The organism is bacterium, from assembly GCA_024226335.1.
Classification (GTDB): domain Bacteria; phylum Myxococcota_A; class UBA9160; order SZUA-336; family SZUA-336; genus JAAELY01.
The window spans coordinates 1-40,546 of record JAAELY010000047.1; the positions used below are offsets into that span (position 1 = coordinate 1).

Consider the following 40,546-nt stretch of genomic DNA (forward strand, 5'->3'; position numbering starts at 1 on the left):
GACCGGAGCAATTCCTCGCTCCAGCGCAGTTCGACCGAAGCGATCCTGAATCTCGTCGACCACGTGATTGAGCTTGCGCCTGCTGCGCCCGGGGGTCTCGAACAGCCCGAGTTGCTCGACCCCGCGAGGTTCGAGCTGTGAGAGAGAAACACCGAGCAGTCGAACCGGTTCCGAAAGACCGGAGCGCGTCAGAAGTTCGCGGGCGACACCGGCGATCTGCGCACCATCGTCGGTGGCCTCCCCTAGCGTGGTCGAGCGCGACAGCAGGGGAAACTTGCCCGCGCCGAGTCTGCGAGCGAGTTTGAGCTTCAAGGTGATGGTGCGGCCGCGCACTTCATCGCGGCGAAGTCGTCGCGCTACCGCCTCCGAATGCGCGCGGATGGCGGTCACCAGACGTCCGCGATCCGCGATGTCCTCGCCGAAGGTATTTTCTTCGCCATACGATTTCGCCTCGCGATAGGATTCGACTTCGCGGGTGTCCTCGCCCCGAGCGAGCCGCGCGGCCGCCGGTCCCCAGTTTCCCAGCGCCGCTTCCAGGGCCGAGTCACTCGTGCGCGCCAGATCGCCGATCGTCGCCACGCCGATGCGCTCGAGGCGGGTGCGCGCCACCGGTCCGATCCCCCAGATGCGCCCGACCGGAAGCGGATCGAGGAACGGCCGCACGCGCTCCGAGCTCACGCTCAACATGCCGTCGGGCTTGGCCAGGTCGCTGGCAATCTTCGCGACCATCTTCACCGGCGCGATGCCCGTGGACACGGCCAGGTCGGTCTCGCGGCGCACTTCGGCCCGCAGATTCGCCGCCGCGGTTTCCGGATGTCCGAGCAGCTTCTCGGTTCCCGTCAGATCGATAAAGGCCTCGTCGAGCGAGAGCCCTTCGACCAGCGGCGAGTAACGGCGAAAGATCTCGAAGATGCGCTTGCTCTCCGTCGCGTACACCGACATCCGACCGCGTACGAAAATCGCGTGCGGACAGCGACGCCGGGCTTCGACGCTCGGCATGGCCGAGTGGATCCCGAACTCCCGGGCTTCGTAACTCGCCGCCGCCACGACGCCGCGGGTGGACCCTCCCCCCACGAGGACGGGTTTTCCGCGGTATTCGGGATTGTCGCGCTGCTCGATGGCCGCGAAGAACGCGTCCATGTCCGCATGCAAGATGGTGCGGGGGCCGTCGCTCAGTTCGCGCCTCCGAGAATCAACGGCAATCCGCCGTCTCCCGAACCGATCACCACGACCTTGGAATTCTGGCTCTGGGCCAGCAGTTCCGTGGCCTCGATACCCTTCCAGCGCAGCAACTGATCACTGATGCCCTGCGAGACGATCTTCTGGAAGTCGGCAATTCCCTGCGCTTCGATGCGCTTTCGATCGGCCTCCTGGCGTTCGCGCGCGAGCGTGAATTGCATCTTCTCGGAGCGCTGCTCTTCTTCGAGTTTCTCCGAGATGGCGTGCTGCAGCTTCTCAGGCAGATCGACGTTGCGAATCAAGACGGCCTCGACCTCGACATGTCGGCCCATCAGGGCCTTCTTGACGCCCCCATCGATCGCGTCCCCGACCTCGTCGCGCTTGGTCGAGTAGATCTCCTCGGGCGTATAGTTTCCGACGATCTTCCGCACCTCGCTGCGAACGGAGGGCTTGATGATCGTGTCGTAGTAACGCGGACCCACCGTCTGGTGCAGTGTCGGAAGCTCAGGCTTGAGCGGCCGGTAGCGGATCGACAGGTCCATGTCGACGGACAGGCCATTGCTGGTCAGGATGTGCAGCTTCTCCGGGCGATCCTGCGTTCGGACGTCATAGACGACCATGTAGTTCCACGGCGGAACGATGTGTACGCCTTCGCCGAAGATCTCCTTGCTCGTACCGCCGCCGAAACGCTTGAAGAGGACACCTTGACCGCCGGAGTCGACCTGCTGGCAGGCAACCCCGGTCAACGCAAATAGTACAATCGCGAGAACACGCGTTCGCTTCATGATTTCCCCTTTGATCGATAGCGTTGTCTAGCGCCTGGCCCGTTCCGGACCGGCGGTGCCGCGCTCAAATTTGGCGAGGCGGCACTTGCGAGGCCCTCGGAGACGTTCCGGCCAACCTCGACTGTAGATGACGTCAGCGACAGCCTGACGCGAAGTCGTCCAGGAATCCACCCCTCGCTGCCGATAGGCACTCCAGATGGCAGGGACCTCATCCAGAGCAGCGAATCGGCCCGGCTTTTCGCCCGGCGGGGAAACGCAGCCAGATCCCACCACATTGATGATCGCCGAGCACCTGGCGTCGATTGGCACGCTGGTGGCGGGCGTCGCCCACGAGATCAACAACCCTATCACCTACGTGCTGGGGAACCTGAAAGAGTTGGAACGGCTGTCCGGAGCCATGCGTTCGGCGCTTCAGGTGTACCGGGATCGGCTGAGCGAATGCCTGGGAGATGCGGCGGAAACGGAAATCGCCGACATCGAGAGCAAGATCGAAGCCGCCGGCGGGGTCGAATTGCTGGACGAACTAATCGAGGACGCCTCCGAGGGCGCGGTGCGCATCCGCGATCTGGTCCGCGATCTGCTTTCACTGAGCCGCGGATCCGAGCGCTCGACGGCACCCATGCCGATCGAAGAGGTCCTGGATTCCACACTGCGTCTGGTCTCCCGGCCGCTCTCGGCCCGGGCCGAACTGGTGCGCGAATACCGGGCCTCGCGGCTGATCGAAGCTGATCGCGCGAAGCTGGGACAGGTGTTCCTCAACCTGATCAACAACGCGATCGATGCCTGTCCGGACGGCGACGAGAGCCGGATCGTGGTGCGAACGAGCGACACGCCAGACGGCGTGCGAGTCGAATTCGAAGACAGCGGACCCGGAATTCCGGAGGCGATTCGCCCTCAGGTCTTCGCGCCGTTTTTCAGCACCAAGGAACCGGGCGAAGGCACGGGCATCGGCCTTTACATCAGCCAGCGGATCGTCGACGATCACGGCGGTTCGATCGGCATCAGCGAATCCGCCTGCGGTGGAACGATCATCTGGGTCGAGTTGCCGGAAACCCCGGAGCCCACCCGGCACGGAGACTCGAATGGCAACCCGTGAGACTGAGCTTCCCGGCGTCGGAACCAAGCACACACTCGACCTGGCCACGGGGGATGAACTCGTGGTCGTGGAACATCGCTCGGGCAACTGGGAACTGGCGCGAAGCGATGAAGAAGGCAACACGAGCTCGATCCTGACCTTGCAGGGCAAGGAGGCCGGCGAACTCGGACGCATCCTCGCGCACGGCGAGGTCCCGGAGGAGGATCCGCGCAAGCAACTCCTGCTCGACGAGTTCAGCCTGGAATGGGTGAAGCTGGACGGGGATTCCGCACTCGTCGGCAAGACCCTGATCAGCTCCGACGTGCGCGCGCGCACCGGTGTGAGTGTGATCGCGTTGCTGCGCGAAGGAGGCTCGCTGCTGAACCCGCCGCCGGAAACCAGTTTCGAAGCCGACGATACGGCGGTGATCATCGGTCGACGGGATCAGGTCGACCGTTTTCTCGAGACCTTCTCGCCTCCCCGCGACACCCCCTAGAGCCCGCGTTGGAAGGACACCTCTTCCAGTTTGCGCTCCTGTTCGGGGTTCTCGGTCTCGCCGCAACAGCGTCGATCTGGCTGCGCTTCCCCGTCGTTCCGCTGTACATCGCTTCGGGGTTGGCACTCGGCACGGTAATCGAGACGAACGAAGTCGTGGAGTTCCTGGGCTCGCTGGGCATCGTCTTCCTGCTGTTCTCTATGGGGCTGGAATTCTCCGTCGGTTCGGTGGCGCAGACCCCTCGGCGCTTCGCACTGGCCGGCGGAATCGACCTGATCTTCAACTTCCCGATCGGATTGCTGGCGGGCCTGGCCCTGGGCTGGGGCTGGATCGAGTCCCTGTTCCTGGCGGGGATTCTGTACATGAGTTCGAGCGCGGTGGTCGCCAAATGCATCGCCGACTTCAGCCGCGCCACCCGGCCCGAAACCGAAACGATTCTGGGAATCATGGTCTTCGAAGATCTGGCCATCGCCGGCTATCTGCTATTGCTCAACGCACTGGCGATCGGCGGCTCACAGTCCATGGACATGATTGACTACGCCGTGTCGCTGCTCTCGGCGCTGGTTTTCGTAGGCGTGCTCGTCATCGTATTGACCCGAAAGCTGCAGGAGCCACTCGCGCGCATGCTCGCGACGCGCACCGACGAGAGCTTCACCCTATTGCTGTTCGCCTTCGTCCTTCTGGTGGCCTCCGCGGCCATCGCCGTCAATCTTTCTGAAGCGATCGGCGCCTTTCTGGCCGGTGTCGTACTCGGCAGTACCGAACTCAAGGAACGGGCGGCGAGCACCCTGCATCCGTTCCAGACACTGTTTGCCGCACTGTTCTTCGTTTCCTTCGGCATGGGCATCGAGACCGCCAGCATGGTCGCCGTCGCGGCACCGGCGATCGTCCTGATCCTGCTCGGCATCGCCACGAAGTCGGTGGGCGGTTATCTGGCGGGTCGAGCTGCGGGACACACCCCTGCGCAATCTGCTGTCGTGGGCCTTTCCCTCGTGCCAAAGGGCGAGTTCTCGATTCTGATCGCGGGGCTTGCTGCGGGTGTCGCACACGAAGGATCGGACATCGTGGCCCTGACGGTGATGTACGTGTTTGCACTCTCGATCATCGGTCCCGTGGCGATGCGCGAGGCGGATCGCATCTGGAAGGCAATTACCTAGCTCGCATTTCTGTCCACCACGCGAACTGGCGAGGCAGTACCGATTCGCTCTCGCAGATCGAAGGGTGGCGGTTGACTGGCGACGGGCTCTGCCCGCCGCCAGTGGGTTGTGAGCGCGAGTCAGTCGGTGCTTGGGTCGCTGAACTCCACATCTACGTCCGGGTTCCAGGGGGCGTCTGCATCGTCGGTCCAGATTCGTCCGTGCCCCTTCAGGCGGGCGACTCCGGCTCCCCTGGCGCGCAGGCGCAGGCGAGCGCCCGCGGCCTTGAAGCGCATGACCTCGTTTGGGCTGGCGAGTACGACACGACCGAAGCCTTCGAGCAGAACACGTCCACCGTCGAGGGGTGTAACGCGCCCTTGTCCGTCGAGTTCTTCGATCTTCCGCTCGGGTACGATCGCGATGCCAAGACCCGCGATGTTCGCCACGCCGCGCATGGTCACCACCGCCAGTCCGTCACCTGCGGCGGCCAGCTCTCCGCGTCCTTCGATGAGCACTGCACTCGCGATACCCGCGATGCACAACACGGCGCTCGCAGCGAGTACCGACCATCCCTTTCCCTTGATCTTCCGAAGGCTCATGCCTCTCTCCTCGTGGTTGTATGCGAGGAAGAACCGGCGAACCCGGACAAGTTGCGCGCGCGCTCGAGGTTTCCGCGAGTGCGCTACCCTGCACGTCTTCAGCGGTTTCACTCGCGAAAGGTGCGTCCGATTGTCGACGAGCAATCCAGAAGAACTCGGAAGGAAGCGTGTTGCGCGCATTGAAAGCGTTCTTGGCGACGCGTTTGCGCCAACCGTTCTGCGCATCGAAGACGAGAGCCACCAGCACCGCGGGCACGCGGGTGCAAGAGGAGGTGGCGGTCACTTCAACGTGACGATCGTCTCAGAAGCCTTCCGCGATCGAAATCGCGTCTCTCGCCACCGGATGGTGTACGACGTGTTGCGCGCGGAACTCGGAAGCGAGATCCACGCCTTGTCTGTAAAGGCGATGACGGACGACGAAGCTCCGAGCTGAGCGGGGGCCGACACCCGAGAGACGGGATCGGACGACCAGGATCCGCCGTGCGCCGAAGCTGGAATCATTCAGCTTCTGCACCGATTTCTCGGTGCGTTCCTGGGAAGGAATGGAGGGAATTGGGAGTGCCTCGACTCCGGCTCCAGCGCACGATCGGTTCCACCAGTCAACACATGGGATTAGCAGGAGTCGTGCCGATCATTATTGGGAACGACGGCTCGGGCAGCGATTCCCGCTGCGGAGCACGAGCTTGAAGCGGATTCTGCCTACAGGCGTTGGATCTGGCCTGGGGATCGGGAGGTAGTCCACTTCCCTTTCGGAGGCCAACGACCGGCAACTCCGCCCCCCCAAAGTGTCAGTTGTGGTCTGAAGAATGGGTTTGATGCCCAGGAACCCGAGACGAGGCTGCTTGGCAACGTCGCGGAGCGCGTTTCGAGTGCCTCAGCAGTGCCCCGGGCTCTCGATGAGGCCAGACCCAATCTTCGGACCACCGCTCTTGAGTTGTTGGTTGGGGGTGCCGATTCCTTGGCGCGGGGGCCCTTCCCATAACGACCGGGACCGATCAGAAGCTGGGAGAGGTTCGAGGGACCACCGGCGCGGGATGGTCGTCCGATTCGACGTCACCGCTCACCGACCCCATCGTGCCGAGCCAATCGACCCTGGACGCAGAGTTTGATTGGTTGGCCCTCTCACCGTGCGCGTGTCCGACAGGCGCGTGGGAGGGGCCCTCATCGTCAATCTTCCGGGATTTCCTCGCGCAGCGCCGCCTCGAGTTCCGAGGCAATCGCGGGATCGATCTCGGCCTCTTCCTGGCCCCGGGCTCGGATCGTGCGTGAGATCGCAAAGCCCAGCAGGACCAGACCCACGACCAGGATCACGACCGGGCTGCCCCAGCCCCAGGCGCTCTTCGGGATCGGCTTCACGCGATCGCCAAAACTCGACTCCACGCGGGAGAGAATCTCTTCATCGCTGAGGCCCGCATCGATCCAGGCGCGAATCTGATCGCGCGCGGCTCCTGCATTCGGACTCGGGCAATGCTGCAGAGTGCCGGGGCACCACGGGCTCATCAGATTGCTGGAAATATCGTAGGCGCGCTGTCCCGCCTCCCGCGACCCCATCTCTTGTGACCCGGTCTCTTGTGAACCGGTCTCTTGTGAACCGGTCTCGGCCGTAACACTCGGACTCGCCAGAAGCCCCGCCGAGCAGACGAAGGCGATCGCGAGAGTAAGTCGGGCGCGCGTGGCAACAGAACGAAACAGCATGGTCCCTGAAGGTAACGCTGTCCGGTCCCGGCGCTCGACCGGAATTCCAATCTGATTGAAAGAATTCACTGGACGAGGTCCTGTGTCCGATATCCCACAGTATGAGGAAGTGGGTTCAATCGTGACGACTCTGATCGGGATTGCGATCGGAATCGCGTGCATCGCCGGGGGACACCTCCTCGAAGGCGGGAGCATCGCCTCGGTGTCACAACTGACCGCTGCCGTCATCGTGGTAGGCGGAACCCTCGGCGCCGTGATTGCCCAGTTTCCCGCTGAAGACCTGAAGCGCGCCGTTCGCCAGCTTCGTCTCGTGGTCACCGAGATTGGGCGGCCACCGGTCTCGCTCGTCGAGGGAATCGTCAAACTCGCGCGCATCTCTCGGCGTCACGGCTTGCTGGCCCTGGAAGGCGAGGCGGCCCGATTCCAGGATCCCTTCCTGACCCAGGCGGTTCAGGCGCTCGTCGATGGCCACGATCCAGTCGCGCTTCGCAACATGCTCGAGATGGCGATCGAGCAGGACGAGATGCTCAGAGAACCGGGACCGCGTTTTTTCGAAGCAGCGGGTGGCTACGCACCGACTCTGGGCATCCTGGGAGCGGTGCTCGGCTTGATCCAGGTAATGGAGAACCTGGCGGATCCCTCGAAACTCGGATCGGGAATCGCCGTGGCCTTCGTTTCGACCGTCTACGGGGTCGGCACCGCGAACCTGATCTTCCTGCCGATCGCCGGAAAGATGAAGACCCAGATCGAAGCAGAATCCCTGCGCAAGGAAATGATCCTGGAAGGCGTCTGCGCAATTCGCGAAGGCGTGAACCCGCTGGAGATCGAGAAGCACCTGCTTCACTACGTCGGTGCGGAGCCCAAATCCGAGAATTCGAAGGGCAAGACGCAGCGGGGAAAGCGCCGCTGACATGGCACGCCGCAGACCCAAGAACACTTCGAGTGGAACGCAGGATCGCTGGATCCTCTCCTACGCCGACTTCATCACGTTGTTGTTTGCGTTCTTCACCACGCTGTACGCGATGTCAGTGACCGACGTAAAGAAAGCGGAACGCCTGGCAGAGTCGTTGCGCGCGTCCTTCGGCGACGCCGTCGTCGATTCGGGAGTCGCGCGGCCGGGTGTATTTGAAACGGCCGCACTCGACGAACTGGGTCCGGCCGGCAATGGCATCAGCACCGAGCACCAGGAAGTCGAGGAAGAACGCCGCATGGAGGTGCTCGGCAACCGCGTGAACGAGATCGCGAAAACCACCGGCGATCCCGACGGTATTCGCGTGCGTCAGAGCGAAGAAGGCCTGGTCATCAGTCTGGCCGACACCTTCTTCTTCGATTCGGGGGAAAGGCGTATCTCGGCGAAGGCCGTAGAGACGATCCATCGCGTGTCCGAAATGCTGTCCGGAATTCCGAATCATGTGCGCATCGAAGGACACACCGACGACGCCAAGGTATCGAGCCGAGTCTATCGCTCGAACTGGCACCTGTCCGTACTGCGCGCAGTCGAAGTCCTGTCGGTATTTGAACGGGCTGGAATTTCCGCCTACCGGCTCTCCGCGGCGGGCTTTGCCGACCAGCGACCCATGGTGTCCAACACGACGCTAGCGGGGCGAAAGATGAATCGGCGCGTAGACATCGTGGTCTTGCGCGCCGCAAACGAGGAGCGAGGCGCATGAGCGAGTCCGAAAACGAGGATCTGGTCGATTCCGCCGAACCGCTGGTGAGGGCCCTGCTCGAAGGAACGGCCGCGCAGCTGGGGCCTGCACTCGGCGTCGAACTCGAAGTGGGCGATCCCGAGATCGAAGCCGAGACCGAAGCTCCCGAAGGTGAGCTCGCGGTGCTCGGAATCGCCGTCCAACGCGACGAAACCACCTTTGCGCATATCGAAATCGTGAGCGCCCTGGCCGAAGTCGTCGCTTTCAGCCGACGCATGAGTGGTGTCGAGGACCCCGACGCGAAGGACGAAGTCGGCGATGACGATCTCGAACCGATCGGTGAGTTGCTGAAACTGGCCGCGAGTGGCATCGGCGAATCGACGAAAACACACTTCGAAGAAGAGTTGGGATTCGAGGTCGGGGAGTGGTGGCCTGCCGCGGAACCCGGAGAAAACAGCTTCTCGAAAGGTCCTTGTCTGGTGGGAGCGGCACCGCTCACCATTCCCGGCGGACCGAGCGTGAATCTGTTCTTCCGCATGGGAGCGACTCTGTTCGGATCCGGCGAAGAGCAGGGCAGCGGCGCCGCAGATCCGGTCATTTTGCTACTCGACCTCGATGATGAGCTGCGCGAGTCCCTCACCTCTGGGCTCGCCAGTACGGGCAGCGAGGTCGAAGCGGTTTCGAGCGAGGATGAGGAAATCGAAGAGGCCTTTGCGAACGCCACAGCCATCTTTTTGTCCAGCGAAAAAGAGGGTGTGCTCGCGCTGTGCCGTCGGCTGCGAGAAGCCAGCGAAACCTGGCGAGTCCCCCTGGTGCTCTGTGTGGCGGAGCCGACCAGGGATACCGTCATCCGCGCACTCGATGCCGGGGTCTCGAATCTACTCTGCGTCCCCGCTAGACCGGCTGCAATCAAGCGGGCCTTCAGGGCCTCTCTCCCGATAGACGCCTGATCGATCCCGTCGCAGAAGCCTCTCGGAGCCGGGTGCCCGGCGGGGGCCGAGACCGGGGCGGGGAAGCCGGACCTCGGGGCGGGGAAGCCCAGCCGCGGGACTGCTAAGCTAGGCGATCATGAGCGACCGCCCCTGGATTTTTCGCACGTATTCCGGCCATTCCACCGCCGAAGCCTCCAATCGCCTTTACAGGTCCAACCTGGCCAAGGGTCAGACGGGCCTGTCGGTCGCCTTCGATCTTCCGACCCAGACCGGATACGACGCCGACCACCCGCTGGCCGCGGGCGAGGTCGGCAAAGTCGGAGTGCCGATCAGCTCGATCGAAGACATGCTGACGCTGTTTCAGGACATCCCCCTGGATCAGATGAACACGTCGATGACGATCAATGCCCCGGCCGCCTGGCTGCTCGCTCTGTACATCGCCAGCGCCGAGCGGCTCGGTATCGCCCGGGATGCGCTTTCGGGTACGACGCAGAACGATATCGTCAAGGAGTATCTCTCGCGCGGGACGTACATCTTTCCTCCACAGGTTTCGATGCGCCTCACAAAGGAGATCATCGAGTTCACCGTCGACGAAGTACCGCGCTGGAACCCGATCAATATCTGCTCCTATCACCTGCAGGAAGTCGGAGCCACACCGGTTCAGGAGATCTCCTTCGCGCTGGCCAATGCCATGTCGGTGCTCGACTCGATCGGGCTTCCCGCCGAGCGTATGCCCGCGGTCTTCGGCCGGATCTCGTTCTTCTGCAACTCCGGCATCCGCTTCATCGAAGAAATCTGCAAGGTGCGCGCATTCACGCGCATGTGGGATCGTATCGGTCTCGAGCGTTACGGCGTCGAAGATCCGAAGATGCGTCGCTTCCGCTACGGAGTTCAGGTGAATTCGCTGGGACTCACCGAGAACCAGCCCGAAAACAATATTCCGCGCATCGTACTCGAAGCTCTGGGCGTGACGCTCTCGCGTGATGCGCGCTGCCGTGCGCTACAACTCCCCGCCTGGAATGAAGCCATGGGGCTGCCGCGCCCCTGGGATCAACAGTGGTCGCTGCGCATCCAGCAGATCCTCGCTCACGAGACCGACGTGCTCGAGAACGAAGACATCTTCGAAGGCTCCGTCGTCATCGAGCGAAACGTGGCCGCCATGGAAGAAGCCGCCTGGAAGGAGATCGAGCGCATCCAGGAAATGGGCGGGGCTGTAGTCGCGGTCGAATCGGGTTATCTGAAGCGACAACTGGTTGAGTCGAATGCCCGGCGTGTTGCAGACATCGAGTCAGGCGAGCGCACCGTGGTAGGCGTGAACAGTCTGCAAGACGGCGAGCCTTCCCCGCTGACCCAAGGTGCCAGCGGTGGAATCCTGAGTGTCGATGAATCCGCAGAGCGCGAACAGTTGGAACGACTGAACACCCATCGCGCCAGGCGCAGTCAGGCCGACGTAGACAGCGCTCTGGCGGAACTACGCGAAGCCGTGCAGAACGGCGAGAATGTGATGCCGCCCTCGATTCGCTGTGCCCATGCAGGCGTGACTACGGGCGAGTGGGCCGACACGCTGCGCCAGATCTTCGGCGAATACCGCGCTCCGACCGGTGTCGACGCACCACTGCGACTCGCGGAAAGCGATCGCATCAGCCAGTTGCGAAGACGGGTGGACGAGGTCTCCGCTCAACTGGGTCGCAGGCTCAAGGCGCTCGTCGGCAAACCGGGACTCGACGGACATTCCAGTGGAGCGGAACAGATCGCCATCTTTGCGCGCGACGCGGGTCTGGAAGTGGTCTACGAAGGCATCCGGCTCACGCCCGACGAAATCCTGACGTCGGCCCAACAGGAGGGTGTCCACTTGATCGGCCTGTCGATCCTGTCGGGATCTCATCTTTCACTGGTACCGGAGATCGCGCGCCGCGCCGAGATCCCGGTCGTCGTCGGCGGCATCATACCCGAGGAGGACGCGGCCAAGCTGCGCGCCGAAGGGGTGGCAGCCGTGTACACACCGCGCGACTTCGACGTCGGGCGAATCATCGCCGAGATGGTCGAGATCGTCGCCGAGGCCAACGGCATTGCCTGAAGAAGACCTGGACGCGCTCGTCCAGGGGGTCCTCGATGCGGACCACACAGCCATCGCGGCGGCGCTGGATTGCTGTGAGGATACGCGCCCGGGTGCGCTGAAGACTCAACGCGCATTGATCGGTCGGCTGGAGGCGAAGACGCCCGGTGAACACACGGTGGTCGGACTGACCGGGCCACCGGGCGTGGGCAAGTCGACGCTCGCGGGTGCGCTGATCCAGCTCTGGCTGGACGCGGGGCTCGGCGCAGGCATGGTCGCGATCGATCCCACCAGTCGGCGTTCGGGCGGCGCATTGCTGGGCGATCGCGCTCGTCTGCGCTTCGGCGCAAACCAGCGCGTGTTCGTGCGTTCGATGGCGGCCCGCGACCAACTCGGCGGTCTTGCGCCCGCCACCCGCGCAGCGGTCGTCGTCTTGCGCGCCGCATTCGACTGGACCCTGGTCGAGACCGTGGGCGTGGGTCAATCGGAAATCGACGTGGAGACGGTCGCCGATTCGGTGGTGCTCGTCCTGCAGCCTGGATCAGGTGACACATTGCAGTTCATGAAGGCGGGCATCCTGGAAATTCCCGACGTGCTGGTCGTGCACAAGTGGGATCTGGGCGTCCTCGCGGAGCGCACGAAGTCAGACCTCGAGTCGATGCTGGCGATCGTGGCCGATGATCCGAGAGACTGGACTCCCCGCGTACTCGGCGTGAGCGCGCTCTCGGGCATCGCAGTCAAAGAACTCGCCGAAACACTGCGCGCGCACCGGGCACACCTCGACGCCTCATCGGAACTCACGCGCAGGCGCAGCGAGAGTCGAGTGGCGTGGGCCATGGAACTGTACCAGCGACGCTTCGGTGGCGAGGGTGTCGAACGCCTGGGCGGAAACGACGCGCTGCGGGAACTGTGTGAGTCCTCCGCGGGCAGTGCCCTCGACTGTTTTACTGGTCTCGCCAGTCGAGCAGGATTTTCGACGTAGCTTCGTCGATGTCCAGCGTCGAGAGCAGGGCTTCGTAACTCGTGATGGTCTGCCAGGGCACGCCGATCTTTTCGAACTTCTCGTCCGCGGCGGCAAAGCCGTAGGTGAAGATCGCTTGCAGACCGATCACCTTGCCACCTTCCCGTTGTAGTGCCTCAATCGCGCTGATTGCACTGCCCCCGAGCGAGACCAGATCTTCGATCACGACCACGCGTTCACCCGAGAGCGGGCGACCTTCGACCTGTTTCTGTTTGCCGTGTTCCTTGGCACTGCCGCGCACGTAGACCATGGGCAGATCGAGGATTTCCGCGACCCAGGCCGCGTGCGGAATTCCGGCCGTCGCGGTACCGGCGAGCACCTGAACATCGGGGAAACGCGTGCGCACGGCTTCGGCAAGCGCCGAGGCGATGATGCGTCGCTCCTCCAGACAAGACATGAGAATGCGATTGTCGCAGTAGATCGGCGAGCGCTTTCCCGAAGCCCATGTGAACCACTGCTTTGGATCGGTGCGAAGTTCGACGGCCCCGATCTCTTTGAGAAGCCTTGCGTAATCCGCGGCGTTCATCGTTTCCTTCCGACCCATTGAGATTCCTCGACACCCGCGCGGCGATTCGCAACTCGCGCCATCATGAACAATAGATCCGACAGCCGATTCAGATAGCGCAAAACGACCTCGTCGACGGCTTCGTTCTCGCTCAACTCGACCACGCGGCGTTCCGCCCGGCGGCAGACGGTTCTCGCCAGATGAAGGAAGGCCGCACCTCGATCTCCTCCGGGCAGGATGAAATTCACCAGCGGTTCGAGTTCGGTCTCGAAAGCGTCGATCCAGCCTTCGATCTCGTCCACGTCCTCCTGATTCACACGAGATACGAGCTTGCCCTGCCCCTCGCGAACATCCGCACCCGGAGTGGCCAGTTCTCCTCCCAGATCGAACAGCGATGTCTGCAAGACTCGGATCTGCTTGTCCAGATCGGCCTCGCCGATCGCGCTTCGAGCCAGTCCGAGAACGGCGTTCAACTCGTCGATCTCGCCGAAGGCCTGGACGCGCAGCGCATTCTTGCGCACACGTTCTCCACCGAAGAGCGAGGTCTCGCCGGTATCGCCCCCTTTTGTGTACACCTTCATTGAGGGTCGAGTATAACCTCGGTGGCGAGGGGGTCAGGGTGAGCGTCGAAGAACGACGACTGAACGGATCGGACGGTCGGTACGAGTTCGAGAGCCCACGGCTCCGGCTTCGGATTGATCCCGGAACCGCTTCGCTCGAGATCGAGGACAAGACCCGTCGGGTCGCCGTACGCGGCTTCGGCCCCAGGGTGATCGTGGGCGGTCGAGCGTTTCGGGCAACCTCGGCACGGGAACCGCGCTCAGAATCGGTCCAGACTCCGAACGGACCCGCGACCCGGATCTCGATGCGGTGTTCGACCGAGCTCGATCTGGAGCTCGAACTGGCCGTCGAAATGAGCGAAAGCACCTCCGGTGTGACACTCGAACTCGCGGTCGAAAACACCGGAGAGTCCGCACAGCGCATCGGGGCTCTGGAGCCTTTCAGCTGGGAAGAAACCGGAGACTGCGAACTGAAGCTCGAGGGCGATCCTGGAGCCATGCGCTGGTATCGCATGGGCTACCAATCCTGGACTCCCGCCGGATGGCTGCGTCTCGACCGGACAGAACGGCGTCCGCGCATCGGACTCCTGCGCGATCTCTACTGCGGTCCCCTCACGCCTTTCCCGCGGCGCGGTTTTCACGCGTCGGACTGCGCAACCTCGTTGAGAGCGCCGGGCTCGGCGGGTTTGAGCCTCGGGTTCGTCACTCACCGGAACTATCTCTGTCACATCGGCCTGAGCTGCAAAGGCCCGCGCCCGAGCGCTCTCTATGCACGGGCTTCTCTTGAAGAGCACTCGCTGGCGCCAGGCGACCGAACCGTGGGCGAGCGACTCTGGCTCGGTCTGGACGCGGCGGGCGAGGACGGCATTGCCACCTGGGCGCAGCATTGCGGACGCGAGATGAACGTACGGGTGCCGGACACCACACCTTCCGCCTGGTGTTCCTGGTATCAGTTCTTCACCCGTGTGACGGCACCCGATGTGGTCCGTGCGACGCAACACCTGGCGGACCAGAAGATCCCGATCGACACGATTCAACTCGACGATGGTTTCCAGGCCGCGGTCGGGGACTGGCGCGAGTGGGATGCGGGGTTTCCCGATGGGATTGCTCCGATCGCCAAGGAGATCCGCGCATCGGGCTTCCGGGCCGGTCTCTGGCTGGCACCACTTCTGGTTTCGCGCACCTCGAATACGGCCAGAGAGCACCCGGACTGGTTGCTGCGCCGTAGCGACGGTAAACCCCGGGTCGCGCTGATCAACAAGGATTGGAAAGGCAAGATCTGTTATGCGCTCGATCCGACGCATCCCGAAGTGCTGTCCTGGCTCGAGAGGATCGCGCGCAGAGCCCGGAAGGACGGCTTCGACTACCTGAAGCTCGACTTCCTGTACGCGGGAACGCTACCGGGCGAACGCTACGACCCGGACCTGCCCTCGGGTGCGGCCTACCGGGGCGCGATCGAGGCGATTCGAAAGGGAGCCGGCAAGGCGGCCTTTCTACTGGGGTGCGGGGCGCCGCTCGGTCCTTCGATCGGATTGTTCGAAGCCATGCGCATTGGCCCCGACGTCGCGCCGTACTGGGCCAGTCCGATCGCCGACCGGCTCTTCGGGGTCAAAGCCGCGCCCTCGGCCGTGAACGGCCTGCGCAACGTGCTCTCGCGGGCGGCCTTGCACCGGCGGCTGTGGCTGAATGATCCGGACTGTGCGGTCCTTCGCGACGAAGACACGAAACTCGACACGAACGAGGTGCGAACCCTCGCGGCAACGATCGCGGTATCCGGCGGGTTGCTCGTGCTTTCCGACGACCCCGACAAGCTGTCGGACGAGCGCGGGCGCCTGCAGTCCCGACTCCTCCCTCCCCTGCCTTTCGTGCCCGAAGTGACCCTTGGCGAAGGCGAGAGTCCCGATCAGCTCAGCATCGCGTTCCCCGATGGGAGCGTACTGGTACTGCGGGTAAACCTGTCAGACAGCTCCAGAGCTCTGCCGATCGACCCGGTGGCTCTGGGTTTCAAAGGGTCCGTGAGTGGCTACGACGTCTGGGAGGATCGCCTGCTGGACCTGGCCGAACTCACCGAGCCGTCGCAACCTGAACCCGCGCACGGCTGTCGCCTGGTGCACCTGGTTGCCGATAACGACGAGGTCCGAGTGATCGGCTCGACCCTTCACCTGGCTTCGGGCGGATTTGGGGTCGAATCCGTACGACCCGGCACGGAGGGGCGGGCACAAGTCGACTTGGCCCTGCGGGGCGAACGGCGAGGCAAGCTGATTCTGGCTTTTCCGGGCCGCGCGGATGCAACCCGGGTTCACGTGAGCTTCAAGGATCGGCTGAGCCTCGAATTGGAAGCGTCAGGGGTTGAGGATGCCTTCGAAGTTTCCGATCGATAGGGGTCATATGGCAGACGAGAACCAGAATGGATCCAGGGCCGCGGTCAACGGCAGCTGCAAAGGCTGCGGTTGCAGATTGGGCTACACCGCCAGCCAGCGGGAGCAGGAGTGGTATTGCTGTGGCGCCTGCGCCGGTAGCGATCGCTGCTCATGCGGCTGCAAGCCCGAACTCGAACGCGATGAACCCACAGACGTGTTCGTACCCACGAGGCGAATGTTCGCATCCAGGCACCCCGACGGTCTGAAGACCACAGCCGACCGGGTGGACAAGATGCGGGCGTTCCCGTTCAGCGACCGCGATCGCGGCCGCTGAACGCGGACAGAAACACGGCCGGCGTGAGCTGACTAGAGACCGAAGCGCGCGCGGAAGGCCGCGATGTACGCGTCGATCAACGCCTGCAGCCGGGCTCGCTCCGCAGCGTAGTCCGCGTTGAACGCCACGGTATCGTCCGTATCGATGTCTCCGTCGATGTCGTAGTCGAAAGACTGGCACCTCGCCGAGACCGGAGCGCTGGGATTGAAGAAGATCGTCCAGCGGCAGACCGCCTGCTGGAACTGATCTGAATGATCGATCATCGCATTGCGGTTCATATCGCCGTGACGTTGATGGATCGTGATGAAGCGATCTGCAACGACGTCGGTGTAGGTGGACGAGGTTCCGTCGGTCCACTCGACGTGTAGTTCGTCCAGGGTATCCGACGCGCCGAGGCCGATATGAACCTCCTTCGGCGTACCCGAAACGAAACTATCACCCGAGAGCAGGTCGCGACGGCGGGTGACACCGCCTGAAGTGGCATAGACCTTGACACCAACACCGTTGCGGTTCTGACCCATCTTCTGCACGAAGCCGACGCTCAAGTAGTGGCCCTGATCGGTGCTCGTATTCGCGAACAAGCGATGCGCCTCATCGACATTCGTAACGAGCGCATCCTCATCGCCATCCCGATCGTAGTCGAACGTCACCAGACCTCGGGAGTCCTGCGGAAAGTCCATACCCGTGGGTGTGACGCGGGAGTACATCTGGTTCCCATCGTTCATCATGAGGGCCATCGGCTTCATGATGTTCTCGTCCTGTGGGACCATCATCATCAGGAACTGATCCATGCCGTTGGCCGCGAGAATGTCCTGATCCCCGTCGTTCTCGACGTCGGTGAACTCCACTCCCCAGCCCCAATATGTATGCAACGGCCCGTAGATGAACGTCTCCTTGTCGAAGCGGAGCACGGATTCATCGGCGAACTTGTTCACCCAGAGTACGTTGGCACGGTCATGTCCCAGATCGATAACGCTTTGATTGGCGATGTTCGTGGCATAGATATCCAGATCGCCGTCGTTGTCGAAATCCGTGGCCGTCAAGCCCATATCATTGCCGAGGTGTGGGCTCGGGTTGTACACGCTATCCGTCGCTCTCGTAAAGACACCGCTGTTATTGACCCAGAATTCATCTTCTGTGTGGTCGATGGCGACGTGAAGATCGGGCCAGCCATCGTCATTGAAATCCGCGAACAACGCGGAGAAGGTGTCGAAGGTATTCTTCTCGAGTCCCGCCGCGACCGTGACCTCTTGGAACTTGAAACCGCCCAGGTTGCGGAACAAGAGCAGCGAGCCGGGAAACTGCGGAGCTCCCGTACCCGCTTCAAAGGTCCAGTCGGTCGTCACGATGTCCAGCAGACCATCGCGATCGTAGTCGGCCATCGCCATTCCGGCATGCAGATAGCCGATCGGCTGGAAGCCGGATCCCGCAGTGACGTTGGTAAACGTACTATTGCCGTTATTGCGCAGCAGTTGATTGGGTGGATTGTTGGGATCTCCGTCGTAGTCGTTGACGACCACCAGATCGAGATCACCGTCGTCATCCAGATCTGCGAAGCTCGCGATCCGCGAAAGGCCGTCCGTCAGAGCTGCTGTCGCAAGACCGGCCGACGCGGTCACATCGCTGAACGTCGCGGAACCCTGATCGAGATTGTTGCGAAACAGGCGGTTCATATGACCGGCAGTTCCGACGAGGTACACGTCGAGATCGCCGTCGTCATCGTAGTCATCGACGGCGCCGCCAGCGCCCATGTTTTGCTGCATGAGCGCCTGGGTCATATCGAGATGAGAAAACGGCATGCCGTAGTCACCGACAAAGTCGATCCCCGACGCGGCCGTCACATCGCTGTACGAAACTGCGCCTAGCGCCGTTCCGGAAGCGAGGACGAAACCCGCCAGTAGTCCACAGATACCACCAAAGACTTTGCTTGAACGAGTGCCCATATGCAGATCCCTCTTTCCCTGTCCCTTCCACGCCTTCTCGCACCTTCGCCGGCGAACGGGATCGCCGGGCGGTTTCGAGTTGCACTCCGCTTCAACTCCGAAGAGGTGCGGATGCACCCTTATGAAGTGGCTCCCGATGGGCGAAAGTGACGACAGGACTCAGCTTTTCCGGTTTCGAACCCATTTTCCATGCGCGCCCATCGCACCGCAAGTTCCATTATGCATTGTGCACCGGGTGCTCTGTGCGGATAGCTGCGCTACGCAACTCGGAGCCAAGCGAGATGTGCAACTCGTCGGAAAATTCCCCGTCACTACAGGAGCTACGGGCGAAGGCCGGAGCCAGGAGCCGGACTTTCGAGGTAGGCAGCCAGTCCGTCGATTTCCGCCTCGAGAAAGGGCAAGGCCACCATCAGCTTGGTGTCCCGTTTGGGTGCGTAGCCCGATGGGTACTCACCGCGCATCACCCGAGCTTCGATCAGTTCCCTGGAGCTACCGGCCACGGCCGGCCCGAGGTTTCCGTCGAGCTTGGGGTCCGGGTTGTGACACGCGATGCAATTGATCGTGTAGGTGCGGAGCCCCTCTTCGAGCAGGCTCTGGGCTGGCTCCGAGCATGCAGTGCTCAACACGATCAGGGTCAACCCAAGGGAAGCGAGAACGAGAGGCAAGATGGAAAATTCGGGCCGGGTGCTGAGCATGGGGTCTCCTGATTCGAAACCGGAATCTACCCGGCGTCGCATGACTTGTCTCGTGCGGGCCAGTCCCTATCCTGCCCCGACCCTCACACAAGGAGCGAGCATGAACAGCCTCGAAGAAGGTACCGAGATCCAGCTGGACTTTTCGAAGCTGGCCAAGATCGCACAGACGGGTCAGGACGTTCTGCCGGTCGTGCTCCAGCACGCCGATAGCGGGGAAGTGCTCTACATCGGGTACGCGAACGAACTGGCGTTGGCCGAGACCCGAACCAAGAAGCAGGCGGTCCTCTGGTCGACTTCGCGAAACGAACTGTGGCACAAGGGTGCGACTTCCGGTGACTTCCTGGAACTGGTCGAGATCCGCACCAACTGCGAACAGAACTCGCTGCTCTATCTCGTTCGACCCCGAGCCGGCGGTGCGTGCCACACGAAGAACGCCGACGGTGAGACCCGGCCCACGTGCTACTACCGGCGTTTCCTGGAATCCGAGCAGATGGAGTTTACGAAACCAGAGCTTCGCTGAGCCAGCGAATCAAGGTCGGGCGCAGCTGCGCCGGCTCGACCAGGGACTCGAGCGATCCGACCTCGAGCGCCCGCTCGACGCTGTGAATCGTGTCGAACTCGGTGGCGAGTTCCGCCTGCTTCTCGAGAATCACGTCACTTACGAGTTGGTCGAGTCGGGCCCTCCGAGCCACGCGCGCGGCCGTATCGACGGCAGTCTCGACGTCGGCCGTCGCCTCGCGCACGCGCGGATCCGCCAGCGCGCGTTTGCGTACGTCCCTTGCGAAAACGACCGCGGCCGCGGCCGGCCCACCGATGACCGAAGCAAACGAGCCACTCAGCGCACTCGCACGCATCTGCTCGTTCAACTCGCGGGAGAACACGACGTAGGCTCCTCCGTGGTACCGCGTGACCACGACGAAGAGCAGCGGTCCTTCAAAGCGGACGACTGCGCGCGCGATCTCCGCACCGTACTCGAGAATGCCTCGTTGCATCGATTCCGGAGAACCGTCGAAACCCGAGAGATTCGCCAGCACGACGGCAGCGCGATTCCCGCTCGCCGCATTCAGTGCTCGCGCCACCTTCTTCGACGATGCGGGAAACAATGTGCCCGCCGTCCAACTCTCTGGCCCGTGGTTTGGTCGATAACCGAGTCGCGGGAGTGAGCGGCTCTCGATACCGACTAGAGCGATCGGAAAGCCACCCAGATGCGAATCCCAGGTAATGGCCATCTCGGCACCGGTCCAATCCCGCCAGCGCTCGATAGATCCGGCATCGGCGTCTACCAGGGCCCGCATGAGCGGGCGCATGGCAAACGGGCGTTTGCGCTCCGCATTGGCCTGGGAAAAGATATCTCCGACGCGCCGGAAGTCCTCTTCTCCTTCGTAGACCGCTTGGGTGACGTCCCGATCAGCGGGGTCGGTCGTGCGGAAGGGTCGCGGATGCCTTTCGCCGGGCGATCGGTAACTGCACGCGTGGTGTTCGAGCAGGATCCCGTATGCGTCGGACAGGTCCCGCGCCTGGTGATGCGCTTCGCCGTTCGGTCCCATGATGCGCTCGTAGCCACCAATGCCGACCTCGTCTTCGGCGGAAACACCGCCGGAAAACTCGAGTGCCGCGCGGCCGGTCAGTACCATCGACGCACCAGCCAACATGATGAGGATGCCCTTCGACTGCAATCCCATCGTGGCCAGCGCGTCAAAATAGCTCTGTGCGCCAACGTTGACGCCGGGCAGGATCAGGTTCACCTCACCGCCGGCGTCGGTGAAAGTCACGAGCTTGCGCACGACACGCGCCGTCGCGTCGAGATTCTCGGTCCCGCTCTCCATGGCAATACGTGCGCCGGAAGAAACGGCGACCCATTCGACGGGAATGCCCTCGGTCCGGGCGAGTTCCAACGCGGCGACGATACGATCGCATTCCGGAGCGGCGAGTGCGCCCATGTTCCAGGTCGGATCCCCCAGAATCAACACGCGCCGCATTCCGGTCGGATGTTTGAGCGTCGGTGTACGAATCACCCCGAAGACGACACCGCAGGTGCTCTCGCCGGGCTCGCGCACGACGCGCACAGCACGCCCGTCGCGCAGATCGTATTCCTCGAAATCTCCCGGCCCGATTGGACGGCCGAGCGCGTGACTCTCGCCCTCGGGTGGAGCCGTGAACAGGCGGATGATCTCGTAGGGGTAGACGAGGCCGCGCGCACGCGCGGCGGCCACGCGGCGTTCGTAGGGTGTGGCGGGTTCCAGCGGACGGTCGTGAGGCTCGCGAAAACTCCACTGAACGCGATTCCCCGATGGATTGCCCGCCAGCACTTCGATCTTGCGCGGTCTCTCACCGGGCGCCACGGGATTCACACTCGCGATCCTGACGATGACCTTCTCGAGACCGAGGTGACCGGTCTCGGGTGATAGACGTCGCAGTGTCTCGGTGAGCAGTGCATCGCTGAGCACGATCGGCGGCCGGACGAACACGTACAGGCGATTCCACTGCATGCGCCGCGCGGGATCCTGATTTCCCTGGAGCGAGCGCATCGCCTCGATCGCCTCGTGGAAACGCTGTTCGAAAGCGGGGATGCTCGGCTCCAAAGGAACTCCGGGGCCGAGATCCGTCACCTCCGAGAAGCACAGGATCCGCTGGTCACCGCTTCCATCCCGGGAGCGGCCGGAGAACGCGAGGATACCGGGAAAACCAGGCGACTCGATGCGCTCGAGATCGAAATTCTCCAGTCGCCAGATCTCAAAGCGCTGCACCTCTTCCACCGACAGCGAGAGTTGGCGGGCTCGCTCTTCGAGCATCTCGTGCTTGGGCGGCGGAACCAGGGTGAAGTCGAAATCGATCACCGGGCTCGCGCTCTCGGAGTCGCTCGATCCATTGGGTCGCTCGAACACGCGGAAGCGCGCCTGCGTTGCGAGATCCGCCACCCTCGCGCCGACGGCATTCCTCAACATCGCCAGGCGATCGAGCACTTCGGAAAGATCGGGATGTCGCGAAAACGTCTCTCCGGTCTCGCCGAGGCGAATCAATTGCTGCAGTAACGCGCCGACCAGACGGCTGCGCAACATCAGGGTGGTTCGCGTCGCGTAGATGCGCAGAACCGCGCGCTCGAGCGCATCGTCGGGTGTCAGCCCCTCCACGTCGTAGTGCTTCAGCGTCCTGCGCAGAAGATCCAGGAATTCCGGAGCGATACCCGCGCCCTCGGCTGCGATGCGCCGCAGATACATGGTGAGGCGCGCATCGCTAGATGGCCCCAGTTCGTCGCCGGCCAGGCGCGTGGGCGCACGGCTGAACAGCGCTTCGATATCGGCGAAGATCTCGAGCATCGCCGCGAGCTGTGAAAGCTCCGCGCGTAGTCCGTCAGAGCCAGCCTCGACGGGTGCCTGCAGAATCTGGATCAATCGATCGGCTCGTTCGGGGTTCACGTCGTAACCCATGAGCAGACGACGCGACTCGGAGCGCAGAGCGTTTGCGCCCCGAATGCGCACCGCAGCTGCCGCTTCGCTCGCCTGCGCGAAACCCACCTGCCCGTCCGCGTCGAAGAAAACGTCGAGCGGGTCATCCTCGAGCGGAAGCTCGAGGGCGTCGGAGGGTTCGGCTTGCACTCGATCGCCGGAACTCGGCTCGATGATCAAGATGACATCCCCGGCGGAAACGCGGTTTCCGGCGCGTGCGACGACTTCGCGTACGACTCCCGCCATGGGTGCAAGCAGGGCCGTTTCCGTCTTCATGGCCTCGAACAGACCGACCCGTTGGCCCGCGCGGACGTTGTCACCCGGTTGCACTGCGATCTCGATCAAGAGCGCGGGCGCAGGTGCGCGAACCTTGCCCCCGACATCACTCTCGACACGGTGCAGACAGCCATCGATTTCGATTCGCACTTCGACAGGCGACTGGCTGATCAGGATCTGGAAGCGCCGCTCGGAGAGGATGAGCACACGCGTATGCTTGTCCTGCTCGAGCAGCGTGACCTCCATGACGCGATCGCCCATGTACACGCGGTAGGCGTTTCCACCGATTGCGAACACACGCAGGCGATAGGGACAACCGGCGTAGACGAGATCGATCTCGACACCCGACGACGCCGGAATCTCGCGCGGGCGCCCGCGACCAGCGGCGGTGAAAAAATTCGTCCGCACCGCCTCGCGTTCGCGCTGGTAGACCTGAATGGCGGCAATCAACAGGGCCTCGATGCAGGGACGCTGTGAGCGCGCGAGATTCGAACTGTCGAGCCAGTCCGTCTGGACACCGCCGCGACGGAAATCGGAGTGATCGAGCACATCCAACAGGAAACCCTTGTTGGTCATGCCACCTTCCACCACGACGCGGGCATCGCTGACGGCACGAACGAGGCGGGAACGCGCCTCCTCGCGAGTTGAACCGCGAGCCAGGATCTTGGCCACCATCGAGTCGAACTCAGGTGGAACCGAATCCCCGGAGACGATACCGGAGTCGACCCGGATGCCGGGACCGGAAGGCAGATCCAATAGCGCGATGCGACCCGGACTGGGCGCAAATTCCGAGGAAGGATCTTCGGCGCACAGACGTACTTCGATCGCACAGCCGCGCTCTGAAGCCGGTTCCTTGGGCAAGGCGTCACCACGGGCGATCTTGATCTGCCACTTGACCAGATCCACGTCGGTCAGAAGCTCAGTCACTCCGTGTTCGACCTGCAGCCGGGGGTTCACCTCCAGGAAGTAGAACCCCTCGCTGGTCACCAGGTATTCGCAAGTGGCCACTCCCGTGTAGCCGACCTCGCGCAGCAGGCGCACCGAGGCTTCGCGCAGCTCGCTCATCAGGGCATCGGGCAGACCGGGGGGCGGCGCTTCTTCGACGACCTTCTGGTGCTTGCGCTGCACGGAGCAGTCGCGGAGCCCGAGTGCCAGTACATTGCCATGCTCGTCGGCAGCCATCTGGACTTCGACGTGACGGGCTCCGACGATCGCCTTTTCGACGAAGAGCGTGCCATCGCCGAAGGAGTTCTCGGCTTCGGTTTCAGCGCTGTCGAAAACGGCGTCGAGTCCGTCGAGCGATGTGAGCTTGCGGATGCCGCGACCACCGCCACCGGCGGTCGCCTTCAGCATGGCAGGAAGCCCGATCTGCTCTACGTGTTCGCGCAGGTTCTGGCGCGTTACGGGGCCACTGCTCCAGGGGGAAACCGGTACACCGGCCCGCTCCGCGATGGTTTTCGACGTAATCTTGTCGCCGAGCGAGCGCATGGTCGCAGCGGACGGACCGAGAAACGCAATATCGAGTGCTTCGAGCTTCTCTACGAAATCCGGTGCTTCGGCCAGAAAACCCCAGCCGGGCCAGACACTGTCGGCGTGGGTGGCGCGCAGCGCCGCCAGCACGCGGTCGTGATCCAGATAGGCCGGGCGCATCGCGCCCGAGGGCCCACGGCGCAGGGCCGGACCCAGGGCCAGCGCCTCGTCCGCCTCGCGCACGAAAGGGCCGAAACGATCGGGATCGGTGTAGAGCGCGATCCCGACGAGTTCGCTGCGCTCTTCAGTTCGGAGTTCGCGAACGGCGCGAAGACAGCGTGTAGCTGCCTCACCGCGGTTCAAGACAGCGATTCTCTCGACCTTGTGCCCCAACGATACCCCTACGAATGAGCGACGATCCTACCCCATTCGCTGCGTCGAGGCGCACCGCTTGCAGCCTGCAAGCTCCCCGGAAAGCCGGGTAAGGGATTTCCGCTCAATTCGGGACGCGGAAGCGTTAGCTCTTGGCTGGCAGGGCTCCGGGAAAGAAGCGACCGAAGCCGAGGAAACACAGGAAGAACAGGCCGAGGAAGCCCACGCCGATCCCGAGTTCGAGGATCCCGAACGGTGAAACGGAAGCCCCTTCGAGCACCGCAGCCGGCTTCACGATCGACGGCGTGACCAGGATGTAGCGCTCGAGCCAGAATCCGAACACCGATCCCGCTGCGACCGTGCCGAGGATGGCGGGAGTCTTCTTCGGTCGCTGACCGAGAAGTACCCAGAACGGCACGATCCAGACCAGGATCCAGGCGAACAGCGTGAGTCGCGCGTACGGTTCCGCCACCCGCTCCCAGAAGCCCTCCATGTACCAGGTGTCCTGGAGGAACTGCGAACCGAGCCGAGCCTGAATGAATCCCGTCTCTTCGGGAATATTCGCGTACCAGATGACGAAGTACTGCGACCAGAACAGGTACATCCAGAAGATCGAGAACGCGAAGACCATCTTTCCCAGATCGTGGATTCGATCCGTCGTGATCTCGCCCTCGAAATCCGGGTGATTGCGAAATACCAGGCAGATGATGGTGGTCAGCGAGATCGCCGAAAGAAAACCACCCCATGCGTAGTAGGCCGGGAACATCGTGCTGACCCACTCTGGTGAGAGCGACATGATCATGTCGATGGCGATCAGCGAGTAGCTGATTGCAAACGACAGGGCGAGCACTGCGGCCAGCTTGCGCAGGCGGCGCTCGGAGGAAGCACGCTCGTGCTCCTCGCCGCGCCAGCCAGAGGTCCACGCCTGGAACATCGTCTTGCGAAACCCGGTCGCGTTCTCTCGCGCGTTGGCGAGCATCGGCCGGACGCTCAAATACAGGTAGAACATGGAAATGAACGTGACCCAGAGCAATGCGATCAGGTCTCGCGTGAACGTAAACCCGGGCTCGAACCAGAACTCCTTGCCCGCGATCGGATGATGTGTCCACTCGAAGAGTTCGTGACGACCGGCGAAGATCACCGCGAACAGGAGCAGACTGACCGGGATATAGGCTCCCATCGAGTCGACGATGCGATGGATCGGTCCCTGCCAGCGCGCGTTGGTCAGGCGCATGCCCGCCGAAAGCGCGAGCGCTCCCTGGGAAAGCGACCCCCAGAGCAGCCAGTTGTGCAGGAAGACCCGATAAGTCCGGGCGCTGGTCTCAGAATCCGAACTCAGCAGGCCGGACAGAAGTGTCACTGCTCCGATCAGAACCATGGCGCCGAAGATGGCGACCGGGGTCATCGGCAGGGACCGAGGTGTTGCGATGTCGGTACTCACGACAGCTTAGCCCTTCTTGAACAGCGTTCGGAGGTAGTTGACGATGTGCCAGCGGTCATCCGAAGGAATCTGTGGGTAGCCCGGCATCAACGGTTTGCCGTAGCGGATCTTCGTGTACAGCTGGCCGTCGCTATACGCGACGGTGGTCGAAAGCGGAAACGGCGGCGCCCCTGACTTCGCCAGAAGACCGGCAATCGGCGTCTTGTCCGGACTGGCCATCCCGTCGTCCGCGTGACACAGCTCGCAGTAGATCCCGTACATCTTCTCGCCGCGCGCGATCGACGCCGCATCCGCGGCGACTGGATTGGCGAGGTCCTTGACCTCCGGAGCGAACATGGGCATGGCGGCCATCGGATGGCTGCCGGTGATGCGAGGCGCTATCCCGCCCACCGGGACCGTGCCCTCGGGCGGCATAAGCGGCTGGATGCCTTCCTGGGCCTGGAGCGCTGGCTGCTCCTTCATCTGTGCAAACCACTCAGGAGACACCTGTTCCCAGCAACCAAGGCTGAAAAACACTGTCAGCGCGATCGCGATGACGTAGCTCGGCCTATGCTTCGACAACGCGCACCTCCGTCGAGCCAGACGTCTGCAACAACTCCTGCGCCTGCGATACCTGGTCGGAGTGACAGCGCACAACGCAACCGAACTCGTCACCGCTGAAGCTCGGCTGGTAGGCGTCGTGTCCCTTCCGCGAAAGAAAGATTCCGTGAATCATCAAACCGGCAACCGTCAGGATGCCGCCCAGAAGGATATTGAGTTCGAAACCTACGATCGTATACGCGGGAATCGAGGCGAACGGCTTGCCCCCGATTACCAGAGGCCAGTCGTACGCCATCCAGATCTGCATCGCGTAGCCGATCGTCACACCCGTGAGACAACCGATCAGCGTGTAGAGACGCACGGGACTCGGTCCGCGATCGAGCGCGTGCTCGATGTGATGATTGGGCGAGGGCGTGTAGACCTCGAGATCGTTGAATCCCTGTTCCTTGAGGGTGTGAATGGCCTTCACGGTCGCGCCCGGCGACTTCAGAACTCCCAGGACCTGTGCCATCAGTGTGTCCCTCCGGCGGCAGCCTCTTCAGCTTCGTAGTGGAGTTCCTTGACCTCCTGGATTGCGATGATCGGGAACATGCGCAGGAAGATCAGGAAGAGCATGAAGAACAATCCGAAGCTCGCCGCCAGAATCGCCAGTTCGGTAACGCTGGGCACGTAGTAGCCCCAGGCGGCCGGGTCATATTCGTGTGAGAGACCGGTCACGATGATCACGTAGCGCTCGAACCACATACCGATATTGATGAAGATCGACGTCACCCACATGTAGTAGATGTTCGTCCTCATGGACTTGATCCAGAGCGGCAACGGAACGATCACGTTGCACGTGATCATGATCCAGGTCGAGGTCCAGTGGTAGCCAAAGCCTCGGAACCAGAAACTCATCTGCTCGTACGGGTTCGCCGAATACCAGGCCATGAAGTATTCCATGCCGTAGGCGTACCCGACGATCGACGAAGTAAGCAGGATCATCTTGCCCATATTGTCGAAGTGATCGTCGCGCAGATAAGCCTGAAGTCCGAAGGCCTGGCGCACGGGCACCAGCACGGTGATGACCATCGCGAGACCGGAGAAGATCGCACCCGCGACGAAATACGGAGCAAAGATCGTGGTGTGCCAGCCCGGAACCAGCGAGGTCGCGAAGTCCCAGGACACGACGGAGTGAACCGAGAGCACCAGTGGCGTTGCCAGACCCGAAAGATGCAAAACAGCGCGCGAATGATGCCGCCACTGTTCTGAGGATCCACGCCAGCCGAGCGCCAGTACGCGATACAGATGACGACGCCAGTCTCGAACCCTGTCGCGCGCAGCCGCGATATCGGGGATCAATCCGACGATGAAGAACAGGATCGAAATCGTCATGTAGGTATTGATCGCGAACAGGTCCCAGACCAGAGGCGATTTGAAGTTCACCCACAGGCCCCGCTGATTCGGATACGGGATCATGAAGTAGAACTTCCAGACGCGACCGATATGGATCAGCGGGAACATCGCTGCGATCACGACGGCGAAAACGGTCATCGCCTCGGCGCCGCGGTTGACGGCGTTGCGCCACTTCGCCCTGAAAAGGTATAGAACCGCCGAAATCAGCGTTCCGGCGTGGGCGATTCCGACCCAGAACACGAAGGTCGTGATGTACACGCCCCACATGACCGGATGCATGAGTCCGGTAACACCGAACCCGAAATAGGTCTGGTAGAGGAATGCCGCCAGGCCCAGACCGACGAGCAACGCACAGAAGAGTACCGCCAGAACATAGAGCGGCGATGGCGGATCCATGACCCGCAGAATGTCGTCGTTGATCTGGTCAGCCGTTATCGGTATCGGTTCGGTAATCGCGGCCATCTTCCCTAAGCCTTCTCGTTCCGGAGAATCTTCTTCTGGTATGAGACTCCGGGACGGGTGTAGAGATGTTCGAGTACGCGATAGGCACGCTTGTCGTGGCGCAGCTTCGCGACCTCACTGCTCTCTTCCTTGAGATTCCCGAATGTGATCGCCTTGGATGGACAGGCCTGCGCGCAGGCGATGGTAAAGTCGCCGTCCTGCACGTTGCGCCCCTTCTTTCGGGCTTCGTCGCGACCTTCCGCGATGCGGTGGACACAGAGCGTGCACTTTTCCATCACTCCCTTGCCGCGGACCGTCACATCGGGATTGAGGATCAGTTCCTCGGGCGCCTCGTACAATAAGTCGTAGGGGCGGTGATTGAACCGACGCGCCTTGTAAGGGCAGTTGTTCGAGCAGAAACGGGTGCCGAGACAGCGGTTCGGCACCATGACGTTGAGCCCTTCCGGGTTGTGGTACGTCGCGATGGCCGGGCAGACCGATTCGCAGGGTGCGGCGCCGCAATGCTGGCACATCATGGGCTCGAAGCGAACATCGACCTGGTCGTCGGCCGTTTCCACGTAGCGCTCGATGCGAATCCAATGCATCTCCCGACCAATGCGCGCGTTTTCCGGACCCACCGTAGGCAGGTTGTTCTCGACATTGCAGGCGACGGTGCACGAGTTGCAGCCGCTGCACTTGTCGAGGTCGATGTTCATACCCCAGCGATACGGGCTTTCGGGATGCGAGTCCTTGGCCGCATCGTACTCCTTGCGCACCAGGTGGGCCTCGTCGCCCTGGATCGGCCCCTTCTTGGCGTGCGAATCACCGGCGTCGCCAGCGTGCACTTCGCCGTGCCCATCGCCATGCCCGGAATCCGCTTTGGCCAGTGCGGCCAGCGTGGCCGCTTTCGCCATTCCGCGGTTTTCCTGACCGAAGGTGAGCTGCGCGCGCGTCACCAGGCCGCGGGCGCCCGTCTTGGAGACCGAAGCTCGCGTCGACAAAAATGCCAGAGCACCGCTGGCCCCATCGAGTCGACCGGGAACCAGGCTCAACGCGTTGACCCCGGTGACTTCGCGCTTGGCGCGATAGTCCAGGAATGCCGGAGCGTCCGGCTGCCGCGCCATCTGACCCTGGCCGATCTGCAACGCGACGACGCCTTTGCGTATGGCCGCGTGGGGATAAGCCGTGACTTCGACCGAGCCGCTGTCGGTGGAGATCTTCACCACGTCGCCGACCTGGATGCCCAGTTCGTGGGCCTCGTCTTCGTTGATTTCCGCGTAGCTGCCCCACATGGTCTTGAGAACCGGGTCGGGGACCTCGTTCAGCGAGGCGAAGCGTGCGCTGCGTCCGTCGTAGAAATGCAGTGAGGGATACACGACCAGCGCCATTCCCCCGGCATCGCCAGCCAGTTCGGCCGCTTCGAAACGCAGTTTCGAAATCCCCGAACTCAGACTCACCTGCTCGGCTGGTGCGTCTCCGAACTCGCCGCCTTTTGCCAGCTGAGCATCGAAACCGGCGCCCCATTTCGCCTTGATCTGATCGCGGAAACCACCGGCGGGCAGCGATCCGCCCTTGCCGAGTGCGCGGCCGATTTCGAGCAGAAGATCGCCGAGTGCCCGCGTGTCGAAGAGCGGCCGGATCGTCGGCTGCTGCAGGCGACGAATGCCGCTTATCGGCTGGGGATCGCCCCAGGATTCAAAGGGCGTGTGATCGGGCAAGACCAGATCGGCGAGCGCGGTCGTTTCGTCGTTTGCGCTCGAAAAGCTCACCGTGAAGACGCTGCCGGAGCCCATCGCGTCGCCGAAGCCGACCTGCGGGGCGTTGTAGACGGGATTCGCGTTGTGCACGAGCAGCACGCTGTCATCACCGCCGCGCAGCTGACCGGCGAGTTCCTTCAGGTCGGCAAAACGCGCGAGCTTGCTGACGTTGTGATTCGGCCCGAATACGACCGTATTGCCGACGGCGCCGCTGACGTGATTGAGAATCTGGACGGCCGCGGCGAATGCGGCAGCGTTGGTTCCCTGGACTTCGGCTCCAGGAGGCAGCGCGAGCGGAGAACTGGCGGAGGCAATCCGCTCGGCCAGCGCCTGCAGTTTCGATTGATCGATACCGGTTTTGACCGCAACCGCGCCGAGTGAATAGTTCGACAGCAGCGGAGCGAGTACTCCGGCGGTTCCCTTGCGCTGAGCCACCTCGTGAGCCAGCGCGAGCGCGACCTGAATCTCGGTTCCCGGCTCGGGAGCGATCCACTGCTCGGCATTCGAACCCGAGAGGCCGAGCCGCGGCCCGACAAACGCAGTGAAACCCTTGCCACCCTCACGCGAAGCCGTGTAACGGATCTGGTTCTGCAGCGGGCTGAGCCAGGTTTCGATGAAATCGGTGCCGAAGGCGACGACGACGTCGGCCTTGTCGAGTCGGAAGTCAGGAACGGCATCGGTGCCGAAAACGACGCGATTCGCCTCTCTCAGCGCTTCGTAGGCGAACGGTTCGTAGCGCAGCCTGTTTGGCGAGCCGATCTCGGCCAGGAACTTGTCGATCAACTCATCGAGCGTGCCGCTCTGCCCGTCGCCGAGAAAGAACACCTTGCCCGGTGCCCCGCGCAGCTTTTCGACCAGCAGCGCAATGCCCTCATCCCAGGTCGTCGGCTGAAGCGCGCCGTCGGCGTCGCGTCGCATCGGACCCCGAAAACGCGTGGAGTCGTACGTCCGGTGCAACGAAGCCTGACCGCGTACGCACAGAGCGCCCTGGCTGATCGGGTCGTCTGGATTCCCGTCGACCTTGATCGGGCGGCCCTCACGCGTCTTGACCGTGATACCGCACGCCGCCGGGCACTCCCGACAGGTCGAATTGTAGTAGGTCGCGAGGCCGGGGACGATCTCTTCGGGCTGGTTCAGATACGGAACGATCTTCTCGACCGGTTCCTTGCACGCAACGGTGGCCGCGGCCCCAGCCGTCATCCCAACGATCTTCAGGAAATCTCTGCGATCGAGATCGGACATCTTCGCGGGTCCCCGGCTAGTGGTGGCAGGCGGCGCAGTCGTCGGGCGCGCCGCTTTCGAGATGGCACTCCATGCACCAGCCCATCTCGAGTTTTGCGGTCGGCAGATACAGACTGCGGGCCGTATAGCGCGTGTCTTCGGTGAGATAGACGCGTTTCATCTCTTCCACCGAACCGTGACAGGTCTGGCATGCGACTCCCGACTCGACGTGTCGGTAGTGCTTGAACTGCACGTGCTCAGGGAGATTGTGGATCTTCACCCACGGGATTGACTCGCCTTTGCCGTAGTACTCGTGGATCTTGGCGATCTCGCCGGCGCTGCCCTCAGTGCGACCTTCTTTGATGAAGTTGTGACAGCCGAGACAGACCGATACCGCCGGCACAGTGGCGTGCTGGCTCTTGTCGGCGGCGCTGTGGCAATAAAGGCAATCGATGCCGAGATTACCGTCAGGCCGCGCTCCGGCGTGGATCTGGTGGTTGAACTCGATCGGCTGTTCAGGGCCGGTCAGTTCGTCGGGGGTGTAGTCATAAAGCCCCGCCGCCGTAGCACCGAGGACCACCACGAGGGCGCACAACGCCGAAAGAAGTACAAGTGTCCGCTTGGGGAAACGCATCTGCGGGCGCACAATTACCTACAGGGGGCCTACTGGTCAAGTTAGTCTGCTCGCAAAAAAGCAAAACGCAACAATCTGTTGCGTCATTTCGTCACGCCATCGACGGGAAACGGAGCATGGGAAACGGGCCAAAGCCGGGTTCTTCGCGGTAGTCCAGCAGTTTGACTACCCCGCAGTGATCGAAGCCGAAAGGCACGGGAATAGCCGACTCCAGGCCGAGAATCGCTCGAAGCAGCGCATTGAGCAGGCCTCCGTGCGAGACCACCAGCAGGCTGCCGACCTCCTGGCGCTCGCGCTCGATCCGGGCCTGCGCTCGCCGGACACGCTGTTCGAACTCCTGCGCCGACTCGCCCCCGGGTGCGGTTCGACCGGCGGCCTGCAGGCGCGCGGCAACACTCCGGCCCAGGCGAAAGTCGTCGGGAAAGCGCAGGCGAGCTTTCGAGAGTTCGAGCCCCTCCAGATCGCCCACCGAGCCCTCCGCAAAATCCGGATCGATCGCGTGCTCGACCCGACGCCCCTCGAGCAGGATCTCGGCAGTTTCCCGTGCGCGCAGCAGGTTCGAGCTGATACAGCGCTCAAATGGCAGGTCGCACAGGCGCTTGGAGAGGTCTCGCGCCTGCCTTTGGCCGCGCTCGCTCAGGCCGGTATCACCAAAACAATCGGCGGCCGCGGCCCGATCCTCCCCGTGACGAACGAAAAAGAGTTCCACTGGAGTCGTTCCTCGGAGGCTAGTGTCCCGTTCCAGAAGTTCGCTGACTATCTCGGTGCCCGGACGCCACGCTGGCGAGGCGGGAGGCCGCCGGAGTATCCGTTGCTACTTCAAGGCCTTTCCAACGCAGTCGGCGGGGATGGGCGGGCGTCGCGATAGTCAGCGAACTTCTGGAACGGGACATTAGCTCGCGCGGCGGCGCCGGGCGGCGGGCGGCGCGATGGAGCCGTCGTGATCCAGGGCGTACGTCATCAGATTCTTGATGTCGTAGCAGATCTGCCGAATATCGTGCCCCATGGTCAGATCCAGGTGGCTATTGCCCCGAACCGGACGCCAGAGCAGGTATTCACTCGATGCGCTGCGATACACGTTTCGCGTCGTACGCACAGAAGCGAGGGGATCCTCGTCGCCGAAGATGATGGCGAGTGGAATGCGAATGCGCGGGAAGGCTGCGGCGATGTCGTGTCTTACTCGATAGCTCACCAGTTCACCGCGGCGCAGCCAGCGCGCAAACTGCTCGATCGTGGCTCGGGGCTCGTCGGTCCCGCCCTCGCGCAGGAGCGGCCGCAAGGCACCGAGCGCGACGTTGCGCGGCTGGTAGAGCAGAGGATGGTTGAAGGGAGTCTTGCCGGTGAGCGGTACGTGGACGTTCGTGCGCAGATTGGTTTCCAGCCAGCGAAACACCCTGCGAAAAGGCAGGCGGTTGAAACGCATGGGGACGAAGGCCTTTGTCGGAGGACTCATGGGCGTCGCCCGCCGCGCGCTGCGTGCTGCCAAGCGCGCCAGATTCGCTCCAGCCAGTACTGCGTCGATCGCGGGGAAGGCCACCAGCGGCGTCCAGGCAAGAGTCCGCATCCACACGGGCATGCGGGCGAAATCCGACGGTGAGCCGATCGTGATCAAGCCCATCAGATCGTCGAACATGGTTCCGTAGGCGTAGCCGAGAATTCCGCCGAGGCTATGGCCACAGAAAAAGAACTTCTCGTGCCCGGAAAGGCGCTTGACCGCCTCAGCCGCGGCCGGCAGGTCGTAAAGCAGATACGAGTCCAGATCCCAGGTGTAGTCCACATCCTCGGGCGGAGCCTTCTTCGCCTTGCGGGCGCGGCGATGCTGAGCCTCGACGCTGCTCTTGCCATGGCCGCGCAACTCGAGCAGGAATACGTCGGCGCCGAAGTACAGCATGTTCTTGACGAACTGCCCCGCATTCCAGGCGCGCCGATTCTGCGTATAGCCGTGGACAAACAGCAGGGGTACTCCCCAGAGCTGTTGCGGGAACGACTGCGGGCGCGGGCGATAGCGCGTCAGCACGAGATGCCAACCGTCTTCGGTTTCGATCGGAATCTCTTCGAGATCGTAGAGATCCGCGAACTCGACCTCGTCGACGGAGGGTACGGACCAGTGAGCACCGCCGCGAACATCGGCCTGATGCGCGGTTTTCGCACCTCGGGCGCGGCGAGTACGCGCAGTCTGTCGAGCAGAACGGGTCACTTATCCCCCCAACGAGTAGATGCGAAGGTAGCGCGTGCCGGGGTCGGTTCAACGGAGGGACGGGCGCCGTTTCAAGAGTCGTTGCGAGGACGTCGCCAGTATCAGCGATAGCCGGGATTCGCGATTGCCAACCGTTCCGCTACATCGAGCCTCAAGTGCTCCAACAGTCGTTCGCGCCAGGGCGAACTCTCGTCTGCGGCCCCGGAACGAATGCGTTGACACAACTGAACTTCCATCGCCTCGTTGTGTCGATTCAGTTCTTCGGGGTCGACTGTCGACTCGGGTTCTCGCTCGAGCAGCGCGCACAAACGCGAGTGCCGCTCCGGCAATTGCTCCTGTTCGTTCTCGAGCTCGCGGATCACGATGCCCAGAGCGTTCACCGCCACGCGGGTGTGGAAACGCTGGACTCCTTCGAGGCCGGGCATCAACTCGTTCTCGAGAAAACCGCTCACTGCCCGCAAGAGATCGTTTCGGCTCGGTCGGTCACCCATACGCGAATTCTACGCCTGTAGATGCCGTTCGAAAAATGCGAGGGCGCGTCGCCAGGCATCTTCGCTGGCCTCTGCGCGATACGCCTCCGGACGTGCGTCATTCGCGAACGCGTGACCGGCCCCCGGATACGAGACCACCTCGATCTCGTGCGCTGCCCGCAGTGCTTTCAACTGCTCGACGTCGGTCATCGGAATGAACTGATCGTCTTCTCCAAACAGCCCGAGCAGTGGACAGCTCAGGCGGCGCAGGGCGTCGAGCGGATGCTCGGGGCTCTGCTCGTCGATGGCATCGGACCGCAGCATGCCGTACCAGGCAATCGTGGCGCTGATTCCAGCACAGGAGCTCGCAGCCAGGAACGCGTATTTCCCGCCCATGCAGAAGCCGGTCAGCCCGACGCGCTCCGAAACCTTCTCGCTGGCGTGTAGGAAGTCAATCCCGGCCTGGATGTCCGCGAGGACGCGTTCGTCGGGCAGTTCGCGCATGAACTTGAAAATGCTCTCGGGACCGCTGATATCCGGCTGGTCCCCGCGCGTGTACAGGTCGAGGGCGAGTGCAGCGTAACCCGCCGCGGCGAGTCGCTTCGCGACGTCGTGGTATTGCTCGTAGAGTCCGCGAACATCGGGAATCACTACGACACCGGGAACGGGGCGAGCGTGTTCAGGGCCGTAGAAGGCGCCCCGTATCGAGTCTCTCCCGCTCGGGAACTCGACGATCACCGCTCCAGATCGTCCCGCTTCCAGACATAGATCTTCATCGGGGGGAGGTTCCAGAAACCGCTGTGGGTTTCGGGGCGGCCGAAGACGGGCTCGGCAACCCGCGCGACTGCGCTGCGAAACTGGTAGGCGACGAAACGGCCGGTCGGACTCAAAACGCGGCGCGCAGCCTCGAGAGTCTGACGTCCGACACCCTTCTCCAGGGTCGAAAACGGAATGCCGGAGACGACGAGATCGGCCTCGCTCTCACCTGCCGCGGACAGCGCTTCTTCGATCTCGGTCGCGCTGCTCTCTGAAACATGGAGACGCGGATCCGGATACGTGTTGCGCAGCATCTCGACGAAGCGGCGATTGATCTCGATCGCAATCAACTTGCCGTCCTTGGGCATGTGCTCGAGAGTTGGCCGAGTCAACACGCCCGTACCCGGACCGAGTTCGACGATCACGCGCGAATTGGCCACGTCTCCGCACTCCAGCACGCGGCGCGTGAGGAACTTTGAACTGGGGATGACGGAACCGACTTCTTTGGGGTTTTTCAGGAATCCTCTGAAGAACTCCATTTTCCCCTTTGGGCTCGTTGTCTTCTCGACACGAATGCTCGCCATTTGGTTCCGCCTCTGATTCGCTTCTGTTGGGACTGCCTCGGGGACTCCGGGCTTGTATCCCGCTAATCCGGGCGCGTCAACCGGTGGCCTCGGATCTTTCTTCGCCAGCGTCCGCACCGCACTCGAAACCCGACAGGACGAGTTCCGAAAAACGGTGCAGGAGATCCCTGAGCGAGCGCTCAGCGACCTCCTGATCTCGCGCCTCCATCGCAATGGCCAGGCGGAGGATCAGTGGACGCAGTGCATGGCGTTGAGGCTCCCGGACCGCGGCCCCCTGGCGAAAACCGCGTTCTTCGAAGAAGCGGCTGGTCGAATTTGCCAGGATCAACAACACCCGGTTTCCGCTCAGGTCTGCGAGCATCACCTGTAGGTTGCGCAACGCATCGGCGAATTGCAGTTCGGACAACTCCGGAGAAGCCGCTGAGCGCAACTCGGCGATCGCCCCCTCGATCTGCGAAGGCGTGGCGCGTTCGATCGCCAGCCGCAGGATGCCCGGAGCGACGGCCTCACGCATCTCCAGAAGATCGCGAATCAACGGCAGATTGGGTTGCCCCTCCGGGAAAAGCATCTTCCAGACCACGTCGAAGCTCGCGTGTCGCGCGTCTCGCACGGTCGTACCCGATCCCTGTTGAACATCCACCAGCCCGAGTTGTTCCAGCTTCTTCAACGCTTCCCGTACAGAGCTGCGATTGACGCGCAGCTTGACGGCGAGTTCGCGTTCCGGGGGCAGGCGATCACCGGGCTGGAGCGAGCCGTCGAAGATCTGCGACTGGATGCTCGCCGCCACCTCGTCAGGCAGGACTCGACGCGGAGTTGGCGCATCGATCGACTTCACCCCTTCCCCCTTTGCACTGTACGCGTGTATCAGACTCCCGGCTGGCCACACTGTCAAATCGCGTTCCTCGACGGGGAAGCGGGAAAATCAGTGGGGCTTGAAGCAAACCGGCTCAGGCTTCATCATGCTCCACTCCCCACACGCGTGACCCATCCGGGTGTCCGCGCAAATCCCCCCAGGAGTAAAGCGATGGCCAGAGCCTACTCAATCAGCGCAGATTCGATCGCAGCCGAGCGCGAGCGCGTCGGCGACGACATGAACAAGTTCGATATTTCCCGCGTCGTTCAGCTCGACGAACTCGAACTCGCCAAGATGCAGGCAAAGGACGTTCATCTGCGCATCCTCGCGGTTTCGGCGGAGCACAACGTCGACCACGCGGCACTCGCCGACACGGTCGACATCGCGGACCAGCGCGGCGGAAAGATCTTTCCAGGAAATTCGGCAGTTGGTGAAGTGATGGCGGTGGGAAGCGACGTAACTCGCTTCAAGCCGGGCGACATCGTGCTCACACACTGCAATGGCGACCCCGATCGCTTCGGCTTTCCCCTGAAGATCTGGGCGTACGACCAGCCGGACTCGGTGGGCTGGTACGCGGAGGAAGCCGTGGTCGGCGAGTGGCAGCTCATCCAGGCACCTCTGGACTGTGGACTGGACTTCTGGCAGATCGCCGCGCTGCCACTTCGCGCACCGACGGCCTACCATCTGTGGCGACGGGCGATCGGAATGTTCCGGGTCAAGATCCCGTACGAGCGCATGGCCCGAATCAACGTGATGGGCTTTGGCGGTGGTGTGAGTGAACTGTTCTTGATGCTCGCCAAGGCTGAAGGGCACGACGCCTTCTTCTGTTCCGGCAGCCCGGAACGGCGCGCGGCTCTCGAGAAGCAGGGGATCGTCGGAATCGATCAGAAAGCGTTCAACCGCTTCGCAAGCCGCGATGACGTGAAAGCCTTCTCGAAAGAAGTCAAGAAATTGACCGGCGGTGAGGGTATGCACGCGGTCTGCGATATGTTGCGCGGACCGGTCTTCGGAGCTGGTCTCGCGGCAGCCGCTCGCGGCGGCGTCAACGTGAGTGCGGGCTGGCAACTCTCCCAGGCCGTCAACTACAACAGCACGATCATGTCGATGAAGCAGGTGACGATCGATCACACGCACTACGAAACACTCGAAGGATGTGCAGCGGCTACCGAACTCTACGGTGCCGTGTTCAAGCCGACCGTGCACAAAGAAGTCTACTCGTTCGCGGATCTACCGCGCGCAGTTCACGAGATGCACCTGAACACGCAGACAGGAATCCCGATCGTACGGGTCGCCGAGGACATGCCCAAGGTCGTTTCGAAACTGCTCTGAAGGACCTCAGTCCGACATTCTCCGCAGCGGTCAGCGGCTCTTCGGTCTCGCGTAGTCGGAACGATCGCTGATACTCTCCGAGAAGTAGCCTTCGGGAAAGCGCTTTTCCAGCAAGGCCAGCGCCTGGTCGAGGTCCCGCGGACTGTCTCCGAACATCTCGGGACGGGCTGCGGCGGCCGCGCTGCGAATCGGCAACACGGCCACCCTCACGTCGCCGACCGAGCGCGCCACCTCTGGGAACTTCGCGAGGTCGGGATTCGCCCTGGAATACGCGCTGATCTCGGTGACGAGTTCGAGCAGGCTCATGATGTCCTTCTCGAGCTGTGCCAGATCGTCGTGCCAGAGTTTCGGATTCTCGACAGCCGCACGAATCACGTCCCGTTGTTTGAGCACGCTTGGCCAGAGTTCGGCGGGTTCTCGGGGATTCGCATACTTCTCGATCGGATTCTGCTCCGCAGATTCGCTCTCATCTCCGGGCGTTTCGACCGCAGCGGGCTCGCAACCGGACGAAAGCAGGAGAAACGGAAGCACGACACACAACCAAGGTTTCATCAGCCCGCACGATTTCATTTCCATTCTCCTCGATGACCGCGGTGCGCCCGCAGTCCGGACGACGCAGCTTATCGCGCTGTGATCTGGCCGCCAAGCCCGGGCCTGCACAGGGCAAGCCTTTGATAGACTCTTTGGAGATAGACCTCTCCAGGTCCCGGAGGATTTGAAGTTGGCCCTGAATCTCGGTTCGATCCTGGCGACGAGCGCGCGCGACCGCGCAGATCATCCGGCCATCCGCTTGAATGACCGGCAGATCAACTACAGCGAACTCGATCGAGCCGCCCGTGGCGTAGCTGCGGGATTGAGGAGTCGGGGCCTCGAGCCGGGAGACCACGTCAGTCTCATGGTGCCCAACGTACCGGAGTTCACGATCGCCTATTTCGGGATCCTGTACGCCGGTTGCACGGTCGTTCCGCTGAACGTGCTGCTGACGGCTCCCGAGGTCGAGTATCACCTGACCGACTCCGATTCCAAGCTCTTGATTGCGCACTCGATGTTCGGACCGCCCGCCTCTGCAGGTGCGACTGCGCTCGGAGTCGAGGTCATATGGGCAGACGAGGGCTCGCCGAGTCTCCAGGAACTCGCGGCCTCTAAGCCCGTCGAGTTCCCGATGGCAACCCACGAGAACGACACCGCCGTGATCCTGTACACCTCAGGAACCACGGGGAAGCCCAAGGGTGCAGAGCTCTCCCACTCAAACTTGTTGCTGAATTGCTCCGCCGTCGTGCCCAGGCTCCTGCCTCTTGCGACAGACGATGTGGCCCTCGCCACGCTCCCGCTGTTCCATTCATTTGGCCAGACGTGCATCCAGAATGCGACGATCGCGGCCGGTGGCACGATGACCCTGCTTCCGCGTTTCACACCCGAAGATGCGCTCGAGATCATGCAGCGGGACCGCGTCACGCTGTTCGCCGGTGTCCCCACCATGTATTTCGCCATCCTGAATCACGAAGGCGGCGAGAATTACGACCTGTCGAGTCTGCGTTACTGCATGACGGGAGGCGCGGCGATGCCCGTCGAAGTCATGCACTCGTTCGAAAAGAAGTACCCGGTGAAGATCCTCGAAGGCTACGGCCTGTCCGAAACATCGCCGGTGGCCAGCTTCAATCGACTCGACAAACCCCGCATACCCGGATCGATCGGTTATCCGGTCTGGGGTGTGGAACTCGCGATCTTCGACGAGAAGGACCAACCGGTACCGGAGGGTGAGCCAGGCGAGATCTGCATCCGCGGCCACAACATCATGAAGGGTTACTTCCAACGCCCGGAAGCCAGCGAAGAAGCTCTGCGCAATGGCTGGTTCCATTCGGGCGACGTCGGCATTCGCGACGCGGACGGATCCTACCGGATCGTCGATCGCAAGAAAGACATGATCATTCGCGGAGGCTTCAACGTCTACCCACGAGAGATCGAAGAGGTCCTGTACGCACACCCGGCCATCGCGGAAGCCGCAGTTATCGGCGTCGAACACGAGCGACACGGCGAGGAGATCAAGGCGGTGGTCGCTCTCGCACCCGGGCAATCGGCGAGTGAAGAAGAACTGATCGCGTACTCGAAGGAACGGCTTGCCGCCTACAAGTATCCGCGCAGCTTCCAGTTCCTGGACGAACTACCCAAGGGCCCCACCGGCAAGATCCTGAAACGGGAACTCAGCTAGGGAACCTCTGCACAGGGAGGCTGCGGCTGCGAAGCGCGATGCATCCGCCTGCGCTGCGTCGCGCGACCCTCTGCAGATCTACGGATCTGCGATCGGATCACCCTTCTTGCTCAGGCGGCGACTCCCGCTTCTCGC

The 40,546-nt window shown here is 62.6% G+C and carries 35 protein-coding genes and 1 pseudogene; 14 read left to right on the forward strand and 22 right to left on the reverse strand.

What is annotated here, in order from left to right; genetic code table 11:
* Positions 1–1,140, reverse strand: a 1,140-nt coding sequence (locus GY725_02020; protein ID MCP4002951.1) for a DNA polymerase IV, incomplete at its 3' end; no start/stop codon positions are given.
* A gap of 32 nt (positions 1,141–1,172) precedes the next feature.
* On the reverse strand, positions 1,173–1,964 hold the full coding sequence (locus GY725_02025; protein ID MCP4002952.1) for a prohibitin family protein: 792 nt from the start codon (positions 1,962–1,964) through the stop codon (positions 1,173–1,175).
* Positions 1,965–2,160: 196 nt separating this feature from the next.
* Here GY725_02025 and GY725_02030 point away from each other — a divergent pair, with 196 nt between their 5' ends.
* Genes GY725_02030 through GY725_02040 form a run of 3 tightly spaced genes read left to right on the forward strand, consistent with a single transcriptional unit; the run spans position 2,161 to position 4,692 of the window.
* The gene (locus GY725_02030) at positions 2,161–3,060 is read left to right on the forward strand and encodes a HAMP domain-containing histidine kinase (protein MCP4002953.1); all 900 of its coding nucleotides are present in this window, start codon (positions 2,161–2,163) and stop codon (positions 3,058–3,060) included.
* Positions 3,047–3,535: a cation:proton antiporter regulatory subunit gene (locus tag GY725_02035; GenBank protein ID MCP4002954.1), complete on the forward strand. Its 489-nt coding sequence runs from the start codon at positions 3,047–3,049 to the stop codon at positions 3,533–3,535. The genes GY725_02030 and GY725_02035 overlap by 14 nt, the downstream gene beginning before the upstream one ends.
* A gap of 8 nt (positions 3,536–3,543) precedes the next feature.
* Positions 3,544–4,692, forward strand: coding sequence for a cation:proton antiporter (locus GY725_02040; GenBank protein ID MCP4002955.1), 1,149 nt, complete (start codon positions 3,544–3,546; stop codon positions 4,690–4,692).
* A gap of 119 nt (positions 4,693–4,811) precedes the next feature.
* Here the strand turns inward: GY725_02040 and GY725_02045 are convergent, their stop codons facing one another.
* Positions 4,812–5,270 (reverse strand): hypothetical protein, encoded by a 459-nt coding sequence (locus GY725_02045; protein ID MCP4002956.1) that lies wholly within the window; start codon positions 5,268–5,270, stop codon positions 4,812–4,814.
* On the opposite strand from GY725_02045, the gene GY725_02050 reads away from it, so the two are divergent.
* Complete coding sequence (locus tag GY725_02050) at positions 5,269–5,703, forward strand: BolA family transcriptional regulator (GenBank protein ID MCP4002957.1); 435 nt, start codon at positions 5,269–5,271, stop codon at positions 5,701–5,703. The genes GY725_02045 and GY725_02050 overlap by 2 nt on opposite strands.
* A 734-nt stretch (positions 5,704–6,437) precedes the next feature.
* Here GY725_02050 and GY725_02055 read toward each other — a convergent pair.
* Positions 6,438–7,034: a hypothetical protein gene (locus GY725_02055; GenBank protein MCP4002958.1), complete on the reverse strand. Its 597-nt coding sequence runs from the start codon at positions 7,032–7,034 to the stop codon at positions 6,438–6,440.
* Between the two features lie 49 nt (positions 7,035–7,083).
* Here GY725_02055 and GY725_02060 point away from each other — a divergent pair, with 49 nt between their 5' ends.
* The 5 genes from GY725_02060 to GY725_02080 all read left to right on the forward strand — a co-directional run bounded on the left by GY725_02060 (position 7,084) and on the right by GY725_02080 (position 12,584).
* The gene (locus GY725_02060; protein MCP4002959.1) at positions 7,084–7,875 is read left to right on the forward strand and encodes a flagellar motor protein; all 792 of its coding nucleotides are present in this window, start codon (positions 7,084–7,086) and stop codon (positions 7,873–7,875) included.
* Position 7,876: 1 nt separating this feature from the next.
* Entirely contained in the window at positions 7,877–8,635 is a 759-nt protein-coding gene (locus GY725_02065) for an OmpA family protein (GenBank protein MCP4002960.1), read from the forward strand.
* A complete protein-coding gene (locus GY725_02070) occupies positions 8,632–9,564 on the forward strand; it encodes a hypothetical protein (GenBank protein MCP4002961.1) in 933 nt (310 codons plus the stop codon). The genes GY725_02065 and GY725_02070 overlap by 4 nt, the downstream gene beginning before the upstream one ends.
* A gap of 118 nt (positions 9,565–9,682) precedes the next feature.
* A complete protein-coding gene (locus tag GY725_02075) occupies positions 9,683–11,623 on the forward strand; it encodes a protein meaA (GenBank protein MCP4002962.1) in 1,941 nt (646 codons plus the stop codon).
* On the forward strand, positions 11,616–12,584 hold the full coding sequence (locus GY725_02080; protein MCP4002963.1) for a hypothetical protein: 969 nt from the start codon (positions 11,616–11,618) through the stop codon (positions 12,582–12,584). Before GY725_02075 ends, GY725_02080 begins: the two co-directional genes overlap by 8 nt.
* Here the strand turns inward: GY725_02080 and pyrE are convergent.
* Positions 12,547–13,167 (reverse strand): orotate phosphoribosyltransferase, encoded by a 621-nt coding sequence (pyrE, locus tag GY725_02085; GenBank protein MCP4002964.1) that lies wholly within the window; start codon positions 13,165–13,167, stop codon positions 12,547–12,549. The genes GY725_02080 and pyrE overlap by 38 nt on opposite strands.
* Positions 13,146–13,709, reverse strand: coding sequence for a cob(I)yrinic acid a,c-diamide adenosyltransferase (locus GY725_02090; GenBank protein MCP4002965.1), 564 nt, complete (start codon positions 13,707–13,709; stop codon positions 13,146–13,148). The genes pyrE and GY725_02090 overlap by 22 nt, the downstream gene beginning before the upstream one ends.
* Positions 13,710–13,747: 38 nt before the next feature.
* Between GY725_02090 and GY725_02095 the strand changes: the two genes are divergently transcribed.
* Positions 13,748–16,069 (forward strand): alpha-galactosidase, encoded by a 2,322-nt coding sequence (locus tag GY725_02095; protein MCP4002966.1) that lies wholly within the window; start codon positions 13,748–13,750, stop codon positions 16,067–16,069.
* 7 nt (positions 16,070–16,076) lie between these two features.
* Positions 16,077–16,382: a hypothetical protein gene (locus GY725_02100; GenBank protein ID MCP4002967.1), complete on the forward strand. Its 306-nt coding sequence runs from the start codon at positions 16,077–16,079 to the stop codon at positions 16,380–16,382.
* A 32-nt stretch (positions 16,383–16,414) separates the two neighbouring features.
* On the opposite strand, the gene GY725_02105 is transcribed toward GY725_02100, so the two are convergent.
* Positions 16,415–18,325 (reverse strand): CRTAC1 family protein, encoded by a 1,911-nt coding sequence (locus tag GY725_02105; GenBank protein ID MCP4002968.1) that lies wholly within the window; start codon positions 18,323–18,325, stop codon positions 16,415–16,417.
* 407 nt (positions 18,326–18,732) lie between these two features.
* Positions 18,733–18,882 (reverse strand): annotated as a pseudogene (locus GY725_02110) (cytochrome c).
* A gap of 238 nt (positions 18,883–19,120) precedes the next feature.
* Here GY725_02110 and GY725_02115 point away from each other — a divergent pair.
* On the forward strand, positions 19,121–19,540 hold the full coding sequence (locus tag GY725_02115) for a phosphoribosyl-AMP cyclohydrolase (GenBank protein ID MCP4002969.1): 420 nt from the start codon (positions 19,121–19,123) through the stop codon (positions 19,538–19,540).
* On the opposite strand, the gene GY725_02120 is transcribed toward GY725_02115, so the two are convergent.
* The 13 genes from GY725_02120 to GY725_02180 all read right to left on the reverse strand — a co-directional run bounded on the left by GY725_02120 (position 19,518) and on the right by GY725_02180 (position 36,855).
* Positions 19,518–24,575, reverse strand: a complete 5,058-nt coding sequence (locus GY725_02120) for an ATP-grasp domain-containing protein (protein ID MCP4002970.1) — start codon at positions 24,573–24,575, stop codon at positions 19,518–19,520. The two genes, GY725_02115 and GY725_02120, sit on opposite strands and share 23 nt — an antisense overlap.
* A 154-nt stretch (positions 24,576–24,729) precedes the next feature.
* Positions 24,730–26,025 (reverse strand): hypothetical protein, encoded by a 1,296-nt coding sequence (locus GY725_02125; protein MCP4002971.1) that lies wholly within the window; start codon positions 26,023–26,025, stop codon positions 24,730–24,732.
* Positions 26,026–26,031: 6 nt separating this feature from the next.
* Positions 26,032–26,586 carry a hypothetical protein gene (locus tag GY725_02130; GenBank protein MCP4002972.1) on the reverse strand — a complete coding sequence of 185 codons (555 nt, stop codon included), beginning with the start codon at positions 26,584–26,586 and terminating at the stop codon, positions 26,032–26,034.
* Positions 26,573–27,076 carry a DUF3341 domain-containing protein gene (locus tag GY725_02135; GenBank protein ID MCP4002973.1) on the reverse strand — a complete coding sequence of 168 codons (504 nt, stop codon included), beginning with the start codon at positions 27,074–27,076 and terminating at the stop codon, positions 26,573–26,575. The genes GY725_02130 and GY725_02135 overlap by 14 nt, the downstream gene beginning before the upstream one ends.
* A complete protein-coding gene (gene nrfD / locus GY725_02140; GenBank protein ID MCP4002974.1) occupies positions 27,076–28,422 on the reverse strand; it encodes a polysulfide reductase NrfD in 1,347 nt (448 codons plus the stop codon). The genes GY725_02135 and nrfD overlap by 1 nt, the downstream gene beginning before the upstream one ends.
* Before the next feature lie 5 nt (positions 28,423–28,427).
* A complete protein-coding gene (locus GY725_02145) occupies positions 28,428–31,400 on the reverse strand; it encodes a 4Fe-4S dicluster domain-containing protein (protein MCP4002975.1) in 2,973 nt (990 codons plus the stop codon).
* A gap of 16 nt (positions 31,401–31,416) precedes the next feature.
* Positions 31,417–32,013 (reverse strand): cytochrome c3 family protein, encoded by a 597-nt coding sequence (locus GY725_02150; GenBank protein ID MCP4002976.1) that lies wholly within the window; start codon positions 32,011–32,013, stop codon positions 31,417–31,419.
* A 91-nt stretch (positions 32,014–32,104) separates the two neighbouring features.
* Positions 32,105–32,722: a histidine phosphatase family protein gene (locus tag GY725_02155; GenBank protein ID MCP4002977.1), complete on the reverse strand. Its 618-nt coding sequence runs from the start codon at positions 32,720–32,722 to the stop codon at positions 32,105–32,107.
* Positions 32,723–32,905: 183 nt separating this feature from the next.
* A complete protein-coding gene (locus tag GY725_02160) occupies positions 32,906–34,210 on the reverse strand; it encodes an alpha/beta hydrolase (protein ID MCP4002978.1) in 1,305 nt (434 codons plus the stop codon).
* Positions 34,211–34,311: 101 nt separating this feature from the next.
* Positions 34,312–34,701: a hypothetical protein gene (locus tag GY725_02165; protein MCP4002979.1), complete on the reverse strand. Its 390-nt coding sequence runs from the start codon at positions 34,699–34,701 to the stop codon at positions 34,312–34,314.
* Between the two features lie 9 nt (positions 34,702–34,710).
* Complete coding sequence (locus GY725_02170) at positions 34,711–35,418, reverse strand: dienelactone hydrolase family protein (GenBank protein ID MCP4002980.1); 708 nt, start codon at positions 35,416–35,418, stop codon at positions 34,711–34,713.
* The gene (locus GY725_02175; GenBank protein MCP4002981.1) at positions 35,415–36,020 is read right to left on the reverse strand and encodes a methyltransferase domain-containing protein; all 606 of its coding nucleotides are present in this window, start codon (positions 36,018–36,020) and stop codon (positions 35,415–35,417) included. The genes GY725_02170 and GY725_02175 overlap by 4 nt, the downstream gene beginning before the upstream one ends.
* A gap of 76 nt (positions 36,021–36,096) precedes the next feature.
* A complete protein-coding gene (locus tag GY725_02180; protein MCP4002982.1) occupies positions 36,097–36,855 on the reverse strand; it encodes a FadR family transcriptional regulator in 759 nt (252 codons plus the stop codon).
* A gap of 189 nt (positions 36,856–37,044) precedes the next feature.
* Here GY725_02180 and GY725_02185 point away from each other — a divergent pair, with 189 nt between their 5' ends.
* Entirely contained in the window at positions 37,045–38,202 is a 1,158-nt protein-coding gene (locus GY725_02185; GenBank protein MCP4002983.1) for a zinc-binding dehydrogenase, read from the forward strand.
* 30 nt (positions 38,203–38,232) lie between these two features.
* Here GY725_02185 and GY725_02190 read toward each other — a convergent pair whose 3' ends face one another.
* Positions 38,233–38,772, reverse strand: coding sequence for a hypothetical protein (locus tag GY725_02190; GenBank protein ID MCP4002984.1), 540 nt, complete (start codon positions 38,770–38,772; stop codon positions 38,233–38,235).
* Between the two features lie 157 nt (positions 38,773–38,929).
* Here GY725_02190 and GY725_02195 point away from each other — a divergent pair, with 157 nt between their 5' ends.
* Positions 38,930–40,411 (forward strand): long-chain fatty acid--CoA ligase, encoded by a 1,482-nt coding sequence (locus tag GY725_02195; GenBank protein MCP4002985.1) that lies wholly within the window; start codon positions 38,930–38,932, stop codon positions 40,409–40,411.
* Positions 40,412–40,546: the final 135 nt, after the last annotated feature.

Excerpts from the sequence above, each read along its gene's own strand:
- GY725_02075 (MCP4002962.1), top strand. The coding sequence starts at position 9,683 with ATGAGCGACCGCCCCTGGATTTTTCGCACGTATTCCGGCCATTCCACC.
- GY725_02025 (MCP4002952.1), bottom strand. The coding sequence starts at position 1,964 with ATGAAGCGAACGCGTGTTCTCGCGATTGTACTATTTGCGTTGACCGGG.
- GY725_02135 (MCP4002973.1), bottom strand. The coding sequence starts at position 27,076 with ATGGCACAGGTCCTGGGAGTTCTGAAGTCGCCGGGCGCGACCGTGAAG.
- nrfD (MCP4002974.1), bottom strand. The coding sequence starts at position 28,422 with ATGGCCGCGATTACCGAACCGATACCGATAACGGCTGACCAGATCAAC.
- GY725_02070 (MCP4002961.1), top strand. The coding sequence starts at position 8,632 with ATGAGCGAGTCCGAAAACGAGGATCTGGTCGATTCCGCCGAACCGCTG.
- GY725_02175 (MCP4002981.1), bottom strand. The coding sequence starts at position 36,020 with ATGGCGAGCATTCGTGTCGAGAAGACAACGAGCCCAAAGGGGAAAATG.
- GY725_02190 (MCP4002984.1), bottom strand. The coding sequence starts at position 38,772 with ATGAAATCGTGCGGGCTGATGAAACCTTGGTTGTGTGTCGTGCTTCCG.
- GY725_02150 (MCP4002976.1), bottom strand. The coding sequence starts at position 32,013 with ATGCGTTTCCCCAAGCGGACACTTGTACTTCTTTCGGCGTTGTGCGCC.
- GY725_02115 (MCP4002969.1), top strand. The coding sequence starts at position 19,121 with ATGAACAGCCTCGAAGAAGGTACCGAGATCCAGCTGGACTTTTCGAAG.
- GY725_02100 (MCP4002967.1), top strand. The coding sequence starts at position 16,077 with ATGGCAGACGAGAACCAGAATGGATCCAGGGCCGCGGTCAACGGCAGC.
- GY725_02045 (MCP4002956.1), bottom strand. The coding sequence starts at position 5,270 with ATGAGCCTTCGGAAGATCAAGGGAAAGGGATGGTCGGTACTCGCTGCG.
- GY725_02090 (MCP4002965.1), bottom strand. The coding sequence starts at position 13,709 with ATGAAGGTGTACACAAAAGGGGGCGATACCGGCGAGACCTCGCTCTTC.
- GY725_02035 (MCP4002954.1), top strand. The coding sequence starts at position 3,047 with ATGGCAACCCGTGAGACTGAGCTTCCCGGCGTCGGAACCAAGCACACA.
- GY725_02105 (MCP4002968.1), bottom strand. The coding sequence starts at position 18,325 with ATGGGCACTCGTTCAAGCAAAGTCTTTGGTGGTATCTGTGGACTACTG.
- GY725_02145 (MCP4002975.1), bottom strand. The coding sequence starts at position 31,400 with ATGTCCGATCTCGATCGCAGAGATTTCCTGAAGATCGTTGGGATGACG.
- GY725_02185 (MCP4002983.1), top strand. The coding sequence starts at position 37,045 with ATGGCCAGAGCCTACTCAATCAGCGCAGATTCGATCGCAGCCGAGCGC.
- pyrE (MCP4002964.1), bottom strand. The coding sequence starts at position 13,167 with ATGGGTCGGAAGGAAACGATGAACGCCGCGGATTACGCAAGGCTTCTC.
- GY725_02165 (MCP4002979.1), bottom strand. The coding sequence starts at position 34,701 with ATGGGTGACCGACCGAGCCGAAACGATCTCTTGCGGGCAGTGAGCGGT.
- GY725_02065 (MCP4002960.1), top strand. The coding sequence starts at position 7,877 with ATGGCACGCCGCAGACCCAAGAACACTTCGAGTGGAACGCAGGATCGC.
- GY725_02050 (MCP4002957.1), top strand. The coding sequence starts at position 5,269 with ATGCCTCTCTCCTCGTGGTTGTATGCGAGGAAGAACCGGCGAACCCGG.
- GY725_02030 (MCP4002953.1), top strand. The coding sequence starts at position 2,161 with ATGGCAGGGACCTCATCCAGAGCAGCGAATCGGCCCGGCTTTTCGCCC.